This window comes from Devosia sp. UYZn731 (genome assembly GCF_040546795.1).
Taxonomy (GTDB): Bacteria; Pseudomonadota; Alphaproteobacteria; order Rhizobiales; family Devosiaceae; genus Devosia.
The window spans coordinates 1-57,671 of sequence record NZ_JBEPOL010000001.1 but is presented as its reverse complement, the minus strand read 5'-3'; the positions used below and the strand labels follow the sequence as shown (position 1 = coordinate 57,671).

Below are 57,671 nucleotides of genomic sequence, written 5' to 3'. Positions count from 1 at the left end.
CAAACGAGCGACCGGTTTGTGCTGCCCGAACCCGCGACAAAGGAACGCTATGCGAAAAACAGCGCTTCCCCGGCTTTCTTGTATGGATGACACACCCTAGATATAGCCATCGCCTGACTCACCCATGGAGCCCGACAATGTACGAACTTTTGGCCGATCCGAACACCTGGATCGCCTTTGCTACGCTGACTGTGATGGAAATCGTTCTCGGCATCGACAACATTGTCTTCATCTCCGTGCTGGTGTCGCGCCTACCCAAAGAGCAGGCCGACAAGGCCCGCCGGCTGGGTCTTGCGCTGGCGCTGATCTTCCGTATCGCGCTGCTGCTGGTCATTTCCTGGATCATCAGCCTGACCCAGCCTGCAGTCTCCGCCTTTGGCTTCGATCTGTCCTGGAAGGACTTGATCCTGATCGCCGGTGGCGCCTTCCTCGTCTACAAGGCGACCCACGAAATGCATGCGGAACTCGAAGAGCCGCATGAAAGCGAAATGGCCCAGAAGGCTGGCGCCGTATTTGCCGCCATCATTGGCCAGATCATCATCATCGACATGGTGTTCTCCATCGACTCGATCGTCACCGCCGTCGGCATGGCCGACCGCGTCGAAGTGATGATCGCCGCGGTGATCGTCGCCGTCGGCGTGATGTTTGTCGCCTCTGGCCCTGTGGCCAAATTCGTCGCCGACCACCCGACCACCAAGATGCTGGCGCTGGCCTTCCTCTTGCTGATCGGCGTGTCGCTGGTCGCCGATGGCCTCGGGTTCCACATTCCCAAGGGCTATATCTACTCGGCGATGGCCTTCTCGGTGCTGGTCGAAGCCATCAACATCATCGCCAAGCAGCGCAAGAACCGCGCCAATCCGCAACGGCTGACCGCTGCCGCGACGGTGCCGGGGAGCCATGTGACCGCTCGCGAGATCGAGGCGGCAGTGAAGCCGAAGCCCAAGGCCACGCCCGCCACCCGCGCGCAGTCGCGGCCCAAATCGGCACCCCGCAAGCCGCGGACGCCCAAGCCATGAACCGGGCCTTGGTCGTTCGCCAGCCGGGCGGTCCGGAGGCCATGCAGTGGGAGGAGTGGCCGTTGGCCGCTCCTGGCGAAGGCCAGATCGCCGTTCGCCAGACTGCGGTCGGCGTCAATTTCATCGATACCTACCAGCGCTCTGGCCTTTATCCCGTGCCCACGCCCTTCGTGGCTGGCAATGAGGGCGCCGGCGTCGTCACAGCCGTGGGCGCCGGCGTCACAATGTTCAAGCCGGGTGACCGGGTCGCGTATCAGGGGCAGGTCGGCGCCTACGCGCAGGAACGGCTGCTGGTTGCCGAGCGGGTCGTCGCCATTCCCGAGGGCGTCAGCGAAGAAACCGCCGCAGCGGTTATGCTGAAGGGCCTGACGGCGTACTATCTACTATTCAAGACGTGGGCAGTGCAGCCGGGCGAAACCATTCTCTGGCATGCTGCAGCAGGTGGCGTCGGCCAGATCGCCACGCAATGGGCCAAGGCCCTCGGCGCGCGGGTCATCGCCACCGTAGGCAGTGCCGAGAAAGCCGCGCTCGCCGAGCAGAACGGCTGCGACGCCGTGATCAATTACAATACCGAGGACTTCGCGGCCCGGGTACGCGAGCTGACTGGGGGCAAGGGTGTCGATGTCGTCTATGACGGCGTGGGCAAGGCGACGTTCGACAAGTCGCTGGATTGCCTGCGCCAACGCGGGCTGATGGTCAGCTTCGGCAATGCCTCGGGCGTCGTCGCTATCCCCGATGTGACGGTGCTGTCGCGCAAGGGCTCGCTCTACCTGACGCGGCCGACCACGGCACACTATGTCTCGCGGCGCGAGGATTTGCTCGAAGGGGCAGGGGCTCTGTTCAGTGCAATCGCGCGTGGGGACATCAAGGTGTCGATCAGCCAGACCTTCCCGCTGGCCGAGGCGGCCAAGGCTCATGAGGCCCTGGCCTCGCGCGGTACGACCGGCTCGATACTGCTGTTGCCCTAACCGGCTCTGGACAGCTTTGGCGCCAGTCGCTAAACGAAACGCGCTGGGCAGGTGGCAGAGCGGTTGATTGCTCCGGTCTTGAAAACCGGCGAACGTGAAAGCGTTCCGGGGGTTCGAATCCCTCCCTGCCCGCCATCTCTGCTGAACCCTGAAAGCCGCTTGACTCCTGTTGGCCAAAAGACCCATGTCGGCAGGCACTTAGGGAGCAAGACGACCATGATCAGCCGCATTCTTTCCGACAATCAGCGCAGCGCCTTTTTCGCAATTGGTCTGGTGCTGATGGCGCCTGTTGCCGTTGCGGCGCAGGAGGCCGAAACGCTGGCACCGTCCACGGTCGTGATAACGACAGCAGACGGCACCGCAACGAATTATCAGGTCACCGACGTATCGGTCTATCTGTCGTTGAATCCGGCTTACGATGATGTACCCGCTTCCACCAGCCTGTCCTTGTCCCTGACCACCATCACGCCCGTGGATGCTTCACTGCTGCAGTGGGCGGCCCAGACCAAGCCGGACAGCAAGGAACTGCGCAGCGTGAAGGTTACGACCACCGTCACCAATCCCGATGGGAAGCAGAGTGACCTGGTTTATGAACTGACCGACGCCCATGTCGGTTCGGTATCGGCGACCAATTCCATCTTGGCTGCACCCAGCGTTTCGCTCACGCTCGAGGCCACCAAACTGCAGATCAATGGCGTGACGATGAACTAATCGAGCCGTAGCGCGGGGCAGGAGCGGCGATGTCCGCTCCTGCGGCCTTGAAGCCGGGCGCATTGGTTGTTAGGTCTGCGCTTCCAATCCATCGCCCCAGGACCTTGCCCGTGAGCAGACGTGATTTCGATGCCTCCAGAATGCGGCGCATGCGCCGAATAGCCGGGCGGCATGGGCTGACCATCCTGACGGCCGAAAAACTGACATCGAAAATGGGCAAGGGCGGCCACGCCATCCGCGACGACGAAAGCTTCAAGGTGATCTTCGGCGACAGCCCGTTGCCGTTCACCGCTACGCTAAACGATGTCGAGGCGTACCTGGACAAGACGTATGGCGATGAGGATGCGGGCGAAGAGTAAGCCTTGCTGACCTGTCGCGCAATCGGGACAGTTTGGCGGAACGGAACAATCCATTATTTGTTCTGTAACAAGAATCGCAGCACACTGTGGGTGTAGGAGACTGTTTGGGAATTCTACTCTGTCGGCCATCTGCCGCGGTTTGCTGCGCTTCCGGCGCTCACGTACCAAGCGTGCGCTGTGCTCCGGTTCTCGAAACCACGGCCTCTGACCCGTCAGAGCGAATTGCTAAATCGTCTCCCAGGCAGTTAGGAGGCGCAACTTGTTCACTCTGATTAACGCCGACGCCGATGACGACGCAGAAATCACCGATCCCCAGGAAATCGCAGAGCTGTTCGCTGCCATTGCCGCTGTCGCCATCGAGGCGATCGGCGCCGGGCAAGCCAGGCAGTTGTTCGACGCCGTCGTCGAACAGGATGGCAAAGACCCCAATTAGGCTGGGTTGACGCGTCGTGAACCGTCGGCTGCGGTGGCGATAGGTCCGCAGCCGGGGTGGAAATTGCGGACACGGTGATCGCCGTGCAGTTTGTGTCGCTGTACTCTTGCAGCGTCCCAAAGATGCCGAGCGGGGCAGTCCAATGATCTTCACGACCAATGAAACTGCGCCGATGCTGCCGACGCTCATGTCGCTGGGTGATGGGGCCTTGCTGGTGCGGTTCGGCACTACGCTCTCCGAGGCGGCCAACAGCGCGGCCATCGCCTTTGTGAGAAGCCTGGCCGAATTGCCCTTGGCCGGAATCGTGGAAACTGTTCCCAATCTAGTATCGGTGTTGCTGCGCTATAATCCGCGCATGGTGCAACTGGAGCAATTGAGCGGCGAATTGCGCTTGCGGCTCTATGCGCGCGACAACGCGACGCTGCCGCCTGCGACTCACCACACCATTGCTGTCACGTTTGGCGGTGAAGCCGGCCCCGACCTCGAGGCCGTGGCTGCGGTGCTGCAGTTGACGCCAGCGGCTTTCGTGGGTGCGCATAACGCGTCCGCACTGCGGGTCCTTGCCACCGGGTTCGCGCCGGGATTCGTGTATTGCGGGTTCCACCCCCCTGAACTGCACTTGCCGCGCCGCGCCGACGTGCGCGCCGCAGTTCCGGCAGGAAGCGTGCTATTCGCGGCCGGACAAACCGCCATCGCCGCCACTGCGATTCCCACCGGCTGGCATGTCATCGGCAGCACCACATTCCGTAATTTCGATCCCCGGGCGACCCCGCCAACCCAGATGCGACCTGGCGACACGATAAGATTCGAGCCCGCATCATGAGCGCGAGCTTGCGTATCACGCGCGTCGGGCCGCTGACGACGATCCAGGATGCCGGGCGCTTTGGCATGCTGGCGCATGGCATCAGCGCCTCGGGGCCGATGGATCAAGCGGCTTACAATCTGGCGGGGCGGCTTGCCGCGGCGCCGCCGGGGGCAATTGAGATCACAACGGCCGGTCTGGATTTCAGCGTCGAAACCGGTCCATGCGTCATGGGCTTTGCCGGCGGCGCCTTTACCGTGCGGCGCAATGGCAAGCCCGTTGAATGGCCGGGCACACTAGCGCTGGACGCCGGGGACACCATCTCGGTCAGTCCGGGCGCGAATGGCAATTATGGCTATCTGCGGTTTGACAGCCGCATCGATGTGCCTGCCGTTATGGGCAGCATCGCCACCAATAGCCGCGCCCGGCTTGGCGGGCTGGAGGGCAGGGCGCTCGTTGCCGGTGACCGCATCGGCCTGATCGATGGATACGCGCCGGAGCTGTCTTCCGCAGCGCCCCCCATCGCGGAGGGGCCGATCCGCGTCATCTGGGGACTTCATGCCGATCTGTTCCCGACAGCGCGGGACCGTTTCGTCTCCACGCCGTTCAGAATTTCCTCGCGGCTGGATCGCATGGGTGTTCGTCTGGAGGACCCCGCGGGTGTCTTTGCTGACAGCGCGATTCTATCGCTGGTGTCCGATGCCGTCCTTCCCGGCGATATCCAGATTCTCGGCGACGGCACGCCGATCGTACTGATGCGCGATCACCAGCCCACCGGCGGCTATCCGCGTATTGCCACCATCATCACGGCCGATCTGGACCGGTTCGCGCAGTTGCGACCGGGTAGCGCAGTTGCTTTTACCAGCGTGAGCGTGAACCATGCGCATCACTTGTTGCGGGGCTTGCGGCCATGACGTCGATCGATTTGAACGCCGACCTGGGCGAAGGCACTGGCACGGACGATGATCTGCTACAGATCGTCTCCAGCGCCTCGATCGCCTGCGGCGGTCATGCGGGCGATGCACCAACCATCCGCCACATCCTCAAGGTCTGCAAGGCGCGCGGCGTGCGGGCCGGCGCGCATCCCGGCTATGCCGATCCCAAGCGCTTCGGCCGCTTTCGCGTGGTGATGCCGCTCGATCAATTGCTCGGGCAAATCCGCTCGCAACTGTTCCTGGTCCGCTTCATTGCCGACGAGGTGGGCGTGCCGCTGGCCTATGTGAAGCTGCATGGTGCGCTGGCCAACCAGACCGCTGAGGAACTGGCCTTCGCAGTCGGAATTTTCGCCACCATCCAGGCGATGGACCCGCATGTCGCAGTGCTGGCGCTCGACAACAGCCAGCAGGTGCGGGCGGCCAAAGCGGTGGGCATGCCATTGATCCGCGAGGCCTATGCAGATCGCGCCTACACGCCCGAGGGGCTGCTGGTGCCGCGTGGCCAGCCCGGCGCGGTGCTGCACGACACCGACATGATGATCGAGCGCTGCCTGCGGCTGGCGAAGGACGGCGAGATCGTGGCGATGGACGGTTCGGTGTTCAAATCCACCGCCCGCTCGATTTGCCTGCATGGTGATACGCCGGGCGCAGTCGACCTGGCGCGCGACATCCGCGATGCACTGGAGGGCGACGGGATCACCATCGCGGCCGACGCGCCTGAACTGCCGGTCTGAAACTCAATCATGCCCCGGGTCGGGGATGTTGAGAATATGCCCGCATGCCTTGCAGTGCACGGCATCCGGATCGTGCTTTAGCAATCCGCATTGCGGGCAGGGGAAATGCACCTTGTTGGGCCGGAAGATCGACTGCGCCAGCCGTACGAACAGCGAAATGCCGATAATCATGATCACGATCGAGGCCAGTTTGCCCCAGGTGCCGGGCAGGGTGATGTCACCAAAGCCCGTCGTGGTGACTGTCGCCACGGTAAAATAGAGCGCGTCGACATAGCCGGCGATGCCGTCGCTGCGGTTGGCGAAGGCCGTGTAAACAAAGCCAGTGACGATGAACAGGAAGACCAGCAGGTTGATGACGGCCTGGATCGTGTCCTGGTAGCCGCCCAATCCGTGCTTCTTGAGCGGGCGCCAGATATTGGCACTGCGCGACAGTGTCCATAGCCGCAGGATGCGCAGGAAGCCGAGATTGAAGAACAAAGTTGGCGCCAGCAGCGTCAACAGGATGAAAATATCGATGATGACCGGCAATTGCCGCAGCCAGCGCAGGATATCGGTCGAGGCCAGCGCGCGCGCCCCGAAATCGAGCAACAACAATCCCGCGATCGAATAGTCGATCCACAGGAAAGCAGGATTATCGCGCAGCAATGGCGTGACCACGAAAAAGGCGATGATCGCCAGATCGACGATCAACACTGCAAACTGGAAGCGCTGCGCCTTGGGGGACGGGCTGTGATAAAACAGGCGAAGGGTCGAGCGGAGGCGGGCGAAGCGGCCGGCCGGCGGCGTGCTCTGTTCAGTTTTATTGACCATCGCGGCCCGGCAACTCCCTATGCACGCACGCTCAACGGCTTGCTTGCTTGGCTGTTCCGGCGCACAACATGCTGGCCGTTCGGCACACCAAAATCAAGGCATCTTTCCAATGACTATTTCCATGTATGGCGCATCTGTGCCGGTCTATACCCGCATGCTCACCAACTTGCTGACCTGGCTCGACAAGGCCGAAGCCTATGCGGCGGAGCGCAAGATCGATCTGGCTGTGCTGGTCAATGACCGTCTGGCGCCCGACATGCTGCCGTTCAAAAGCCAGGTTCAGATCGCCACCGACCACGTCAAAGGCAGCCTGTCCCGGCTCGCCGGCAAGCCGGTTACCTCATGGGATGACAATGAAGTCACGTTCGAGGATCTGCGCGCCCGCGTCCGCAAGGCGCTCGACGTATGTGCGGCATCAACTGCGGCCGAGATCGATAGCTCCGAGGACAAGCCGATCACCTTGAAGAACCGCGCCGGCGAATATGTCGAGCTCGGTCAGGCTTATCTGCTTCACCGTGCCATGCCGAACTTCTATTTCCACATCACGACGGCCTACGCCATCCTGCGGCACAACGGCGTTCCAATCGGCAAGACTGACTTTATCGGCTAGCAGCGCGGCCCGGTACAAGTTTGGCCGCCCGTGGTCGTGGTGCCGGTCTGACCGTTAGTTCCCCCCGTCTGCCTGCCGGTGGCCGGTCCATCCTCTGGTGAGAAAGTGGGCCCGATCGACTCCGCAGGCGCGGGGGCTGAGGGGTTCTTCAGGCACTGCGCGGCGCCGTTGACGCGGAACTCGCCCATCAGCGGCGACTGGAAATGAGCGTAGTAGAACCCGTCCGCCAGTGGCGGGCGTTTGGGGTCGTTGCGGGTGAACAAGTCGGCTTGCCTTGCCGAGGACAAGCCGACCTCGCAACGCTGGGTGACCTGTTCGCAGTCGGCGCCCGATGAACACAATTGCAGCGCGCCCTCATAGAGCATGACGCGCGTATCGGTCGGGGTGACCAGGATATCGAATTCGGTGCCGCGCACCGCGATCGCCGCCGTAGGGGTGTTGATCTGATAGGCCGGCTTGGGGCTGCGGCCGGTGATGAAACGGAAACTGCCGGCCAGCGCGTTCACGGCCAGCTTTTCGGCCGTTCCATTGTTGCGCATCAGATAGGTTTCGATCCGCAGCGCGCTGTTCGGGCCAACCACCATATGGGTGTCATCGGCGAAGATGATCTGCACCTGCCCGCGCGGACCGGTCACCAGCGTTTCGCCCACCGAGATACCGGAGCCGGCGATCAGGACGCGGTCGCCGGTATTGATCCGCGCGATTGCATCTGGATTGACGCCAACCGCCGTACCCTCATTGACGGCCATGGCCGGCATGGCGAGCAAACCAATAGCAACAGCGAAACCAGCAAAGATCAGGTTCTTCATCATCATGCCTGTGTAGTTGCGCAATTTGGCTGAACCCGCGATGAACAGCAATGCTTCCGCGGCACCATGGCATATATTGATGACTTATTGAATTCCCCAAAACCGGTTCATGAGTAACGCTGTTCACGCCATGGATCGCCGTGATTGTGATAACCGCGAACCTCCCAGAATCCGGGATGATCGCTCGTCGCGAATTCGATGCGCCGCAGCCATTTCGGGCTTTTCCAGAAATACAGGTGCGGCACCACGAGACGCATCGGGCCGCCATGCTCGGCGGTCAGCGGAGCGCCGTCCCAGCTATGGGCCAGCAACGCGTCCTCGCTGAGAAAATCGGCCAAAGCCAGGTTGGTGGTATAGCCGTCGTGACTGGTAAGGATGGCGAATTGCGCCTCAGCGTGGATACCCGCATGAGCCGCAAGCTCCTGTGTCGAAACACCATTCCAGCGATTGTCGTAGCGCGACCACGAGGTCACGCAATGGATATCCGAGACGGTCTCGACCTGCGGCAGCGCGGTAAACGCATCCCAAGTGAGAGCCATGGGCGTATCGACTTCGCCGCCGATATCGAGCCGCCAGCTCGAGAGCGCGATGGCTGGCTCGATGCCCAGATCGAGCACCGGCCAGTTCTTGACCAGATGCTGACCCGGTGGCAGCCGATCTTCCCCGGGCCGGCTGGTGCGGCCGGTGATAAAGCGGCCTTGCTCGGCCCACCGCTGCTTGGTGCGGGTAAGTTTGGAGTCTGCGGGCAGCTCGTCGGACATTGTCGTACTCCCTGGTCGCGATCCAACCGTGGCCTCACCTCTGCCCGAGTGCAACAGAAAAGCATGCCATCCGGTTGCCCCAGACTGTCACACAAGCTATTGGCACACGGCGCAAGCCCATGGTGTGGGCCAAAAGAGGCAAGCATGAAACTGGCATTCGTCATTCCCGCCTATAACGAGGAAGCGCTGATCGGCAAGTGCCTGGAATCGGTGATTGCCGAAATCGCGCGCAGCAAGGCCGATGCCGAGATCATCGTGGTCAATAATGCCTCGACCGACCGGACCGGCGAGATCGCGCGCAGCTTCCCGAGCGTTCGCGTGGTCGATGAGCCGAAGAAGGGCCTGGTCAATGCCCGCGACGCCGGCTTTGCCGCATCCGAAGGGGCCGAACTGGTGGCCAATATCGATAGCGACACCATCGTGCCGCCGGGCTGGCTGGATACTGTCTTCCGCGAATTCGACCGCGATCCCAAGCTGGTCTGCCTGAGTGGACCCTATGTCTATTACGACATGAGCACCTGGAGCCGGATCCTGGTGAACGCCTTTTACGGCCTTACCTACCTGATCTACATCCTCAACCGCTTCATCCTCCGCGTTGGCTCGGTGGTGCAGGGCGGCAATTTCGTGTTCAAGCGGGCGTCCTGGGCCGCTGTTGGCGGTTATGACCGCACCATCCAGTTCTTCGGCGAAGACACTGACGTGGCGGTCCGCCTCTCCAAGGTCGGCGCGGTCAAGTTCACCTTTGCGCTCAAGATGATGACTTCGGGCCGCCGGCTGGAAAAAGAGGGCGTGTTCAAGACAGCGGGCACCTATACGCTCAACTTCTTCTGGGTCACCTTCCGCGGCAAGCCAGCGACGAAAGATTACACGGACATTCGCCCCGATTGATCCGGGCTGTTCAGTAACCTTCGTTAGGCTAAGCTTGGCCGGCCGCATGGTGCGGCTTGGGCTGGCAATCGATGGCGATTCCCACACAGCTTCCGTCCGCCGCGCTGGCCGTCCGGTCAGCGGCGTTGCAGGCGCTTGTCTTGCAGGCCGGGCAAGTGCTGGAAGGCAAGGTGCTGGGCGCCGGGCCGAGTGGCACCACCCAGGTGCAGATCGGCAAGCAGGTGCTCAACCTGACGCTGCCGGTGCTGCTGGCGGTCGGGTCGACGCTAAACCTGCAGGCACAGGGAACTGGCGCGGAGCAAAAGCTCGTGCTGTTGCCGCAGCCGGCGTCAACACCAACTGCGCCGCTGCCGACGCAGGCGAGTGTGGTCACGGTTAGTCAACCAAGCATTCAGACGCCTCCGCAAGCGGGTGCCAATCCGGCGCCGCCTCCCGTGCCGGTCCCCACGCGTCCCGGGGCGTTGGAGGCGCTGGCGCTGCAACCGGGCCAGCAGCTCGAGGCTCGCGTACTGGGTCCGGCGCCAAACGGCATGACGCAGGTGCAGATCGGGCGGCAGACCATCGAGGTCGCATTGCCGACGGCCATGCCGCAGGGCGCAACGCTGCCGTTGCAAGTGGAGGGTAGCGGCGCGCAGCAGAGGCTGGTGCTAGTGCCGCCGCCGGTGCAGGGCAACGTTCCGCAAGCTCCGTCACCCCAGTCGCCGGCGAATGCAGGTGCCACGCCGCAGGCGCCGCAATCTGCCAGCACAAACGCGCCGCAGCCCTCGAGCAGTCCGGTAGCGCAAACGACAGTGCCCCCGAGCCAGCCTTCGGCGCCGCTCCCGCCACCCAGCTTGCCTCAGCCCGGCTCAGCTCAAGTGGCCTTGACGCAGATGGTGCAGAGCGCGGTGCAGCGCCAGGACAGCGTCGGCAACCTCACCACAGTCCTCGCCGCCGTGGTGGGCAAGGTGGCGCTGCCGCAGCCGGTACTGCAGGCAGCTCAGCAGGTCTTGGCCGCCAGCCTGCCGCTCGGACCGGCGCTCGATGGTGCGGCGATGCAGAAGGCGATCGCCAATTCGGGTATTTTCCAGGAGGCGGTGCTGGCGCAGGGCGCGCCCCAACTGGCCAAGGGCGATCTGAAGACGGCATTGCTGACCCTGCGCAGTACGCTGGTGACATGGCTGGGACAGACTGCGGCACCAGTTGTCCCGCCCGGTCCATTGGCCCCACCGGTGCGCGGTGCCCTGCCACGGGCAAGGTCGGCCAATACCGGCCCGATCGAGATTCCCGAAACGCCCATCGAGGTCGGCAAGGTTATGTTGGGCCGGGCCGAGGGCTCGCTGGCGCGGCTGCGGCTGCATCAGCATGCCTCGCTGCCCGAAACCGCCACGGCTGGGGCCCCGGCCGACTGGTCGACTGATATTCCGGTGCTTATCGGCACCTACCAGACCGTTATGCAACTGCAGATTCACCGTGATGCTACTGGTCCTGAGCAATCTGTCTCCGAGCGCGGCTGGCAGATCCATTTCGCCATGGACCTGCCCAAGCTGGGCGAGGTCGGCGCCCAGGTCGGCCTGCGCGGCGGCGTCACCTCGGTCCGGCTCTGGGCCACCAACGGGGTCACGGCGGCGCGGCTGGAGCAGGCTGTGCCCGAGCTGAGCCAATCGCTGGCCGCCGCCGGGCTGCGGCCCGGTATCATCGTCGTCCGCGCCGACGAGCCGGTGCCGCCCCCTACGGCCACGGGCCATTTTGTGGATTCACTGACATGAGCGACCCGCACAAGGAGCGCGCGCTGGCGGTCGCGTTGCAATACCAGAAGGGCAGTCGCGAGGCGCCGCGCGTGACGGCCATGGGCAGGGGCCTTGTCGCCGAGCGGATCGTGGCGCTGGCTGAGGAGAACGGCGTCGTCATCGAGTCCAATTCATCGCTGGCCGAAGCGCTGAGCGGCGTCGAAATCGACGATACCATTCCGATCGAACTGTATGAATCCATCGCCGTGGTCATTGGCTTCGTCCTGCGGCTCGGCACGAAATAGCCGCGCCCATTGCAACGTCTAGCCTCCCATCCCATTTCAAAGCTGTTCAACCCCGAAGGAGTGGGACCGTGCTGAAACCTGAAGATCGCGACGCCATCGAAGGCCTGTTCGACCGCATCGAGACCGTTGCCGCCAAGAGCGGCCCGCGCGATGCCGACGCCGAGGACCTCATCCGCCAGCGCCTGCAACAGGCGTCCGCCGCGCCTTACTATATGGCCCAAACCATCCTGGTGCAGGAGCATGCCCTGCAACTGGCCGAGCGGCGAATTGCCGAGCTCGAAGCCAATGCGGAGCGCCGGCCCGCTGGCGGCTTTCTTGGTGGCCTGTTCGGCGGCGACAACGAGCCGCAACGAAGCCAGCAGCCAGCGCGGGCTGCCCGTGGTCCGTGGGGCGATCGCGATGAAGGCAATGACAATCGCCAGCGTGGCGGCGGCGGTGGCGGCTTTCTCGCTGGCGCGGCACAAACCGCCTTGGGCGTGACCACCGGCGTGCTGCTGGGCTCGGCCATTGCCGGCATGCTCTCCGGACAAGCCAATGCCGGCGAATACAATGCCGATCAACCCGCGGACCAACCAGGGGACGAGCCCGCGCCGGACGACCAGCAAAACGATGATTACGATAGCGGCGACGACGGCTTCGACACCGGCGGCGATTTCTGAAGATAAACGCCAGCTGAACCGGCGTTCCAGCACCGGTTCAGCCGATCTGTCCGAATATCCCTCAACGCAATGCCAATGAGGGGTTTGGCCATGATCGTCGTTCGCCGCCAGCATCGTAGTGCCGTCAAGACCGCGCTGATCCTTGCCGCGATTGCTGGCATCGCCATCGTCCTCGGCGTCCCGGCCCAGGCCGGTCAGTTTCAGCAACTCGATGTGGGCCAGTATGGCCAGGTCGAGTTCAATGCGCCCTCCGGCAATATCGGCTGCATCTATACCCCTGCGGGTGGCACGCCGGTTTACGAGACCGCCAATGGCGGCGCTGAAATCCAGTGCGACCGGGTCGGGCCCAGCTATGTGCGCACGATTTTGGGGGACTCCGGCGCCGCCTACCGTATCAACGATGTCGGCGATCCAAGCTGCTGCTCGCTGGCGCAAACCATGCAGTACGGCAAGACAGTTGAAATCGGCCCGTTCCAGTGCCTGTCCGAGCGCCGTGGCCTGACATGTGCTCGTGAAGACGGCCACGGCTTTTTCGTCAGCCGCGCGCTCATCCAGGTCAAATAGTCAGTACTTCTCGTAGAACTCGTTGCCGCCTGCCATGAGCACATAGTGCATGTTGTCATAGGGAAAGCGCAGGCCGGCGGTGTGGAAATGCATGGCATTCTGCACGCCGGGATGCCGTTCGCCGCGCATGACCTGATCGGCAACCTGCGACGCCAATACCGCGCCGCTATCGGTCATTTTCTTGGATAGAACGCCCGACGCAAACTGATTGGGCTGTCCCACGACGCCGCAAATGCTGTGCGGATAGCGCTGATCGTTGACGCGGTTCATGACGACCGTGCCGACGGCCAGCATGCCTTCGGCGCTGGAGCGGTTGGATTCGAAGTACATCGCCCGCATCAGGCATTCTTTCGGGCTGAGCTGCGCCATGCCGAAGTTCATGCCAAAAAAACTGCAACCGCCCAGGCTTGTGATCGCCACGGCGACCGCAGCACCGCGCAGAAGAGTTTTTGTCAGGTCAAGCATAAAGGCCATCCTCGATCACGCACACGCTTGGCGTGCCTAATCGAAGATGACCCAACAGGCTTAAGGAAGGTCTGACCCAGAAGGTTAATTAAACCTTTAAGAAAATTACCGGTCGGTCGCGGTGAAAATCAGGGCCGAAATCAGGGCTATCGTTCCCAAAGCCACGATCACCGGGATCGGATTTTCCTGCACTGCCTTGCCGGCTACATTGGCTTGCCGCGAAATCTGGCGGGCCGCGACGGCGCCTTGATGACGAACCTGATCGACGACGGCAACGGCGTTGTGCTGGGCGTCTTTGAAATGGCTGTTGCCGTATTTGCTGACGTTATCGGAAATCGAGGCAATTTCCTCGCGCAGCGATGCGATCTGGGCGGCCAGGCTTTCGCCGATGTCGTCGCCACTGTCTTCGATCCGCTTGATAGCTCGTTTTGCTGCTGTGGCCATAATGACGCTCCGCTTTGATGTTTCGAGATAAACTCCGCCTCGGGGCAATGGTTCCTGCGGCGATTTGGTGCAGCGCTATTGGATATGCCGCCGCCGCTTCCCATTTAAGGACCACGACCGCGTCACCAGGGGACAAATATCATGCCGCCCAAGAGCCACGCCCGCCTGCACCGCCAGTTCGATCGCATCGAGCGCCGCATCCCCAATTTCGCCTCGGGTGCCTTGTCTTGGCTACGCCGGCCGCAAGCGCGGCTGATCCGCATTCCGCTCGGGCTGCTTTTGATCCTCGGTGGCATTTTCAGCTTCCTGCCGGTGCTGGGTCTCTGGATGCTGCCGCTCGGCCTGCTCTTGTTGGCGCTGGACTTCGCGTTCCTGCAGGGGCCGGTCAACTCCGCCATCCTGCGCGGCACCCGCAAATGGACCCTGTGGCGCCGTTCGCGCCGCAAATAGGGCACTGCAGGTGCCGAAACCGTGAAGACAGCCTTTGTAAATACGTAACCACTTCATGACAGTTTTAAGTGATCGGCTGCGGACAGAAGCCCGCGCCTAGCGCTCGGGGTTTGTCAGGTGAGGTTGTCGGTTATCGAAGGCGGGCTGCGTTATGCCCAGGGACGGGGCGGCGCCGAGCCGATCCGGCCAGAAGATGTGGAGGCCGAGGCCGCGCGGCGGATGCGCGAGGGCAAGGTCAACGAGTGGCGCGTGCGCGAATTCGTCACCGGCCATCCCATGCCGCCTGATGTCAAATATCTTGAGTTGCAGATCACTTTCGCCTCGCGCGCCATCTGCAAGTTATCGCCGATCCCGGCGGACTTCGCCGACGACCTCTATTGGCCAACCTGCTGGCGGGAATAACCGCGTTCCACTTGCGGCCCTCCAAACGGCCGCATAGGCTTCTACGGCAATCAGCGCCGAGGGCCAGATGACCATTGAATTCCTGCTGACGACGCTAATCGTCGTCGTCTCCCCGGGCACTGGTGTGCTCTACGTGTTGGCCGCCGGCTTATCGCGTGGCGCCAAGGCCAGCTTCGTTGCCGCCTTGGGCTGTACCTTGGGAACGCTGCCTCATATGGCGGCGGCTATCACCGGCCTCGCCGCGGTGTTGCACACCAGCGCACTGGCCTTTGATGTCATCAAGTATCTCGGCGTCGCCTATCTGCTCTACATGGCGTGGAACACGCTACGCGAAACCGGTGCGCTGAGCGTCGATACCGACGCGGCACCGCGTTCGCCGTTACAGGTGATCGTTTCGGGCATTCTGATCAACATTCTCAATCCCAAGCTATCGATCTTCTTCTTTGCTTTTCTGCCGCAGTTCGTGCCGGCCGATGCACCCGACGCGCTGCCGCAAATGCTGGAATTGAGTGGGGTGTTCGTGCTGGCGACCTTCGTGGTGTTTGTTATCTACGGGCTGTTCGCCGCCGCAGTGCGGGATCACGTCACCTCGCGACCATCGATCATGAAATGGCTGCGGCGCAGCTTCGCCGGTGCCTTTGTGCTGCTAGGTGCCAAGCTGGCACTGACCGACCGATAGGGATAACCGCGGAGCTATTACAGCCCGGCCAGCTTCAATCCGCCGATATAGCGGCTCAGCAGGGCCGGGTGCATGAAGCGCAGGCTGTCACTGACCGAGGCCAGGGTCAGGTCGGGACGCCCGGCGCGGAATTTTTCCAGCGCGTCGCGCGCCGCGGCGGTTTCGCCCCAATTGGCATAATAGGTGGCGAGGTCGCGATAGGGCCACGTCAGGCCGGGGCGTTCGGCCAGCGCCCGCTGCGCAAAGGCGACGCTTTGCTGCGGCCGGCCAGCGCCAAAATGGGCCAGTCCCATGCCCAGATACATGTTGAAGGAAAACGGGTCGAGCGGGCTCAGCCGGGCCGAGCGCTCGAAGGCGGTCAGCCCGTCCTCGGGATTGCCCATGTAGACCTGGCCGAAGCCGCGTCGCATCCAGGCCCAGGCGTGGTTGGGGTCGAGCGCCAGCGCCCGGTCGGCCAGCGCGGTGGCCTGGGCGACGTCGCCACCCGTCTGCATCATTGCCGAGGCCAAGGCCGTCATCGCCGTCGGGTCACCGCTAACCGTGCCCGCCGCTAACTCAATCAGCCGCTTGGCCTCAAGGCGTTCGGCGGCGATATCGCTGGTCCAGTTATAGGCAACCTGCTGGCCATGCGCCCAGGCGGCGAGGGCAGCCGCCAGACCGTAAGCGGGCTCCAACGCCAGCGCCTGATCGAGCAGGGTGATGGCCTCGCGGTTCTCATGGGGCAGATGCGACCACAGATGTGGCATGGCCCGCATCACCAGATCATAGGCGGCCAGGGTATCGGGGCGCTTGGAGCGGGCAAGGTCGATTTCCGCCTGGCGGATCGAGGGCGAGATGGCGCTGGCCACCAGCGCGGCCATGGTGTCCTGCAGATCGAACAGTTCGTGCACCGTGCCGTCGACCTTGTCGGACCAGATGTGGTTGCCGGTTTCCGTCTCCACCAATTGTGCGGTAATGCGGACGCGCTCGCCGACACGGCGGACGCTGCCTTCCACCACGTAACGCACGCCGAGCTCACGGCCGACCTGCCGCACATCCACCGAACGGCCCTTGTAGGCAAAGGCGGAGTTGCGGGCGATGACGAAGAAGTCCTTGATGCGAGCCAGCGTTGCGGTGATTTCCTCAACTACGGCATCAGCGAAATAACTCTGGTCGGCCTCGCCGGACATATTGTCGAACGGCATAACCACCAAGGATGGGCGCTTGGAGGCCGGCAACGGTATCGCCACCGGTGCCGCGGCTTCGGCCGCCTTGGTACCCTGCGGATGCCAGACGAAGATGCGCACCGTCTTGGGGATATTCTTGAGAATGGTGGGCCCGATATCGGCAAATTGTAGGTCTGACTGGCCGACCAGATACTCATACATCCACTTGGTCACCGCCATACCGCCAGGCGGGGAGAGGCCCTGCACGCGCACCGCAAGGTTGACGCCGTTGCCGAAAAGGTCGTCGCCATGGACCAGCACGTCCGCCATCACGATACCGGCGCGAACCTGCAGGATTTCTCCGCCCGGCGCCTGAACCTGACGACTGTTCAATTCCTTCTGGACAGCGGCGACCCAATCGACTGCGGCGATGACGCTGTTGAACTCGGCCAAGAGGCCATCGCCCATTGTCTTGAACACTTTGCCGCCCATGGCCTCGATCCGGCCGACGGCAAAATGCTCGTAGAGCCGCCGCACCAGGCGAACGGTCTGCAATTCGCTGTGCTGCACAAGACGGGAGAATCCAACCACGTCAATTGAGACGATCGGGACCAGCCGCCGTTCGGATTTGGCCATTTAACGCTGGGTCTTCTGGATGCAGGGGAGTGATAGCATTGCATTTGCGCGGCGACGAGAGCCAAGTCATTGCCGCAGATGCCGTTTTGCGGTGACTACTACGATTCTTCGGTAGTGATGCCAGTAAACAATGGTCCAATCTCAAATCGAAGACAGGGCAGCGCCAATGGGACCTTATATTCTGGTCATTGACCAGGGCACGACTTCCAGCCGGGCTATCGTCTTCGACAACGATCAGGCCATCGTTGGCCTGGGCAAGATGGACTTCACCCAACACCATCCCGCGCCCGGTTGGGTCGAACATATCCCTGAGGAAATCTGGGCCACGTGCCTCTGGGCCTGCAAGACAGCGCTGCGCAAGGCAGGCATCACCGCCAAGGACGTAGCGGCCATCGGCATCACCAATCAGCGCGAAACCACGGTTGTTTGGGATCGGATGACCGGCAAGGCAATCTGTAACGCCATCGTCTGGCAGGATCGCCGCACGGCCGATGCTTGCGCAAAATTGCGTGAGGCCGGCAAGGAAGAAATGCTGGCCCGTCGTACCGGCCTGCTGCTCGATCCATACTTCTCCGGCCCAAAGGCGCAGTGGATCCTCGACAATGTCGAAGGCACGCGCGAGCGGGCTTATAAGGGCGAGCTGGCTTTCGGCACCGTCGACAGTTTTCTGATCTACCGGCTGACCGGTGGCCGGGTGCATGCGACCGACGCTACCAATGCCAGCCGGACCGCGCTCTTCAATATTGAAACCAATCAATGGGACCCAGACTTACTGGATCTATTTGATATACCCCCCAATATCCTACCGACCGTCAAGGACAGCGCCGACGACTATGGCAGCACCGACCCGAACGTGCTGGGCGCAGCTATTCCGATCCATGGCGTAATCGGGGATCAGCAAGCGTCACTGATTGGTCAGGCCTGCTTTTTGCCCGGCATGATGAAGTCTACCTATGGAACCTCCTGCTTCGCCTTGCTCAATACCGGGACCGACCTGGTGCGTTCCAATAATCGCATGCTGTCGACTATTGCCTATCGGCTCGATGGGCGCTCGACCTACGCCCTGGAAGGCGTGATCTTCACTGTTGGCGGTGCCGTGCAGTGGCTGCGCGACGACCTTGGCATGCTTGAGCACTCGAGCCAGAGCGACGCCATGGCTATCGCCTCCGATCCTGACCAGCCGATCTACCTCGTGCCGGCATTCAATGGGCTCGGCGCGCCATGGTGGGACAATGATGCCCGCGGCGCGATCTATGGGCTGACCAGCGGGACCCGAAGGCCCGAACTGGTCCGCGCGGCCCTGGAGGCGGTTGGCTACCAGACGCGCGACCTGGTGGACGCCATGCGCGAAGATTGGAGCGGCGCCAAGGATATCGTGTTACGGGTCGATGGCGGCATGGTGGCATCGAACTGGACCATGCAGTTCATCGCCGATGTCGTCGAAGTCGGCGTTGACCGCCCGATCGATCCGGAAATCACCGCCCGTGGGGCGGCTTGGCTTGCCGGATGGAAAGCCGGCGTCTGGCCCGACGCTGCCGGTTTCGCCGCTCGGCGCGAGAGCGACCGCCAGTTCTGGCCGGTCATGTCAACCAAAACGCGGCAGAGCAAGCTGCGCGGCTGGCGCGAGGCGGTGCAACGCACCCTGTCGCGCCAGCCCACCTAGATCGGCTGGTCCCGCCCATTTGCGCCCGCTATGCTGCTCGCATGCATATCTTTCTCGACTTCGAAGCGTCATCGCTGAACAAGCAAAGCTATCCCATCGAGGTTGGCTGGGTTTTGGAGGACGGCACGGCAGAAGGTCATCTGATCCGGCCCGCGCCCAACTGGACCGATTGGGACGATACGGCGCAGGCGGTGCACGGCATTTCGCGTGAGCAATTGGACCGTGACGGCGAGGCGCATGACGTGGTGTGTGCGCGGCTGGTGCAGGTGTTCGAGGGCAATGTGGTCTATGCCAGCGCTCCGTCCTGGGACGGCCATTGGCTGAGCATGCTACTGCGCGCCGCGGGCCGGCCGCGCCACCTGTTGCGGCTCAAGGATAGCGAGGAGGCATTCGTTGCAGCGGCGCGCCAACACGTCGGAGCCGAAATCGCGACCGAGCGCGTCACCGAGGTGCGTCAGCGGGTCAACGCACTCCCGGTGATGCATCGGGCGGTAGACGATGCGCGGCGGGAATGGTCTATCTGGCGGCAATTGTCCGAATGGCGTTGACCTGCGGCTGCCCGGCCCGCCTCAGGCGATCTGCGGCGGTCGAAATGCGATGACGCCTTCGGTCCGGGCGCGCACTTCGGGCGTGGCAAGGCAAGTGGCGACTGCTTCATACCCGGGCGCACCGGGATAGGGCGCGACGCGGCTCGGTGGGCTGTGATTGGCAGGGCACAGGATAATTGCCTCGTTGGCGCTTACCGCGGCCAAGTCCAGGATCGCACTCGATCGCGTCATCAGGAATAGCGGCCCACTGCTCGACCCGCGATTGCGCAAATGGGCGATCACGGCTTCCTGCGTGGCGTGGTCCAATCCCTGCTCCACGGTGTCAACCACCACAATGGCGGCGGTGGATTCCAGTCCGGCGAGTAGCGCCGTTAAGGCATCGGAAGGCGTGGCGCCGTCTTCGATCAGCCAGGCCAGAGTCTGCTCGACCCGCGCCTTGAGGGCAGGGTCAGCGTCCAATACCGACTGTGCCGCCGCACCACGGTTCTCCAGCCGCTCGAGGCCGAGGAAGACTGCATTCGGCAAGGCTTCGGCTAGCGCCATGGCCAGCCGCGTCTTGCCGCTGCCCAAGGGCCCGATGATGTAGTTGAGCGCCCGGATATCGCGCAACTCGAAGCGCTCACCGCCCCACGGCCAAGGCAGGTCGAAGACCACGGCAAGCTCCGTCTCCGGCACCAATAGCCGTGCCAGTTCTCCAGAAGCGGGGGAACGACCTTGGGCGAGATCAGCACGGAGCTGCCGGACGCTTTCCACCGTATCGGCCAGATTGCGGAGGCGGCTCTCAAGCGTGGCCTGATGCGCAGCGAGAGCCGGCTCCAGGCCGTTTGGATCACCGGCAAGCACACGCGCCACCTGCGCCAGGCTAAGGCCGAGAGCGCGGAGGGCGACGATTTCGCCAGCGCGGGCCATCTCGTCGGGACCATAGGCCCGGTATCCGGCTGCGGTGCGGTTGGGAGAAACCAGGCCGCGCTGTTCATAGAGCCGCAGGGCCTTGGCAGAAACGCCGAGACGTTGCGCGGCGGCGGCGGGGTTCAGGAACTGGCTGGAAGAGCTCACGACTCACCTCGTTATGGCTGACCGTTAGCTTATCGGGGCAGCCCCAAGGGCCGGGTCAAGTGCGCTCTACTTCGGCTTCTGTGCGCGCACGTACTTTTCCGCCAGCGCGATCCAGTCGCGCAACGTCTCGTCGTCCTCGGTTTCGTCGGCATCGACCCAGATGAAGCCGCGCATAACCTTGTCGCCATGCACCATCTGGCTGGCCCCCGGACGCGACAGGGCCTCGTCATTGTCGTCCTTGCCGACATGAACCATGACCTGGCCATTCTTCTTGGCCGAGATCAGCATGTGTCCGTTCATCAGGAAGGTGATACCGCCAAACATCTTCTTTTCAGTGATGCGCGGATCGCCATCGAGCAGGTTACGCAGGCGGTCGGCAGTGGCATTGTCCAAAGGCGACCTCCTGCCTTCCCGATTAGCGCTTGCGGGCCTTGCGGGCGGCGTAGCGGCGATCGCGTTCGGCCTTGCGCTCTTCTTCGCTCATGTTCAGGCGCAGCTCTTCGGCGGCCTTCTGAGCTTCGGCTTCAGCGGCCTTGGCTTCGCGCTCTGCGGCGTCGGCCAGAATTTTTGCGGCTTTGGCCTCGGCATTGGCGCGATCACGCTCGGCGCGACGGGCCTCGCGGGCAGCAGCCAGCGCTTCGCGCTCAGCGCGCTTGGCGGCCACTTCGGGGTCGTCGAGCTTGGGCGCCGCCTTGAATTTTTCCAGCAACAGCTTCTTTGCCTCGACGGAATTGTTCCGGCGTTCGGCGAAACCGGCTTCCTTGGGCTGCTTCATTATGCGTTCGTTCCTGTTCGTGCAGTGCGTGAGACGCGGTGCCTTAGCCCATCGGGCGACGGAGGACAACCTTTGCTTGAGGCTGGCAGCTCAGCGCCAGCCGGGCGTCTCGACGCGTTACCGCCGCGTCTAGAGCAGGGTTACGTTGATGAAGTCGTCATAGACATCGACGCAGATATCGGGCGTGCCGCGGACGATGGCACGCTCGGCGCTGCGCGAAATATCGCCGTTGCGCAGCATCTGTTCGAGGCGCGCGCGATTGGCCTTGCGGCTGAAAATCGAGTCGTTTTCGTCGCTGGGGTCGCGCTTGCCGAATTGATGGAAATTGGCGCGATCCTGCCGGATGATGGCGGCGGCATTGTCCAGCGGATAGCCATCCGAAGCAAAATGGTCGGCCCGGCCCAGCGTGGCGCAATAGCTCTCCACCGGATCGGCCTGAGCAAAGGCGGGCGCGGCAAAAGTGATCAGCGCGGAGGCGGCGAGCAGGGCGCAGGCAAGACGTTTCATGGCAGGCTCCTGTGGTTTGCCTCATCAAGCATGACTATGAGGCCAAGTCTACTTGCCGTGGATAAGTCCTGCGCTGGATTGATCTGATTTGATCATGCCGGCACCAATTGGCCTTCCGGCTCGGTTGGCACCGAGGGCTTTGGGAAGGTCAAGGCGACTGCCGCCGCGCCGAGACCAATGGCGGCGGAGGCGATATAGAGCCAGTGGTAATCGCCAAACGTATCGAAAATCCAGCCGCCGCCGATCGGCCCGATGGCCATGCCGATGCTCGACATCATGGTGATGCCGCCCAGCACGGTGCCCATCACCTGGGGCTTGAAATAATCGCGGGCCAGCACGGCGTAGAGGGGCATGACGCCGCCATAGGCCATGCCGAGCACGCTGGCCAGCATGTAGAAATGGCTCAGCTCGCTGACATAGATATAGGTATAAATGCCGGCCGCCTGCAGCAGCAGGCCGGCGATGATGACGCGCTTGACGCCCAGCCGGTCTCCCGCCAGACCGAACAGCAGCCGGCCGAACAGGCCCGCAACACCCTCGACGCTGTAGATACTGGCCGCTGCCAGCGACGAGGCGCCGCACAGCATGGCATAGCTGACGGTGTGGAAGATTGGCCCCGAATGGGCGGCGCAGCACAGGCAGAACACCGCCGCCAGCACGATGAACTGGGGCGAGCGCAATGTGGTGGACAGCACGGAGCGCGGGGCAGGGCCGCCGGCAATGACCGCTGGAGCAGGCGCGGGTGCCGCCACTGCGGCAGGCGCGCGGCGGATCAAAAAGGTGGCGGGGATCAGGATGGCCCAGACGCCGATGGCGACGATCAGCATGGCGCTGCGCCAGCCGTAGGCGGAGATCAGCACGCTGGCCAGCGGCGTAACTACCATCGGGGCGACCCCGCCCCCGATCGACACCAGCGACACGGCGAGGCTGCGATGCTTATCGAACCAGGCCAGGGTCGTGGCCATGATCGGAGCGAAAAACGCGCCGACCGACGCGCCGCACAACCCGCCATAGGCAATCTGGAAGACCAGCAGGTTCGGCGCGCGGCTGGCGACGAACAGCCCGACCCCGAGCATGACCGAGCCGATCAGCACCACGGGCCGCGGCCCGATCCGGTCGGTGACCGCACCCCAGCCGAAGCCCGCTACGCCCATGACGATGAAGGCGAAGGTCATCGCCAGCGAAATGCCGGCATGGCCCCAGCCGGTATCGTCCGACATGGGTTGCAGATAGACGGGCAGGGCGAACATCGCGCCCATCGCCACGCAGGTGATCAGTGCCCCCGCTGCCACGATAACCCAGCCGTACCGGTTTTCCATTGCCCGCTCCTCAACGCGTTTGCACACTATAGACGAACAGTAGACGGGCAAACCGACAGGGCGGGAGTAACATTTTTGGCGGCGGCCATGACCCGCGCGGGCGGTCGATGAAGCACTGCGGCATGCGGCGAGACGTGCTTGATAGGGTGAGCGTTAAAAATGCGCCAGCATTGTCGAAGTCGCTATTGCTCAATCGATGAGCAGAGTGGCCATGGGCCATCACAACCGGAAGGAAACCGCATGAAACTGGATGCCATCGAAGTGGTGACGCTGTTTGTTTACGATATCGACGCGACCAAGGCGTTCTACGCCAAGGTGTTCTCGGCCGAAGTTTTGTTCGAGGATGCCGTCTCGGCGGTGCTGCAATTTTCGGGGACCATGCTCAATCTGCTCGCGGCGAGTGAAGCCCCCGAACTGGTCACGCCCAGCGCCGTCGCCGCGCCGGGCGCTGGCGCCGCGATGCTGCTGACCATCCGGGTCGACAATGTCGACGTGACCTGCGCCGAACTGGTGGCGCTCGGCGTGAGCCTGCTCAATGGCCCGATGGACCGTCCCTGGGGCCGCCGCACGGCGGCCTTTGCCGATCCGTCGGGCCATGTCTGGGAGGTGGCGCACGAACTCCACTGAAGGGTGGGTCGGACCCCATTTGCCCGCGTGGTTTGCTGCGCCCATGTGTGCCGCTGCCAGCTTCGTCGGCACGGCGTGTGTGACGGGAATGGGGTGATAATGGCATGGGGCAAGGCGGCGGGGATAAGTTTCTCGCCGCCATGCGTGGCAAAGCTAGCCGCGACGCGCCGCCTCGATGGCCGCCACGTCGATTTTTCCCATGGTCATCATGGCATCGAACGCGCGCTTGGCTTCGGCGCCGCCTGCGGCCATGGCGTCGGTGAGGGCGCGCGGCGTGATTTGCCAGGAGACGCCCCATTTGTCCTTGCACCAGCCGCACTGGCTTTCCGCGCCGCCATTCTGGACGATGGCGTTCCAGTAACGATCGGTCTCGGCCTGGTCGTCGGTGGCGATCTGGAACGAGAAGGCCTCGCTCTGCTTGAAGGTCGGTCCGCCATTGAGGCCGAGGCAGGGAATGCCGAACACGGTGAATTCCACCGTCAGCACGTCGCCCGCCTTGCCGGACGGATTATCCCCCGGCGCCTTGCTCACGGTTCCGACCGTGCTGTTTGGGAAAGTGTCGGCATAAAACCGCGCCGCCGCCTCGGCGTCCTTGTCATACCAGAGGCAGATCGTGTTCTTGGCGATAGCCATGTTCTGTTCCTTTCGCGTCACTGATGCATGGACGACGTTCGAGGGCGAAGGATTCCGACAGGCGCTCGAAAACAGGGTGACGCCTGATCGTTCGGCGGACAAGCCCGAGCCGGGAGGCAGACGACGGTTGTCGCTGTGACGCCCCGGACGGAACGCCGGACATGGCAAAGCGCCGCCCGGCCTTGCGGCGTCGCGGATACACGGTAACGGGCGGCCATTGGGCCTTCCTAGATTTTGTAGAACGGACCAATGGCCGCCCGTCACGATCCGCTTTTGCTCAGGGTCCGGTTCATGCGCGCCATTATTGCAGGCACGCGTGCCGAGCTTCCACCCTGCTGAATGGGCGCCCCCATCCCACGGTCTCCCCGCCCGACCCTGCGTCGGGGCCGCGTGTGTGACGGGAATGGGGGAATGATGCCATGGGGATTTGGGGTGGGGATAAGTTTTGGATACCCGAGCCGGGTTGAGCCGACACCGAGAAGCGCCGTTCAGTCCTCCGAGCGGCCCGTGCTTTGGCTGTTGCGCTCATAGCTATGCTTGGGCGGCAGCCAGGCTTTTCGGTTTAGGGCCGCAGCGCGGACCCTCATGAAGAGAGGCTCACCGCCCACAGAAATTATTCACAATCGCGCATTGACGCGTGGTGAGAGCCGAGCAAGCGGCAAGGGCTTCCTCGCTTGCCTTATGCTCGTTGGGGCTTTGACCGAAACCCCAATGAGTGCCGTCGTCTGCCATGGCGAAGCAATTGTTGGCCGAGCTTTCGACGATGGCGCAATTGGTATAGCGCGCGTTGCAATCCTTGAGCGCCGCGGCCTTAGCTTGCGCGGGGTATTGGTAGCCGCGCGCTGTGATCACTGTCCCCTCAGACCCAACGGCCACGGCCCAGGAGGCGAAGGTCGGTGTTGTTGAAACAAGCAGGCAAATAAAAACGAGGATGACCGAAAAGTACTTTTTCATAATGGTCTCGGCGCAAATGGAATCTGTATTTATCCCGGGACTATAGGCACGCTTTAGTTCAGGCGCTACTCGCGCCGAAAGAATGAAGCGCTGATCGCCTACGACTATGAGGCTCTGCCAGATTTGGCGGGGCGGCCGAAGCGGAAGCGGTTCCCGAACGTCCCCCAGGGGGCTCTTGGGGGCTCTGCCGCTTCGGCGCGTCTGCCTTCGTGGTTGGAGGCTCGCGAAGGGCTCCCACCTCATCGTGAGGGCTTGGGGGACAAGAAGCATATCTTGGAGGTGATACCCGAAAGGGAAGTCAGAAAGACACGAGACTTCGCACCAGTGGACGAGCCTACTGGCCAAGCAATTTTTCTAGCATGCTCACAAGCCTGTGAACATCGCCGCTAAATAAATACCAGCCAAGTACCACGGGCGCCGCCCGCGCGGCAATCGCGCCAACCTCTCCGGCAAAGCTGTCTGTGGCGGTATCGAGCTTAGTGAGTGCCCACTGACCAACTCGCCCGGCTGCACTGCGAAGCAAAATGCCAGCCTCCAGTAAGGCCTCCCTGTTGGCTCTATCTGACGCATTCAACGCACCAATAAGATCAAATGCTTCGAACGCTTTCTGCTGGACAGTCAGATCGGTCACCAACTCTGGAGGCGGTTGATTATGACCCGCTCCACCATGGACATCTGCAATGTCCGCGCTAGCCGCCAGCAATTGCTCAAGCCGCCGTCTTGCATCGGATGCAGCTTGTGCCAGATCGTCCGGCTTATAGGGCGCGTAGAGATCGAAAGCCAACTGCACGGGCGGGACAGGGTCAACCGCTGGCCCAATTTCGACTTTTGCGACGAGTTTCTCATCGCTTTCAGTTGTCAGAAAATTACCAATTTCGTCGGTGATGTAAGATTGGCCTGCAGGGAGTTCCTCCTCGTCGTCGACAACGTTCTCGTCAATGAACAAAGTGACGTCTGGTAATGGTTCATCGACAGAATATATACCATCGTCCTCCATGCGATCAAATCCGCCAATGTTGTTAGAGGGTTGCTCCGCCCCGGCAAATTCTGGAGAGAATTGGCCCTCCGATGTCTTTCTTACTAACTTGCCTTGGACAAAATCATAATAACGGAAGGTTGGATGACGTGACAAAGGACGCATTATTGTTGCGTCGTCGAATTTTGTATTCTCATCGACAATCGCACCATCGAATTCATTGTCGACCATGAATGTCGCGCCGGATAGATTTGCACCAATCAAATTAGCATTTATGAATTTTGAACTAATTATATGCCACTCGGTTGTCGTGGCCGACCTGAAATCAGCATTGCTAAAATCAGAATAAATGCTGGGGCTCGACGTTATATTTGTTCCTGATAAGTTTGCCCCATTGGCATTCATCGAGGTAATGCTTGTATTTAGAAATTTGCAGCCAGAAAAATTAGTTCCTATTGCAATAGAATTATCCAAGAGGGCGTGGCTGAAATCGCAATTGCTTAGATCCATGCTTGATAGATCCGCTTCACGAAAATCGCACCGGGTTAAATCCTTACTTCCACCCTTCAACAGTTTTAGGTCTTCTTCGTCGGCCAATTAATTTCCCCAAAATTTAGGCCCGAGCAGAGATGCTTGGGCCTAAAAATTCAAGTGCTAAACGTACACAGCAGCGGGCGGCTGTGACGCCGAGCACAGAATTGCCACTGGCGCCCGCTGAAAGGCCTGGAATCCGGGGCCGTCAAATCGTCCTTTGTTGCCTAGTCTGCCTGTCCTCGACCATAAGGCTGCCATCGGCATGGACCAAGCAGCGCTTGCAGTTTTCTCCACATTTCGCAGGAACAAAAAACCCAGCCTCTCGGCTGGGTTCGAAATCGCCGCCGAGCGGGGGGCTATCTCAAGTCGGATCTCAAAAACAGGTACGCGCCATAGGTCTGAAACTCGCGCACCGGACGGATGTCGTCGTTGGCAAGAAGCGCCAACGCCTTTCGCGCAGAGGCCTGGTTCATCTGGCGGGCGACATCCCGCAACGAGACGTAGGTGGAGGTGAACCTGTCGAAGGACTCGAACGGCACGACGCGCTGAGGGCAACGGTTCGCCGGATTTGTCCCGAGGACGGTACTCAAATGCCCCGAAGCGATTAGCTTCTGAACGGCATCCCCCTTGATGCCCAGTTTCCTGATGATGGCGTTCGGGATCAGGCCCTCCAACGGCGGCAGGGCAGCCTTTTGGCGAAGTTCCCGACGATCGATTAGCAAGGCTCGATAACCCTGCTCGCGCTCGAGGATGCCGACCCAGGTGAGTTTGCCGGCAAGCATCAGCTGCAACGTTTCAAGCAGGGAGCAGTTCGCGCGCCTGGTCGCCATGGAGATGCTGACTTGGCTGTCGGTAGGCTGGATCACGCTCTCTGCTCCGCGGCCCAGCTCGGCCAACAGCTGATCCGCGTCGTTTGGGTCGAACAGTGGTTCGACGCTGGTCCCGTGCACTATCGGCGACAGGAGCCGGTTAGTCGTGATGGTGGCCAGCGGCACTCGATCGATGTGCATGTACCTGCGCAAGGCTATCGCGGGCACGCCCCTCTGCAGGCGATGGAGCAGGGCTTCGTTTTCGTCGGCTTTGAATATTGCGTGCGCGTGAACCACATTTTCGTCCGCGGTGACAACACCTGCGGAAACCAGATTGTTTCGAAGCGTCTTGATGTGGAGGCCGTATTTCGCGGCCGCCGTTGACACTGAATGGATCACCCGTTTCGCGACGGGGGAGCCGAGGACATTGTCTTCGGGGCCGACAGGCAGGGTTTCGACGATGTGGGTCCGCACGACCTGACGTATGGCATCGGCGTCAGAGCCGGATGCCGAAAACGCCAGCCACTTATACAGCGCCCCAAACATTTGCTGTGCGCCAGCGGGGCCGGCAAGACCTGACCGTTCTTGGAGCGTAGACAGGAAATCGCGCAGGTGACTTGGGCCGGCTGCCAAGATGGTGAACCCGACGCCGCCAGCTTTGTGCAGGTCGTCCTCGCCGAGCGTATCGAGACCGACATCGCGGCCGCGATCGATCATGGCGCCCAGGATCTCACAACACCGGGCGACGGTGCCGACAGGCATGTCGTCCACCCAGGATCCCGTTCCTGCTGCATCAAAGAGGCGGCGATCTAGGTATTCCTCCAACGGGCTCGGCGATCGGCGGTCGGCTTGAGCCGCTCGAAGCAAATCGCGGACCGGTACTCTCCCGAGCCAAAAGCCGAAGTCGTGACGGTCATTCGTCCCCTCTATGGGAAAGGTTAGTAAGGGTAACTGGTGCTCGATACAGGTGCGGGCCGGACGCAGCTGCCAGGCTACGCGACCGGCCATTGAGGCGCCCGGCGGCAAATTTGTCATAAGGCGATCCTGAAGGACGCAGGCCGGACACACCCGAACCGTTTCTCGGCGCACGATGCTCGGATGCAGAAGCTCGCGGCCCAACATGTAGGTCTTCACACCGACGCGGCGAATAGATGAGGACGCCAGCTCCTCCTCGCCAATCCCCGCCAACTCTGCGAGCGAGGACGCAACCTCGACGTCACCGTCAAACAGCTTGTCGAAGGACAACGCCATGTCCGAGCAGAACCTTCGCGCTGAAGCACGGGCGTTGCGGGACGCCAGTCGAAACGCCAGCGACAAGGGCGTTTCATGGGCAACCGAGGGCACAGTCAGAGCCAGTTTCACCATGGTCCTTGGCTCCGATCGATCGATTTTCTACGCTTTGCATCGCTTTTGAGACTGGCGGCAGACGGCGTGGCCGCCGCACTGGTTTGGGTTGCGTTGGTGCTGATAGACTGCCAACCAGCCACGAGAAAGATGTTGAGCGGCGTCGGGCAGTCGTTGTGCTGCTGGTAGGCGCGCACGAAGTTATCGATGGTCAGGACATGGCCGTTCGCTAGAAACAAGTCTTGCAGCGCATCCACGATCAGTTCGAGAGAGGTCCCGAGCATCCCGCCCGTTGCGTGGATCAGACGGGCGACCAAGTCATCGGGCAGAGTGTGGCTGACACCGGCAACGGCACAATATTCGGCGATGATGCTCCGAAGCGCCTCGCCATCGGCGGCGGCGGAAATCGGTTCCAGCGCCAACGGAAAGGTCCTTCGCAGGAGTTGTCGGTCGTGAGCGCATTGATCGAGCAGATCCGGAACACCGGACAGGACGAGGGCCACGGGCCAGTCGGGTCCGCTCATGAGCCCCTTCAGTGTGCTGAGCACTTCGCCGGCGTCGCGGGCATTGCGTCCAGCAAAGACATCCTGGCTTTCGTCCAGCCAGATCAGCTTTGTATTCCGAAGCATCAGATGCTGGCGGACGTCCTCCCAATAGTTCGCGCGGGTACCCTTTCCGTTGACGGGGTAGCCGAGCTGGCGGAGCATCTGCAGGGCGAGGGCTTTCAATGTGACAGGGCTTTCGACCTTGAAGCAAACGGCCGGCAAGTCGTCGTCGCATGTTGGTTGAAGCGATGGATGGCGTTGAATTCCGCGGATCAGCGTGGTTGTCTTGCCGGCCCCTGAGCCGGCAGTAACGATCATGCCCACGCGCGAGAGCGGCTGAGAGATGCGATGGGCGATTTCGCGGTTTGTCAGGATGGTGTCGATGATGGTGCTGACCTTCTGGTCACGCGAGGTCGTGACGTACTTTGAGCGCAAGGCGGTCAGCCGATCGAAGCTAGGCGGAAGGGGAAAGTGTTCCATGCTCAGTCCAGGCTCCAGTTCTTTGCAGGCGAGGGGAGGGGAGAAGGCGGCGTTTCGGGCTGGTCAACCGGTTTCGACGCCGGGCTTTCCGCCGAAATGACCTCGCCATAGCCGTCGTCCACGGCGGGACGGCGTTGGTCGGCGAATTCGAGGTGGTAGAAATAGGCGACCTCGGCCTGGTCGATCTCCTCTGGCGAATACAAGTACGCCCTCACATTGGCCCGGCTGTGGGCGCGTTGAGCGAGGTTGTCGACATAGTCGAGGGACTCCAGAGCCACCTCGCGCGACAAATTGCTTTCATGCCGATTTTGAGTTCGCAGGTGCGTGGTGGCAGCGATCCACCACTGCGCAGTGACCCCCTCCATCGAGGCCTCACGGCAAGGCACCTCGATCAGCTTTCCGGTGGGTAGCCGTACTGATATGGCACCCAGATTGTCGGTGTTTACGCGGATCTCGACCTCAAGGTCGTTGCCATCGCGGAAGTGTTCGCCCAATGGCCCGCTTTCCGTCCGGTAATAGTTCGACATGACGCGGATGCCGCGGCTGGTAATCGTGCGCTTGAGCTTTATGCCGTAGATGGCCCGCAGGGTTCGCTGGTCTGGCGGCGGCTTGATTCCATAGCGCCGGACCGCGTGCTCCCAAGTGTTAGCCGGGGTGGCCCCGTGAAGGGAATCGTGTGGGGTGTTGAGGTAGTTGTCGACGGCCCAGTTGACCAGAACGTCTGCCAGCTCGTCGTCGGTGACACCCGCGCGCCCCTGTGAATCGTAATCCGCCTTGGCAACAGGATTGGAAAACGTCCGGCCCGTCAGACGCGCGATTGGACCCAGACTGGCGGTATAGAAAACGTGCTCGACCGTGCCACGAGCCGGGGCGTCGCCGGCGCCGGGAAATTCCAGAGTGCCGCCGGAGTCCCCCACGGCCGTCCGCACCTCATGAGACAGGAAGTTCCAATCCGTCACCACGCCGCTCAGGCCACATCGCTGATGCCAGGTGGACTTGGCCGAAGCAGCCAGTGCATATCGAGTTTTGTCCTGCGAGATCATCTCCAGCACCTTCAGCTGCGCCATGTGCGTGGCACGGTCGATGATCCGAAGGGCGAGGATGACCTTGGTGGCCACGCAAATCGCAATGATAACCAAGCGACGAGCGCGCTCGATGTTGGCGCGTTCCTCTTCGGTTAACTGATCCCATATCCCCGCCAGGCAGCACAGCGTCATGAGATCGATTTCGTGTTCATCGATTTCGATGCGAAGGCCCGGAATATCGACCTGCAGGCCGGCCCCAACCCAGGGCATGTGCTTGTCGGCGTATTCTTTGTTGTGCCGGGCTACCATCGTGGCGTACTTCGGAAGGCGATCTATCGCCTCATCCGTCATGTCACGCCCGGGTATGGGCAAGGGATCGAGGTTCTCGAGCTTCCGGGCCTTGTTGGCCTTCTTGATCGCTCGTTCGAGATTGACGTGGACTTCAGTTTTCGTGGGCCGCTCTGCCGAGGCGAAGCGCTTCACCTCGAGCGCGAGAAGGTGCAGCACTTCGGCGACAAAACGCGGATTGAAGTTACCCGAAAATCTGCGGTTGTCGCGCAGGCTTATGGCATAGCATCCATTGCGCTCATACAGCCGCACCCAGCCCAGCAATGCGCGGCCCGAAGGAACGCCCACTTTTTCCGGGGGCTGGACCGTCAGCTTCGGTTTGGCACGGGTCTTCCGTTTCGGGCTTTTTGCTCGTGTCCCGACGCTGTCGGGAGCCTTGAGCCCCAACTTCTCGATGATGGGCGCAAACTCCAAGGCTGCGGCCGAAGCACCGTCATTGGTGCGCTTATACTTCTTGGGGTCGGCGGCTCTCGCCTTGAGGAACAAGTCGCAAAAGGCCTGACGCCAAAGGCATGCTTCCCGCTCGGCGGGAGAAAGATTGCTGAGGAGCTCCTCATCGGTGTGAAGGCGAATGCGCGCCCTGGCCTCGCTGTAATAACCAGGCTCGAACGTCAAACTGTTGCTGCCCCAGAGGGCCTCCAACTGTTCATGGGTGAAGGACTCCTTCAGCCCGTCGGGGCGTTCCAACAGAACGCCCTCCTCATTGTCTTCAATGGGGCGATAGAAGGTGGAGTGGATGGTAAGTCTGTCGACAGTGGCGAGACGGAACCGGGTCATTTCGCAGCACCGTCTGCGTCCGGCGTCATGACCTGCCAGAAAGGGCCAGGGTTGGCAAAGTGCGGTTCAACGAGGCCGTGACCCCACATGTCCATCAGGTGGGCGTTGCTGTAGAACTCGGTGGAATTGTCGGGGGCGCGGCGCAGGAGATAGCCGTCCTGGAGCACTTCGCTGAACCGAAACACGGTTCCCGCGATGTTGACGGTGTCAGCAGCGGACAAGCGGAACGGGTTCATGCTGCATTCCTCCGCACGAGTGAGGGATAGCGCAGCCGACCTTCATCGACCTGGAAGCAGACCCGTCGACCCACCATGCGAATGACGGCGCGGAAGGCGCGGCCTTCGAGGCCTGTGGCGTTGACGATGCTTTCGATCGTGGTCGTTCCAGCGAGGCTGGCGATCACATCTGCGACCAGGCGATCCGCTTCGTCGTCGATTTCGGAGCCGACGAAATGGATCAGCTCCGCGTTTTCAGCTTCCGCCCGGGTGAATGACTTCTCAGTCACGAGGCGCAGTTCATCCAAGTGGTCCGCGTTTTGAGCCAGGATTAGCTGCAGCGTGCGGCGGAAGTCGCGGCGGTGCGCCGAACCCTCAGGCTTCACCGAGAGGCCGATCCGTCGGCCGTCGTCCATGATCGCAAGGAAATCCAGGACGTGGCGGTGCTCAGACCCGTCGTCATCGACGTAGGGATCGAGTGGATACTGATCGATGAGGTCGACGACGTCGGGACGGGTGGACCAGCGGTAACTGGTCACGAGTTCACACCGCGATTCAAAGACGACGAGTTGGCGCGTCCCGCCCTTGTATATTACGCACGCGCCGGAAAAGTGCCCCCTTGCTCGAAGGGCGATGTGCCGCGACGCGCGGCTGTGCAGCGTAGGGGTGAAGAATGTCGAATCAAGCATGGTTGCTCCACGCCGTGCCCCCGATCCGCTTGACATTTTCATGCTCAAGCATCAGATTCGAGGTACACAGCTGATGTTGTGCCGATCGCTTGCTCTCTTCCAAATTGCGGAGCGATCAACGTTTGAGATTGGAAAGGGCTGGGCCGGAAGGTTTGGCCTTTTTCTTTTGCGTGCTGGTCTTGGTGTCTCCGATCCGGTTCGTTAGCTGAACATCTGAGCAGCGAGTGAAAATTCAAAACGAAAACCGCGAGTCAAATCAGCGACTTGATTCATTTTCTTGAATCTTTGCGCGAATCCAACGGCTTGTTGGAAAATATGAGAGTCGAATCTTTTTCGCTTTGCGCGAGCCATAGGCCAGCGGTCGCAGCTGACCTCTACTATTTGCTCAGTAAAGCCAGTGCTTCTCACCTGAACGCCGTCCCAGTGGGGGACCTAGGGCAACCCTGGTATCTTCAGTAATCGCATGGCGACAGTCGAAGGTCACGAGGCCGGCACAAGCCATTGACAGGACGTAGTCCACCCATCTTTTAGGCTCGTCCACCAATTCATCCTCAAGTTCTCCGAGCTTCAGTCCAACGTCAGTCTTCGCAAGGCGACCAAGCAATCGGACCGCAAATGCGGGCGGCACCAGAACATCACGCCGAGACCAAACCGTGCGTGACGTCGTCAGCGCAGGCTCAGAAAGGATGGCATCGCGGTTGAAGCAAATTCCAAGGTCGAAGCCTGAGGGCGCGGTGACTTCCTCACCAGTTGTCTCGTCGCAAAGCACGAGCAAACAGCGTCGGTCGCCAATTTCGACGCCGAACTGGAAAAACGTGTCCTTGGGGGTGGCGCGGGCCACGTCGGGTTCGAAGATGCGAACTATGTCGGGATCAAGGGTCGCCTGGATCAGCGCGTCGCGGCAGCAGCGCCTAGTATAGCGAATGGGCCCGTCGCTTTTGAAGCAGTTGAAACCACGGCCAGTTTCTGTTGACTGGACTGGCCCGGGAAACGAGAGAACGTCAGCGCTCATTCTGGTACTCCTGATTGAGTTTTTGCCAAAAGAGACCGAATTCCCAGGGTCTAGCCAAATCTGCGCCGCCATGCTGAAAAGTCAACACCTAGACGTCTGGGCACCTAGGTGTCTAGGTGCCTAGGTTTACACTTTGTTGATCAGAAACGCGCACTTCTGTCGCGTGCGCGCAGATTTTGGCAACCGCGCCGCGGTATACAGGTTTGCGAAAAACTAAGAGTCTCTGATTGTAGGAGAAACCAGGCAAAATGGCAGGCGCGGTGCAACGGCCAGACGGTCGCAAGAAATTCGTTGTGTACCTTGATCCTAAACTCATTCAGTCGATCAAGATGAAAGCACTCGAGGAGGACCGCCATGCTTACGAGCTCGTCGAAGAAATCATAGCCAAATCGCTCGACCAAAAACCCGATTGACATAGTTCGTGTTTTGTTCTTTCATTCAGACGCCAAACGGCGGAGCGGCTCGTACGCACTTCATTGTTCAACGTGCCGTTTGAGCACCTTCCTAGCTTTGAGCTGAGTCCCGGCGATGCCTGCCATCCGGGTGTGGGTCAGTTTGATATCCCGCCGCCAGCGACAGACTGCAAAACCGTTACAATCCTAATTGTCAATAATGATTTCGGATTTCGTCCCCAACTCCTCGTAGTTTTAGCGCTAGGAGATGTGCATTGGCCCGCTTAGCCTCAGCTATCGAGAGAAGATCGCATGCTGCGGACCGCGAAAGATTAGCTTCGCAATTGAGCATATTTCTGTAGTGGAAGTAATACTGCGAGAATTCGCATGGAGAGTTGCTATGAACATGCAAATTTCGGGGAGCCTAATAGTAGCGATAATTTTAATTTTTAGCGCGGCAAAGATTACGCCAACCCACGCATCGATGGATATTCCTTGTTCTCCTATAAGTCAAACCCAGGCCGATGACATTCTTCGCCGCGAGGCGGGCATAGAAAATACCACAAAGCAAATTTATATCGCGCCAGACGGGTATGTTATGGACGCCTCAGGCATGTCAGATTATTGTCTGTATGAGCAGGAAGATAATTCCATTATGCTAAACATTTCTGGCCCAAAAGGAAATTACTATATTATTTCTATTGCCAGGTTCGACTCTGGAGCTGAAGCCGATCTCCAGTACAGATCTTGGCTTGAATATTCCCGTCACTTTCCTTCATCGCATTTTTTTGTCGGCGAAAAAATATCGGTAAACATAACTTACGTTGATTGATTGGAACAGAAATTGGTAGTTCTTAAATTTAGCGACTCAGTTCCGGAGATGTACAGGGAGACGTTGACGGAGACTGCAAATTCTATGGCTTCTCATGTTGGCGAGATGAATTCATTTTTGGGAAGTAAATATCACGCCGCATTTTCCAATCAAATTAATGTAACGATGCTCCCATCTGAATATCCGGGGCCGCGGCTTGCGGAGCCCGTTAAAGATGACTTAGGCAACATTAGGTATGATCATTTATATGAAGCTCCTAATCTTGGCGGTCTAACGTCAGGTTCAACCTACATTTATTTAGCTCCGGCGGACAGATATTGGGTGGGACTAGCTGGCTCGGGCAAAACCCTCCAAGAAAGATTCATTCATGAATTGGTACACGCGTCGACACCAGGTATTGGCGGCGAACATGATCCACATAAACCGGCCTTCTACTATGCAGAACAAGAATGGTATAGAATTCTGGGGTTTGAAGACAACTTTCCTAGCTCGGAAACGGCTGCGCTAAACCAAAGGAGGTCTAATCCAAAGGAAGAAGACGGGGGCGTCGAGAGCACTAAGGATTTTCCTAACTCTGGGTATCTAAATTATGACTCTCAGGGGAACATCTATAAACATATAGAAGCGGCAAATGGGAAGCCAGCAAGAGATATCTATAACGCCGGGTCAACAAGCGAACTACCGTCTCTGCAAAAGCATGTCTGGCGAACAGACATCATGCGACAGATTGAGATGTCCGACGGAACCAGCATGAAGGCAGTCGTTTATGCGGCTGCCGATGGCCGAATATTCGTAAAAGACCCTGTTACGGGAAAGATGGTTGACCCCGCGACAGTGTTAGGGCTCGGCAACACGCCAATCCCTCAAGCGTCGGGCAACGATCACACGGCCATTTCGGGGTCGGGGCCGGTGGTCGAAACCAGATCCGGCGCTAGCGTCACAGTTGGAACGACCTTTGAGAAGGGTGGCTATACCTATCGAGTCAACGCCGACCGCTCCATCACCAATCTTCAGACAGGCCATACTACCTCCGGGAGCGACGGCAGTACGGGCTTGCAGTCGAATGGCAGTTCGCAAGTAGGAAGCTACAATTCTGATACCGGCTGGGCAGGCAGCGGCAGCGGCAACAAAGACGGCATCGGCGGGAAATCTGCCATGAGCCCCGTCATTTTCGATCTTGACGGCGACGGCATTGAGGTCACTCCGGTCACTTCTTCTAACATGTTCTTTGATACTGCAGGTGACGGCAAACAGCATCGCACTGCATGGGCAGGGGCAGGCGACGGCGTATTGGTTCGAGACGCCGGCAACGATGGCGTCATCACACTCAACAACGAATATGATTTCACGCAGTGGGACCCGACCGCCAAGTCGGATATGCAGGCGCTGCTCAGCGTGTTCGATACCAACCACGATGGCAAACTGAACGCCGGTGATGCCGACTGGGCGTTGTTCAAGATCATGGTGACCAACGCCGATGGCACCACGACCCTGAAGACCATGGCGGAACTGGGCATAACGTCGATTGGTCTGGTCAGCAACCAGCAAGAAGTCATGCTTTCCGACGGGTCCATCGTCGCTGGCACCGCCACCTATACCAAGAGCAATGGCACGACCGGTACGGTCGGCGACGTGTCGCTAGTTTATGATCCCAATGGATATGTCGTTGCAAAGACCGTGACGGTGAATGGCGATGGCTCCACGACCATCGACAACAAGGCCTATGACGCCAGCGGCAATCTGGCAAACGAAACGATTTCGACGATCAGTGCTAACGGCTTGTCGCGTACCATGAAATTCGACAACAATGGCGATGGCGTTACCGATCGGCTGCAGACTGATGTCACGGTGGTCAACTCCGGCGGATCGACAACGCGTACCCTGCAGGACTATGACGGCAGCGGGACCATTCTGGGCCGGAAGGAAGTCACCCTTACCAGCGCCGATCAAAAAACTATCACGGTCAGCCGCGACCTGGACGGTTCAGGCTCCAACGACCAGACCGAAGTCCGGGTCACCGGCTCTGGCGGCAATCTGACGGTCACGATTACCGACCTCCATGATGACGGCTCGGCCCAGGGTCATATGACGACGGTCACCAGTGCCGATGGTTTGAGCAAGACAACACAGATTGATCTGACCGGTAGCAACGTGATTAACGCGACCCGCGCCGAGGCGACGGCTGTTGGCGGCACGGGCACGCGCACCGAAACTGCGGCGAACTACGCCGGTAGCGGCACGACCACCGGCAATAGGATCTCCCAGACCGTGACGGTCACCAGCGCCGATGGTACGACCAAGACCATCACCAGCGATCTGGATGGGGATGGTGACACCGATCTGACGACAGCGAGTGTACTGGTCCACAACGCCAATGGCAGCACGACCACGACGAGCAGCCATAACAATGGCAATGCCAGTTTGCGCGACCAGATGGTCACCGATCTGAGCGCGGACGGCTTTAGCAAGACGACGCGCGTCGATATGGACGGCAACGGCACCCATGACCTGACCACGAGCGATGTGCGCACCGTTACAGCAGGGGTGACCACCGACACGACCACGGAAACTTATTCCAATGGCACGCGGCATAGCCAAACTGTCGAGACCTGGACTGCGGACTTCAAAACGCGCAGTACCAGCATTGACAGCGATGGCGACGGGACATTCGATCATATCGAAACCGTAGCCACCTTCGGCGGCAATTCTGTCGATACGGCTTCGGTTTATTCCGGCAATGGCGTGACCTTGCTGTCTAAGGCGGTGACGACGACCAGCGCCAATGGCTTGGTCCGGACCAGCCAGATGGACACGAATGGTGATCTGACCTTCGACGCCGTGATGACCAGCACGACGGTGTGGAATGTCGACGGTTCATCGACCGTCACGGCCATCAGCAGCAACGGCGCCGGCACAACGCAGATCGGCAAGACCATCACGACGACCAGTGCCGATGGCCTGTCGATGACGATGCAAAGCTATCTCAATGCGCAGACTGCGCCGTACAAAACCGTGACCGACGTCAAAGTCCTCAATAGCGGCGGCTCAACGACAGAAACGGTGATCACCTTTGCCGGCACCAGCCAGGTACAGATCGGCAAAAGCGTTGTCGAAATAAGCGCTGATCGCTTGACTGAGACGGTCAAGACCTATCTCAACACCAATGCCCTGCCGAAAATCATCTCGATCACCGTCACCAATATAGATGGCACCAAGACCCAGACCGTTTCTGATTACAGCTTGAACGGGGCGACCCTGATCGGCAAGACGATCACCACTATCAGCCCCGACGGGTTGACCACTACAACCACCCAGGATGCCAATGGCGACGCCGTGATCGATGCTAGGGCCACCACAGTGACCCTGCTCAATACCGATGGCACCACGACCACGACAACCACGTCCTACAGCGGCTCCGGCACGGCTGCCGCGAACAAGATCGGTCAGACAGTCGTCACCACCAGCGCCAATGGTTTGAGCCAGACAACGCAGCAAGACACCAATGGCGACGGCGTCTTCGACGTCAAAACCACCAAGCTCGGCGTGCTCAATGCCGATGGCTCCAAGACCGTCACCACGACCAACTTCAATGGTGCGGGGACTATCCAGACCAGCAAGACTATCAGCACGGTCAGCGACGATGGTCTGTCCAAGTCCGAGTCCAGTTTTCACGGCAATCACACTACTGCGGACATGGTCAAAACCGACGTCACTGTGCTCAATGTCGACGGCTCCAGCGTGCAGACGGTCTCGACGAACAGCGGCAACGGCACGCTGATGTCGAAGACCACGACCACAACCAGCGGTAATGGCCGCAGCGTGACGGTCGCTACTGATCTCGATGGAAATACCGTCAACGACGAGGTGACCACGGTTACGACCAACGCGGACGGGTCGGTAACAACAGTTGCCTCAACCTATAATGCTGCCGGGACGCTGACGGCGCGCTCAACCCAGGTCATCAGCGGCAATGGCTTTTCGACCAGCCTTGCCACCGATCTCGACGGCAATGGCACGACCGATAAATCGAAGACGGATGTCATCGTCATCAATGCCGATGGATCCAAGACCGAAACCATCTCCAATTTCGGCGTCGGTGGTGTCCTCAAGGACAAATCCGTCATTACCAACAGCGCCGATGGCCTCTCAGTCACACAGCAATGGGACGGTACGGGTGTGGGTACCTTCTCGCGGACCCGGACGGACGTGACCACAATCAATGCCGACGGCTCACAGACCCGCGTCGTCTCCAACCTCAATCCCAACAGCTCGCTGCATGACCGCACGACGACCGTGACGACCGCCGATGGGACCAGTGTCACCCGAACGGAAGACATCAATGGCGACGGCACGATCGATCACACCATCGTCCAGACCAAGAATGCCGACGGATCGGTAACGGTTTCGGCCATGGATGGCCTGGTTCAGTTGGCTTCCGGGCGCATCTTCGGCTCGCTTCATGGGCGTTATGACACGACCGACGCCACCGGTCTGTCCAGAACCATTCGATACGAGGCCAACGGCAACGGCCTGGCCGAGCGCCAGACCACGGACATCGTCGTACTCAATGCCAATGGTTCGAAGGTCGAGACCATTACCAACTCGAACCTTACCGGGGGTGACCCAGCTTCCGCGAATCCTATCTATACGGTCACCTTGACCGACAAGGCGGTCATCACCACCAGTGCGGATGGCCGCTCCGTGACCACGCAGTGGGACCTGACCGGGGTCGGCAGTTTTGGCAAGAGCCGGACCGAGGTCACCACCTTGGCCACCGACGGTTCGGTGACCAAAACCACCAGCACGTTCACCAATGCGACTCTGGACAGCCGCTTTGCCGAAACCACGAGTGCCGACGGCCTGACCACAACCAAGAACTGGGATGCGACGGGAACCGGCATTTACAACGAAAACTCGGTCGATGTGGTCGTCAAGAATCCGGATGGGACCACGACCGAGACCGTTACCAACACCAACGCCAGCGGCGCTTTGCTGTCAAAGTTCGTTACAACCACTAGCCGCGACGGACGTAACACAACGGTGCAGAAGGACCTCACCGGCGCCGGGACTTTCCAGGAGAGCCAGACCACGACCAATTTGACGTTGGCCGATGGAACGACGGTTCTGACATTGAGCCACTTCAATGCGGCTGGAACGCTGGTCGATAAAACAACCACCCAGCGAAGTGGCGATGGGATGGTGGAATCCGCCAATCGAGACACGAATGGTGACGGCATCACCGATCAGACCGATGTGGTCACCAAATCGGTCGACGGTAGCTCGACCCGTGTCATCACCGACCTCAACACATCCGGTGTTAAGACGGCGCAGTCGACCAGTGTCACCTCGGCCGATGGTCTGGTCATGACGTCGCAGGGCGATGTGAATGCCGACGGGATAATCGATCGCACGACGAACCACAGCTGGACCTATAATGCTGATGGCTCGACGGTCGAAACGGTCCAAATCTACCAGGTCAGCCAGACCGCTGCGAACGGCACGGTGACGACCATCACGCCGGTGCTGCAGCAGACCTCCGTCACCACAATGAGTGCCGACAGCCGCACGCAAATCTCGAGCGTCGATGTTGATGGAAACGGCACCAACGACGAAATATCGACGACCATCATGAAGGCGGATGGCTCGATCGTCACAACGGTCACGGACAACATCGCGGCGCGTAGCGTCGCCCCGTTGCCGGGCCAAGTCATCTGGAGTTCGGCCGTCGCGACCAGTTACAAGACAACGGCGTCGGCGACCCTGATTTCGATTAGTGCCGATGGTTTGTCCAAGACAGTGCAGGCCGACTATGACGGCAACGGCACTTACGAACATACCGAGATCTGGAAAACCAAGATCGACGGTTCGCAGGTCGCGACCATCACCGATGTGAATGCGAGTGGCGTGGTTGTCGCCAGCGGCACCGAAACCATCAGTGCCGATGGCAAGATCAGCATCCTGCTAAGCGACAGCACCAACAGCGGTCTTATCGACAATAAGCAGACCTCGATTACTCTTGAGGATATGAGCACTGTCAAGACCTTCACCATCCTCAACGCGAACGGCACCCTCCAGCAGACGATCGTGACCACGGTTAGCTCGAACGGCCAATCGAGCTCCATGAACATTACCGGCGGTGCCGGCAATGACGTGCTGACCGGTGGAGCTGGGAACGACACTCTGAATGGCGGCGGCGGAGCCGACCTGATGACAGGCGGCAAAGGCAATGATGCTTATGTGGTAGACAACATTGGCGACGTGATCGTCGAGAATGCCACCGAGGGCACCGACTCCGTGCAGTCGTCCGTGACCTATACGCTCGCCGCTAACGTTGAGAATCTGACGCTGACCGGCTCCTCATCCATCAACGGCACAGGCAACGCTTCCGATAATACGCTGACCGGTAATACCGGCAACAACGTGCTCTCGGGCCTGGGAGGCAACGATACCCTTACCGGCGGCACGGGGAACGACACGCTCAACGGCGGGGACGGAGATGACGTCCTCAATGGCGGTGCCGGTGCCGACGTCCTGATCGGCGGGAATGGCATCGACACGGTAACCTATGCCACTGCTACTTCCGGGATCGTGCTGTATCTCGCCGAGCCACCCGCTACCAATGAGGGCGATGCTGCGGGCGATACCTTCAGCAGCATCGAGATCATCCGCGGCACAAATTTTGCCGACACCATCTCAGTCATCGCCGCTAATGCCACGGTCTACGGCGGCGCCGGCAACGACAAGATTTATGGTTCGGGCAACGTCAACACCTTCTATGGCGAAGCTGGGGACGATACGGTCTTCGGCGATTTCGGGAATGATCGCCTAGATGGTGGCGCCGACAACGATTATCTGTTTGGCTATACCGGCGATGACGTGTTGATAGGTGGTTCAGGTGCAGACGACCTGTGGGGCGGTGACGGCTTCGACATTGCGTCCTATGAGACAGCAACGTCCGGCGTGCTCGTCAACTGCACCAATTTGGCACTCAATACCGGCGACGCAGCTGGCGACACCTATCATGACATTGAAGGAATTCGCGGCTCAAGCTTCGCCGATACTCTGATCATCCTTCCGAACTCAGCCAAGGCCTACGGCGGTGCCGGCAATGACAACATCACGCTGCTTGGCTCAGCCAGCTTCGCTTATGGAGAGGCTGGTGATGATATTCTGCTCGGCGATGCGAACTCGGACACCTTAGATGGTGGTGACGGCAACGACACCCTGAATGGTGGGACGGGTGCCGACACCATGATTGGCGGTGACGGAAACGACACCTATGTGGTCGACAACGTCGGAGATGTCGTCACCGAACTGTCGAACCAAGGCACAGACCTGGTGCAGTCGTCCATCGCCTACGCTTTGGGCGTCAACCTCGAGAACTTGACCTTGACCGGCACTGCGTCTGTCAACGGCACTGGCAACAGCCTCAATAACGTCATCACCGGCAATTCGGGGAACAATGTTCTCAATGGTGGAGCTGGGGCCGACACTCTTATCGGCGGCGGCGGCAACGATACCTACCTCGTCGATGACGCCGGCGATACGGTGACCGAGGCGGCGGCAGCCGGCACAGATCTTGTTCAGTCCTCGGTGACGTTTGCGCTCGGCGGCAACGTCGAGAACCTGACCTTGACGGGTGCCGCGGCGATCAACGCCACGGGCAATGGTTTGGACAACATCTTGATCGGCAACAGTGCTGCCAACGTTATCGATGGTGGAGCCGGTGCGGATACGATGACCGGCGGTGATGGCAGCGATACCTATGTCGTGGATAACGCAGGGGATGTCGTGACCGAGGCAGCAGGCCAAGGCACCGATCTGGTTCAGGCCTCGGTAACCTACACCCTGGGCGCGAATGTCGAGAACCTAACTCTCTTGGGGTCCGCTGCGATCAACGGGACGGGCAACAGCCTGAACAATGTTATTATCGGCAATGCTGGAGCGAATACCCTGAACGCTGGCGGCGGAAACGACACCCTGGATGGCGGCCTCGGGGCGGACACGCTTATCGGTGGGGCAGGCAACGATACTTATGTCGTCGACAATGTCGGCGACAGCGTCACAGAGGCAGCCAGCGAAGGTACCGATCTGGTGCAGTCGTCTGTCACCTTCACTCTCGGTGCTAACCTTGAGAATTTGACGCTGACCGGCCTGACCTCCATCAATGGTACGGGCAACAGCCTGGACAACGTGCTGAACGGCAACTCCGGAGCCAATACCCTGAGCGGCGGTGACGGCAACGACACCCTCGATGGGGGCGCTGGGGCGGACACGATGATTGGCGGAAACGGTAACGACGTTTACGTCGTGGACAACATCGGTGATGTCGTCACCGAGAGTGGGACAGGCACCGACACGGTTCAGTCTTTTATCAGCTATACGTTGGGGGCCAATCTTGAGAATCTGACCTTGCTCGGCGCGGCCGCGATCAACGGTACCGGCAATAGTCTCAACAATATCGTCTTGGGCAATGCGGGCAATAACACCCTAGTGGGTGCAGCCGGTAATGACACGCTCAACGGCGGGGACGGGGACGACGTCCTTGATGGCGGCGCCGGTGCTGACGTCCTGATCGGCGGCAACGGCATCGATACAGCCACCTATGAGACAGCTACTGCTGGGATCGTTCTATACCTCGCCGAGCCACCCGCCACCAATGGGGGTGATGCAGCAGGCGATACCTTCAGCAGCATTGAGATCATCCGCGGTAGCAATTTTGCGGACACCATTGCGGTCATCGCCGCTAATGCCATCGTCTATGGCGGCGCTGGCAATGACACGATTTACGGCTCGGGCAACGTCAACACCTTCTATGGCGAAGCTGGCGATGATAACATGACGGGCGACTTTGGTAATGATCGCCTCGATGGCGGCATCGGGAACGACTATCTGTTTGGGTATACCGGCGATGACGTGTTGATCGGTGGTTCAGGTGCCGACGACCTGTGGGGCGGTGACGGCTTCGACATCGCCTCCTATGAAACCGCTACAGCCGGCATCGTGTTTAATTCGCTAAACCTTGCAGCGAACACCGGCGACGCCGCCGGTGATACGTTTGACAGCATCGAAGGGCTGCGCGGCACGAGCTTCGCCGACAATCTCACCATTCATCACGATGCCGCCAAGGTCTACGGCGGCGGCGGCAGCGACGCCATCATCCTGTCGGGTGCATCGAGCTTCGCCTATGGTGAGGCAGGCGATGATACGCTCACCGGCGGAGCCGGGCTTGACACCCTCGATGGCGGCGATGGCAATGACATCCTGAACGGGGGAACAGGTGCTGACACCATGATCGGCGGCGATGGCAACGATACCTACGTTGTCGATAGCACCGGTGATGTCGTAACCGAACTGTCGGGTCAAGGCACTGACCTGGTGCAAGCGGCAATCGCCTACACGCTTGGGGCCAATGTCGAAAACCTGACGCTAACCGGAACCGCATCGATAAACGGCACCGGCAACAGCCTCAATAACGTCATTACCGGCAACTCCGGGGCAAACATTCTCAATGGCGGGGCAGGGGCCGATACTTTGATCGGCGGCGGCGGCAACGATACCTACATCGTTGACAATATCGGCGATGTTGTCATCGAAGCCGCCGGCGCGGGCACAGATCTGGTTCAGAGCTCCGTCACCTTCTCGCTATCATCAGATGTCGATAACCTCACCCTCACTGGTAGCGCCGCGATCAACGGTACTGGCAATGCCTTGGCTAACGTGCTGACCGGCAATGCTGGTGTCAACATCCTCGATGGTAGCGCAGGCGCGGATACGATGGTCGGCGGTGACGGCAGCGACACCTATGTCGTCGACAACGCAGGCGATATCGTGACAGAGGCAGCAGGCCAAGGTACCGATCTGGTACAATCGTCGGTCACCTACACCCTCGGCACGAACGTCGAAAATCTGACTTTGACCGGCACCGCTGCGATCAACGGGACGGGCAATAGCGGCAGCAATATCCTCATCGGCAATTCCGGCGCCAACGTCCTCAGCGGAGGTGACGGCAACGATACGCTTGATGGCGGAGCGGGCGCCGACACGCTTATCGGCGGCAACGGCAACGATATTTACGTCGTCGACAACGCCGGCGACGTGGTCACCGAATCCGGCACCGGCAATGATCTGGTACAGTCCTCGATCAGTTACACTTTGGGGGCGAACCTGGAGAACCTAACCCTCACTGGCAGCGGAGCGATCAACGGGACAGGGAACGCTCTCGATAACATCATCAACGGCAATAGCGGCAACAACATCCTGAATGGCGGCGCTGGTTACGACTCCATTGATGGTGGCCTCGGCGCCGACACTCTCATCGGAGGTTTCGGCAATGACATTCTCGTTGGTGGAATGGGCGACGATATCTTCGTCTTCAACGCCGGATCCGACGACGACACCATAGAAGATTTCCAGGTGCACTCCGGACAGCTCAATGGTGACATCATCGAGCTCCATGACCAGTCGGTTTCCACGTTTGCCGCACTGATGGCCAACGCCACGGAGACGGGTGGAACTGCCTTCATTCATCTCGATGGCGGCGACACCATCGCACTTCATGGGGTCTCTCTGGCTTCGCTAGATGTCAGCGATTTCCGGTTTGTCTGATCGGTAGCCATGACCAAACCTTTGACGTCACTTGAGCGGCGGGCCTCCGGGCCTGCCGCATCTCCGATGATCCCGATGGCGCCTTTGGCGGCGCTGTTCATCGTCAGCCTGATCTCAAACCTTCTGATGCTGACTGGGCCGCTGTTCATGCTGCAGGTTTATGACCGGGTGCTCGCCAGTAAGTCTGTGCCCACTCTCGTGGTCCTGACCTTCCTGATAACGGCTCTCTACGGCTTCTACGCCTTCCTCGAAACCTTGCGCTCGCGGATGGCCACACGGTTCGGTAATGTGATCGATGCCTCGATCGGCGAACGTCTGTTCGCCGCCAGCATTCGACTCAAGCTGATGACCGGTGCGCCGGCAAATGCAGATCCGGTGCGCGATGGCGATACTTTGCGCCAGTTCGTGTCCGGTCCCGGGCCGATGGCGCTGCTCGATCTGCCTTGGCTGCCGATCTACATGGCTGTAGTGTTCATGCTCCACCCTGCGCTGGGCTGGTTGGCTGTGGGCGGCGGACTGATCATCATCCTATTGATGGCATTCAATGAAGCGTTGTCGCGGAAGCCATCTCAGCAGGCCAATGCGGCGATGGGAATGCGCCAGCGTCAGACCGACACGGCTCGCACGAATGCCGAGACCATTATCGCTATGGGCATGTTGGCCGATGTCCAGACCCGTTGGCGCGTGGCAACCCAGAAGCTGGTCGGCGTCCAGCGCGTGGCCGGCGATCGCGCGGCGTTCTTTTCTTCCGTCACCAAGGGCATGCGGTTTCTGCTGCAGTCGGGGGTTCTGGCCCTCGGCGCCTACCTCGTCATTCAGGGACAAATGACGGGCGGCTTGATGATCGCGGCCTCGGTGATCTCCTCAAGGGCCCTGGCGCCAGTGGAGCAGATTGTTGGACAATGGCGTGGCTTCATCGGCGCGCGCCAGGCGTATCGGCGCATCTCCAAAATTCTCGGCGGCCTTCCCGTTGAAGGCCGCGATACGAGGCTGCCGCTCCCCAATAGGCTTCTCATCATCAAACAACTTACGAGTGGGCCACAGGGCGCGAAGGTCACGCCTCTAATGGGCATCACCTTGGAATTGAATGCGGGGGAAGCTCTCGGGGTTTTGGGGCCATCCGGCGCCGGAAAATCCTCTTTTGCCCGTGCTCTGGTCGGCGTGTGGCCCGTCACCGCTGGCGAACTGCGTCTCGATGGCGCTATGCTTGCCCACTATGATCCTTCCCAGATCGGCCAGATCATCGGCTATTTGCCGCAGCGGGTCGAACTGTTCGACGGTACCGTCGCCGAGAACATTGCGCGCTTCCGTCCGGACGCCACCAGCGACGAGGTCATTGACGCCGCTCGGGCAGCCAATATCCATGATCTGATCAACAGTCTGCCTAATGGCTACGACACCCAGATCGGCGAGCAGGGCGATCTCTTATCTGCTGGACAACGGCAGCGGCTAGGCCTCGCCCGAGCGCTGTTCGGCCAGCCATTCCTCTTGGTGTTGGATGAGCCGAACTCCAATCTCGATGCCGAGGGGGATGCAGCGCTTTCCGATGCCGTGATTCAAGCGAAGGCTCGCGGTGCTATCGTGGTCGTGGTTGCGCATCGCCCGAGTGCCATCGCGGCGGTCGACAAACTACTCTTCCTCAAAAATGGTCGGCAGGCCGCATTCGGTCCGAAGAATGACGTCCTGCAACAGATCACCCAGCAGAGCAGCGGCGATAACGTTCGCGCCATGAAGGTGCCCGTCGCATGACCGCCATGGCAGATGTGAGGGCACCTGATGATCGCGCCAGCCTGAGCCGGCACTCCTGGACGGGGCTGTTGGCAGTGTTCGGTCTATTTGGAGGCCTGATATATTGGGCCTCTACGGTCGAGATTGCTGGGGCCGTCATGGCCTCGGGCAGTGTCGTCGTGGAAAGCTATGCCAAGCGCATCCAACATCAGGAGGGTGGTATCGTCAAAGCGTTCTACGTCAAGAACGAAGACGTTGTGACCGAAGGGCAACTGCTTGCCAGGCTTGACGATACTGCGATCTCTGCCGATCTGGGAACGCTCGAAACTCAATTGCGCGAGGCTCTGGTGCGAGACGCCCGTCTGAGCGCGGAGATCGTAAATGCTCAGACGTTTGCGCTCCCGAGCGACCTGGCGGCCTTCAGCGATGATCCTGAAGTACTGCAACTAATGCAGACCGAGCAGCAGGTGCTTGCAGCGCGAGGGGCGGCCCGCACGGGCCGCATCGCGCAGTTGGCCGAACAGGTTAACCAACTTGAGCAGCAGATCGACGGCACCACCATCCAGCAGGCTGCCGTTGACCGCCAGTTGGAAATTCTCGGCGGCGAGATCGCGAAGCTGAGCACGCTCTACGAGGGGCAATTGGTTGAGAGCAGCCGAGTCAGTGCGCTCGACAAACAGCAGGCCGATCTCGATGGCGTTCGAGGCCGGCTGATCGCGGGTGTGGCTGAACTGCGTGCCAGTATTGCCGAGCGAAACCTGCAGATCACCCAACTGACTGACGATGCGCTCTCCACTGCCCTCGATCAATTGCAGGAGACACGGCGCTCTATCGCGGCGATCAAGCAGCAGAAGCGCGCGACGCTGGATCGCCTGCAGCGCACCTACATTAGGGCCCCGCAATCAGGCGTCATCCACGAGTCGATCATACACACCCTGGGTGGCGTAATCGGCGCCGGTGAGACCCTCATGTTGGTCGTCCCGCAGGGCGATGAGCTTACGGTTAACCTGCGCCTGAGCCCTATGGATGTCGACAAGATCAGGGTAGGGCAGGAGGCCACCCTGCGCCTCGCCAGCTTCGACCAGCGGACCACGCCCGAACTGATCGCTACCGTGGCGGCGATCGCCCCCGATGTGACCCAGGAGCCCGCCACCGGCCAACAGTTCTACAGTGCCCGCATTGCGATCGCCAAATCCGAGCTCGGCAGGCTACCGCGCAATGTCCGGCTGGTTCCCGGTATGCCGGTCGAGGCGTTCGTTAAGACAGAGGACCGCACCGTGCTGTCTTACTTGATCCATCCCTTTGTGGAGCAACTCAACCGCGCGATGCGCGAAGACTGAACACACGCCTTTGTCCATTCGTGCCGCAGACTGCGGTAATGGCTTTGCAACACCGGTCGATCGCGGGCTCATGAGCTGACAAAATTGTCGCCTGTTCCCCATCGCTCATTGACATTGTTCATGTTTGGTTCTTTATTGCGTCCGCCCACCGGGCGGAGCGCCTGCAGACAGTAATCCTGAGCCGCACTCCTTGACACAACCCGCAGCTTCGCGCTGCAGTCAGGAGCATATCGTGGCCGCTTCCCTTTCCAATGCTGGATCAGTTCCACTTATCGAAGAAATCCTACAACGGCTCCGCGCCGATGTTTCCACCAAGCCATCGTCAGATGTCGATGATCTGGCTGCACCAATCGAGGCCCCGAGGTATGGCGCCGAGCACGTTCTGGCCGGCCATTTACTCGGCGCAAGCTTGGCACCGCACTTCCAATCGCTGGAGGACCTCTCCGCAACGACCGACTTCATCGCGATTACAGTTCGCAGTACGGAGGATGCGTGGCTATTCGCCTCGGTCCTTAGAGCTGCGCTGCCGGACGCTGGGGCCATCATCGAGCCCCAATATCGACTGCGCCCCGAAGATAAATACCCAATTTTCGTTGGTTCTGGATCCAAGATTGACGAGCGCCTTCGAATGGTGGCCGACGCAGGAAGACGCGGCCTGCCGGTGATCTGGCTCTATGATCCTGAGGCAACGGCGCCTGCGCAATTCACCACAATCGCCGATGTCATCGTGGATGCCCCCACTCTGACACGGGACAATCTGGCAGCTGCTTTTGTTGAATTTTTTGGCCAGATGCCAGCCAACTTTTCTGACTTGGGCAATCCAGCCAAGCTGGCCGCAAGTGACCTGGCCCTGCATTTCCGACACGGGCGCTCGCCAGAGGCCTGCGTCGACAGTCTCAAGGCTTTGATGCCGAAGGAGCCGGTAAAGCAGGTCGATCGCGCCAGGTTGCAGGATCAGCATGGCTATGGGGAGGCGCAAGTTTGGGGTCTGGAGCTCGCTCAAGACTTCGAGCTCTGGCGTCGAGGGCGGCTATCCTGGGAGGAAGTTGATCACCGCTCCGTGCTGCTGGCGGGCCCCCCTGGCACGGGGAAGACCAGCTTCGCCGGGCTGTTGGCGGGTACGCTGGATGTTCCCCTGATCGCCTCGAGCGTCGCCGATTGGAACGCGCAAGACTATCTCTCGGGCACACTTAAAAAGATGCGCATGGTGTTCAACGACGCCATCGAGAAGGCGCCGTGCGTTTTGTTGATCGATGAATTGGACGGCATATCGAGCCGAGGGAACATCTCTGGCCGATACACGGAGTACTGGACCCAGATTGTCAACCTGATGTTAGAGCTGGTGACACGGGCCACGACCACTCCGGGCCTCGTAATGGTCGGCGCAACAAACTATGTCCACCGGATCGATCCAGCCCTGACGCGATCCGGCCGGCTCGACCATACTATTGTGATGAAACTCCCAGACACAGAGGAGATCGCCGGGATCCTGGCCCACTATGCGGGTCCGAGCGTTCCTCAAAAGGACCTGCGGATGCTAGCGTCCACATTGCAAGGCCAGACCGGCGCCGACATCGAAAAGTTGGTGCGGGCCGCAAAAGCAAATGCGCGAAGGGCAGAACAGCCATTCTCGGTTTCGCATTTGCACGAGCAAGTCTCGGGCGCTTTCGAGAAACTTCCCCCACAAGTCCGGCGTCGGATCGCCACCTATCGGTCTGGTCAGGCCTTGGTAGCCCAATCCCTAGGTTTGCTGGACCTTGCCTCGGCGGATGAGGTCTCTGATTTCGGCGGGATCCTTTCGAAGACGCTGGACGACGGTCAAATTCCAACTGAGCGGCACTATAATGATGCCATCGCCGTGCTCGTGGCTGGCCGAGCGGCGGAAGAAATTCTGCTCGGCGATCCGTCCGTGCTGGCTGTGGGTTCCACCGATTCCGACCTCGCCCTGGCGACGGCCTTGGCACGGCAACTCGAGACCCGGTCTGGTCTGGGTGAGGTGGGGTTGGTCGATCTGGGCGACCCAGTTCTCCGCACAATTCTGCCAGCCGAACTCATCGGCAGCGTGCGACGTCGTCTGGACGCGGCGATGACGCGGGCGTCGTCAATCTTGCTGGACCGCAGAGCCGAGTTGGAAACCATGGTGGCAGCAAAGGTTCGAGGCTCGGAGATCGCTCCGCCGAAGCACACGCTGCACGTATTGCATTAGTTGAAAAAGAGGGGAGAGGTCCATGGTCGACGATTTGCCAAACATTGAAGTGCGACGCCCGGGTGAGGCGATTTGCGGATGGCGAGGTTGTCGCGCAAAAGATCTTTTCACGGGGCAAAGCGGTAGCCAGACTCAGAGAGATGAAACGCTGCTTTGCCCGCAAGGATTTGGCGGTCGGGATCACAGCCAATGACAGAAACTTCAAACCGCACCCAGGGCATGAAGGAGCTTGGCAGGCTGTTGAGCAATGTGCTCCGACACGCGCCGGAGCGGCTGGGCATCACCATCGATGAACATGGCTGGACGCCGGTCGAACCGCTGATTGCACATGCCCGAAAAGCTGGCTTCAAGATCGACCGAGCTATTCTGGAAAGGGTTGTTGCCGAGAACGACAAGCAGCGCTTTACCCTGTCGGCCGACGGTCAGCGCATTCGGGCGGCACAGGGCCATTCGATCCCCATCGATCTGGGTCTGCCACCGAGCGAGCCCCCGGAAGTCTTGTTCCATGGCACGGCGCGGCATAACCTGGACGCGATATTCGCCAAGGGACTCCTGGCGGGCCGTCGGCGTCATGTCCACCTGTCGCTAAGCCAAGAAACCGCAATCAAGGTGGGTGGCCGTCACGGCACCCCAGTCGTGCTGCGGATTGCAGCGGGGCGCATGCACGCGGATGGCATCGAGTTCTGGAGGGCCGATAACGGGGTCTGGCTCACGGTTGAGGTCTCGCCCGCCTATCTCAGTTTCTGAAGCCAACCGACCATCCAACCGTTATTTGACGGCAGAACCCTTCGCGCGAATTCTGCAGAAGACCTCAAGTATCTCCGAGGCGTTCGGCCGTGCGTCTTGTCGCGGTGGACCTTGGGGATTTTAGTAGCGGTGACACTGCTCGCAAAAAACCGCTGTTCAACCACATGTACAGGCGACTACCCGGTGGGGTGGTTTGTAGGTACAGCCCAAGTTTGCCATGGGCATGGAAATGCAGCATATAAATCAACGGGATAGGGATCCAGTTCACCTTAGTTTGGCCGCTGAACCCTCAAAAATTCCCTCATCTAGAAAATTGAAGGCATAGTTTGCCCAACTCATTTTTGGAGCGGCAGGCCTCTGGGGGACGACGGGGCGGCGGGGCAGGGCGGTCTCCCCAACGCGCTTCTGGATTTTGCGGCCCTTGAGGGGCCATGAGCGGGTGAGTTATACAATCGAGGTCATGCATCAGCCTCAAAGCAGCGTCCGTCCAAACCGTGGAGCATTCCCAACGGAGCAAGATGCTCTGGACGCTGTGGTGCGGCGTTTGGTTGATGAACTGCGGCCGGCAGCAATCTGGCTGTTTGGATCACGGGCAACTGGACGACACCGGCCGGATAGCGACTTCGATCTTTTGGTGGTTGCTCGTGACCAAGATGGTGAAGCGGGACGCGATTACGACCGGGCCTATGCGCCGATTGTCGGGCTCGGCGTCGGTGTCGACGTAGTGCCCTGCACCGAGCAGGATTTTGTCGAGGAGCGCATTTCAGGAACGAGTTTGATCTCAGAGGTCATTCGAACTGGCCGCCAGATTTACGGTGCGGCGTTGATTGGGCCCACCTCCGACGATGGTATGAACGAAAACAGTGGGAATTGATGCCTTTGCACCTGTAACGTGACTCTGTCACCAACCACCGCCAACGTCGAAGCCATTCGCGCTTTCGTTCGCGACGGGTTGGTCGATGCCGACCGGATCGGCAATTTCGAGCCAAAAGCCTTCCTATTGCGGGACGACCTCGCGTCGATCGTCCGCATTTCTTTGGCGGCCGCGAGCGGACCAAAGTCCGGCCGATGCCCTGTCATGACGATAGATATTCTCCCCACGCTGCGAAAATTCTCCGGACGGCTAGCTGACCATCGCTCGATAGCCGGATAGGGTCAATGTCCGGCATCGGCCTTCCAGTTATCTCGACTAAATGACGGACATTGCAGAAGCGGACCAAAGTGTGACGTGGGGAGCTAATCCTTTCGCAAACGCTCTTGGACGAGTTAAGGCAGCTGTCGGATAGCCATCAAGTCGGCGGATACGGGCAAGTTCGAGATGCGGTCCCCAGACAAAAGGCGCGGTAGAACGAGCTGCCGGGGTGCAACTAGAAGAGGTGCAACATGATCATTTGCAGCAGAAGCTCCGCTCCTCGGACAAGCGCATAACTCGCGAAGGCGAGACCGGTTATGAATACCCGTTTTAGTGCCGGGTTTCTCGACGACCCTGGAATATGCTCGTCGAATAATATCAATGCAGGACAGAAAACGAATAGCCCGAACATTATGGCAAAGACCGCTTCATAGTTGACCGTCGACCTTAACGGAGAAGGCCAGCCATTTACGGCCCAAAGCGCCCAGATCATGAAGCTTAGGCCGGAGCACGTGGCAACCGTGATCCAGTAGGTGAGCCACGCCAGGTGGGTAACCTTTTCCGGGCTGGTACTCATAGCGTTAAAGTTCGGCTTCGTGCCAGTCAGCTCTCAGGCAAACGGCGAGTAAGCAGAGGTTGCGGTAGAGGATATCGGATTGAGGTGGGGCAATGTGATCCGGCTTTTGCTGGCTCTGACGCTGCTCGGCGTAGTCGGCCGTGACTGTAGTCGATCGATAGGCTGGCTGCAGGGGATATTGCAGTCTGTCCGCATTTGAATACATAATGGCAGATACCTTTTTATATTTACGGCGGGCAATTTCTCAATTCTGCGCCTGAATGAATTAACTCCCCTTTGAAAAAAATCCTCGCTTTAAGTGACCAACCAAGTTCAAATACTCGTCCCCAACCGGGCCTTGCGCAAATCAAGCGTGCAATGGACGTTACTGCGTATGGGAGGGCTTCCGGCGGCAAGTCCATCATCGCCTGTGTGACGGTTACAATCATAGCGTATCGCTTCAGGTCACAATCAATTTCGACTTCCATCGACTCGATTAGTCGACCGAAACCAAGGGAACCGGCAGTATTTGTCCGCTCCTGATCATCAGTAAGCGTTTTGCAGATGTATTCCTGTACATTCGGATCCGTCCAAGCCGTGAGGGGCAAATCCAGGCCCCATGTTGGTATGGCCAGCGTGAGAAAGGCCGTTAGCGCTCCGATGATTTTTGCATAGGACATAACGTAAACCTCTGAGCATTGATGCGAGCTGGTTCTACTGCCACAGGTTGCGGGAAACGTAGCGGAAAGCAGACAGGCGCTCCTGCCCCGGCAGAAAAAGCGCCTCGGTTACTGCGGGTATGGTTCCGTGAGGCAGCCGCACTTCGGGCATCTGTAATCAAATGTCGGAACACTCTGCCCAAGAGATATTATTACCATGCCGATGAAGATGGGTCATGGCGTTTCCTTGCGTTGGCAAGAACCACCCCATGTTCCGGGCAAATTTCTTTTTTCCGCTTAATCCCAGCCTCCAGTAGCCGTCAAAAGATGACATATACAGCGGCTACTCAAGAGCTCAATGGCTTGAACAATGGCTCATTCCATAGCCAAATTGCATGAGTTCTTTGGTTGCCACAAATTGCGTTGAATTGATCCTTTGACTATGGCTGCTTCTGCTCCTCTTTCACCGTTGAACGGCCGAAACGGGGTGGTTTCCAGACCGGCGGCTTTCAGGCACGTTCATAAGGAAGCGGAACCTGATCCTAGATCTGACTGTAGAATTTGCCCGGTTAGCTAACTGCATCGTGAATTGGGGATCTTACATTGCTCATTCCGGGAAACCGCAGTCCGAAAAAGGGTCCATTCAGGACCTGGATTTTACTCTGTGCTGGCGTCGGCGCTGTTATTGGGGCCGCTGTAGGAAGTACTGTTAGCCCGTTGACGGCCGTCCTAGGCGTGCTAATTGGTGCAGCCGTGGGAGCACTTTTGGCGAAGTTCCCGCCACCTTTCTTCTAGATCCAGAAGGAACAGGGCAACGATCCAACGCGGTCAACTTGCAAGAGATATCATAGCCCACCTGGTCCGCTGGGCCGCAGCGGGTTGCAGGCGAATGTCCGATATTGGGGTTTCGCAGCTCGAGAGCTAACGTCTGAAATGGGGTCGGCAGCTGACTGTCAGCCTGGGGGTAGATTGCTGACTGCCAGTTTCTAGCAACGAACGGGGACCAGCAGACCTTGAGCCAACTGCTTGATCGACCGGTCTCGATGAGACAGAGTCGCTTTCACATAATGGGAGCGCATCATGTTTCGGATCATCCTAACGCTTGTACTGGCGACCTCGCTTGCGTCTCCCGCATACGCGGAGCGGCTAAGGCTTGTGGTCGCTGATGCGCAACAAGCTGTTGATCCCATATCTGCACTGCCAGTTGTGAGCATTCGCCTCAACGCAGACAGTGCTCGGGATTTCGCCATGTTCACGACAGTTAACGTCCAGACCACGGTAGACTTCCTGATTGACGACGAGGTGGTTCTTTCCCCATTCATCCAGACTCCACTCACTGCTGGTTTGATGCAAGTCCGCGGCTTTGACACCGCAGAAGAGGCGTCAGCCATGGCAAAAAAATTGCGCTCAGGTGATGCACATTTGTCGGTGTCCCCTGAAGAAGATCACGTCGGGACGATCAACAAAGTCACGTCGGACTGACGGCCGCTTTTGGCCTCGCGGCTACCATCGCCGAAAGACCGTCATGGGGTCGGTTCTTGCCAGCTTACTGGCTTCTTTCTCCAACCTGGGGACGGCCCGAATGGGGTGGGATGTAGTCAGGCAGGAATTGGGCATGATTCCAGAAAAGGAGACTTCCAAATTGTCGTGTAGGGGCCAGGAGCGGGCTACATCCTGTTGGCGCTCAATTGCTGTGAAAGATCAGCAAACCGTCAATTTCCAGATGGTGGACATTCAGAGGCTGCGATGGTTGGCTGGCCAACAATGCTCAAATGATGGTTAGGCGCCGATTATGTATTGTCTCCGAATTGCAGTCGCATTGGTCGGTAGTAGCCTGCCTATATTGAGCCCACAGTCGAGTGAGATATTGGAAGAGAGAGACTATCAAGAGGCCTGCAAGTACGTAGTGCAAATGGATAGCGCCATGAATTACCAGCTAACATCCACATCAGAAGAGATGAAACTGGACGGACGACCTGTAATCGAGTTGGGTATCATCGATCTCGACGATCGAAAGCCGTCCAACGTATATTGTAATTTCGATATCGAGGTCCCTCCGAAATTGCGCTCCTTAATGGTTCTTCCCACTTGGTGTGATTGTACAGGCCCTGCCTACTCTACAGACCAATTGAGGAGAGCAAACAGGTATCTCGAAGCTTGGTACGAAGGGCGCACCCACTGGGACATCAGAAGTCCGGAATGACTGCGTTTTGGGAGTGGTTTTCCGACTGTCCGCTCTTAAGCGTGACCGTTCGAAAGCAGCCGTCTAAGAACCAGAAAACCGCAATGGGGGTCAGTTGCTGCCAGCCCTGCAGAAGTCTGACGTTCGGCTAGCAGTATCGGTGCTTTCGTGTTTCCATCCGATCAGAGCGACTATGGTCGAATGGCATGACGATACCCTACAAAGAGCACCGCTTTTCGCCACACGATTGTGAATTCGTCCTCGCGACCCGCAAGTTCTACCCACAAGTCATGCACGTCGTCATTGTTGCCTTGGCACTTGGCATCCTGACATTGGCGGGTGGGTGGGAAATCGGACTTGAGCTTTGGGTGAGTGCCTGTATCGCTGTCGGAGTTGCCGTAGCTTCGCTAGGCGCAATCCCGCTTCTCTTCCTTTGGAGAACAGGGCAACTGGCTGTCGAAAACTACCTGCTTGGGAACATAAGTAGCGTTATGGGCCATGTGAATTGGCCGCCCATTTGGCAAAACGTTGTCGCCGAACGGGCGGTAACGTTCGATTGGGCCGAAATTGAGCACGTAGTCCTGCGCCCAAAGCCTTGGATTTTTGCACTTAACAACCTAAACTTGGAACTTAATTTTCATGACGGGCGTCAGCGCATTCTGCGCGTGCCACAGCTTGCGCCAGATGAGATCGAAGCATTTGTTGGGGTGTTAGGGCAAATCGCTCTTCGTCGAGGTTTTCAATTTCACGAGGGGCATCCCCTCCACCCACCTTTGTAAATGCTTACGTCTTCTGCATGACGGTGATCCACAGCGCATTGAAACTGCCGGTTTGCCGAGGCGGTGAACGGCGGCTATCGAGCAAGTTCCATTTGGCCGCCAATGACCGAAATGGGGTCGTAGGCCGAACGTCTGCTTGCGAGCGAGCCTGAAGCATAGCGGGCATCAGCCGTTAGGATGTCGCGCTGCCTGATTTATCGTGAGAGTTGAAACTCATTCATAATCCAAAGGCGCCTCGCCCAGAAAAGCTCTCATGTCAAGTTCGCGGGCTGGACCTATAATTTTGATTTCTAGCCTTAAATCGTCGGCAAGAAATTCCGTGGGTACCCATACACCGACAAAATAGCTCGTAGTTGAATCGAATGATTCCATGCTTCCAA

At 59.8% G+C, this 57,671-nt stretch carries 51 protein-coding genes and 1 tRNA gene; 31 read left to right on the top strand and 21 right to left on the bottom strand.

Annotated elements, in window-relative coordinates; translation table 11 throughout:
- The first annotated feature begins 137 nt into the window (after window positions 1-137).
- From ABIB57_RS00260 to ABIB57_RS00220, 9 genes are all read left to right on the top strand, one after another.
- Window positions 138-1,016 carry a TerC family protein gene (locus ABIB57_RS00260; RefSeq protein WP_354037859.1) on the top strand — a complete coding sequence of 293 codons (879 nt, stop codon included), beginning with the start codon at window positions 138-140 and terminating at the stop codon, window positions 1,014-1,016.
- Window positions 1,013-1,984, top strand: a complete 972-nt coding sequence (locus tag ABIB57_RS00255) for a quinone oxidoreductase family protein (protein ID WP_354037858.1) — start codon at window positions 1,013-1,015, stop codon at window positions 1,982-1,984. The genes ABIB57_RS00260 and ABIB57_RS00255 overlap by 4 nt, the downstream gene beginning before the upstream one ends.
- A gap of 45 nt (window positions 1,985-2,029) precedes the next feature.
- Window positions 2,030-2,119: transfer RNA gene (locus ABIB57_RS00250), tRNA-Ser, on the top strand.
- Window positions 2,120-2,200: 81 nt separating this feature from the next.
- On the top strand, window positions 2,201-2,695 hold the full coding sequence (locus ABIB57_RS00245; protein WP_354037857.1) for a hypothetical protein: 495 nt from the start codon (window positions 2,201-2,203) through the stop codon (window positions 2,693-2,695).
- 110 nt (window positions 2,696-2,805) lie between these two features.
- The gene (locus ABIB57_RS00240) at window positions 2,806-3,054 is read left to right on the top strand and encodes a hypothetical protein (protein ID WP_354037856.1); all 249 of its coding nucleotides are present in this window, start codon (window positions 2,806-2,808) and stop codon (window positions 3,052-3,054) included.
- 259 nt (window positions 3,055-3,313) lie between these two features.
- The gene (locus ABIB57_RS00235) at window positions 3,314-3,487 is read left to right on the top strand and encodes a hypothetical protein (RefSeq protein WP_299730375.1); all 174 of its coding nucleotides are present in this window, start codon (window positions 3,314-3,316) and stop codon (window positions 3,485-3,487) included.
- 142 nt (window positions 3,488-3,629) lie between these two features.
- A complete protein-coding gene (locus ABIB57_RS00230; protein ID WP_354037855.1) occupies window positions 3,630-4,310 on the top strand; it encodes a 5-oxoprolinase subunit B family protein in 681 nt (226 codons plus the stop codon).
- Entirely contained in the window at window positions 4,307-5,203 is an 897-nt protein-coding gene (locus tag ABIB57_RS00225) for a 5-oxoprolinase subunit C family protein (RefSeq protein ID WP_354037854.1), read from the top strand. The genes ABIB57_RS00230 and ABIB57_RS00225 overlap by 4 nt, the downstream gene beginning before the upstream one ends.
- The gene (locus ABIB57_RS00220) at window positions 5,200-5,958 is read left to right on the top strand and encodes a 5-oxoprolinase subunit PxpA (RefSeq protein WP_354037853.1); all 759 of its coding nucleotides are present in this window, start codon (window positions 5,200-5,202) and stop codon (window positions 5,956-5,958) included. The genes ABIB57_RS00225 and ABIB57_RS00220 overlap by 4 nt, the downstream gene beginning before the upstream one ends.
- 3 nt (window positions 5,959-5,961) lie before the next feature.
- Here the strand turns inward: ABIB57_RS00220 and ABIB57_RS00215 are convergent, their stop codons facing one another.
- Window positions 5,962-6,768, bottom strand: a complete 807-nt coding sequence (locus tag ABIB57_RS00215) for a potassium channel family protein (RefSeq protein ID WP_354037852.1) — start codon at window positions 6,766-6,768, stop codon at window positions 5,962-5,964.
- A gap of 109 nt (window positions 6,769-6,877) precedes the next feature.
- Here ABIB57_RS00215 and ABIB57_RS00210 point away from each other — a divergent pair, with 109 nt between their 5' ends.
- Complete coding sequence (locus tag ABIB57_RS00210; protein WP_354037851.1) at window positions 6,878-7,378, top strand: DUF1993 domain-containing protein; 501 nt, start codon at window positions 6,878-6,880, stop codon at window positions 7,376-7,378.
- On the opposite strand, the gene ABIB57_RS00205 is transcribed toward ABIB57_RS00210, so the two are convergent.
- Entirely contained in the window at window positions 7,375-8,211 is an 837-nt protein-coding gene (locus ABIB57_RS00205; protein WP_354037850.1) for a FecR family protein, read from the bottom strand. The two genes, ABIB57_RS00210 and ABIB57_RS00205, sit on opposite strands and share 4 nt — an antisense overlap.
- A gap of 83 nt (window positions 8,212-8,294) precedes the next feature.
- Window positions 8,295-8,948 carry a sulfite oxidase-like oxidoreductase gene (locus ABIB57_RS00200; protein ID WP_354037849.1) on the bottom strand — a complete coding sequence of 218 codons (654 nt, stop codon included), beginning with the start codon at window positions 8,946-8,948 and terminating at the stop codon, window positions 8,295-8,297.
- A gap of 144 nt (window positions 8,949-9,092) precedes the next feature.
- Here ABIB57_RS00200 and ABIB57_RS00195 point away from each other — a divergent pair, with 144 nt between their 5' ends.
- The 5 genes from ABIB57_RS00195 (at window position 9,093) to ABIB57_RS00175 (ending at window position 13,073) form a co-directional block, all read left to right on the top strand.
- The gene (locus ABIB57_RS00195) at window positions 9,093-9,836 is read left to right on the top strand and encodes a glycosyltransferase family 2 protein (protein WP_354037848.1); all 744 of its coding nucleotides are present in this window, start codon (window positions 9,093-9,095) and stop codon (window positions 9,834-9,836) included.
- 71 nt (window positions 9,837-9,907) lie between these two features.
- On the top strand, window positions 9,908-11,584 hold the full coding sequence (fliK, locus tag ABIB57_RS00190; protein WP_354037847.1) for a flagellar hook-length control protein FliK: 1,677 nt from the start codon (window positions 9,908-9,910) through the stop codon (window positions 11,582-11,584).
- Window positions 11,581-11,850, top strand: a complete 270-nt coding sequence (locus ABIB57_RS00185; protein WP_354037846.1) for an EscU/YscU/HrcU family type III secretion system export apparatus switch protein — start codon at window positions 11,581-11,583, stop codon at window positions 11,848-11,850. The genes fliK and ABIB57_RS00185 overlap by 4 nt, the downstream gene beginning before the upstream one ends.
- Window positions 11,851-11,918: 68 nt before the next feature.
- Window positions 11,919-12,509, top strand: coding sequence for a DUF2076 domain-containing protein (locus ABIB57_RS00180; RefSeq protein ID WP_354037845.1), 591 nt, complete (start codon window positions 11,919-11,921; stop codon window positions 12,507-12,509).
- Between the two features lie 90 nt (window positions 12,510-12,599).
- Entirely contained in the window at window positions 12,600-13,073 is a 474-nt protein-coding gene (locus ABIB57_RS00175; RefSeq protein ID WP_354037844.1) for a hypothetical protein, read from the top strand.
- Here the strand turns inward: ABIB57_RS00175 and ABIB57_RS00170 are convergent, their stop codons facing one another.
- Window positions 13,074-13,538, bottom strand: a complete 465-nt coding sequence (locus ABIB57_RS00170; RefSeq protein ID WP_354037843.1) for a cell wall hydrolase — start codon at window positions 13,536-13,538, stop codon at window positions 13,074-13,076.
- Window positions 13,539-13,643: 105 nt separating this feature from the next.
- A complete protein-coding gene (locus ABIB57_RS00165; RefSeq protein ID WP_354037842.1) occupies window positions 13,644-13,982 on the bottom strand; it encodes a hypothetical protein in 339 nt (112 codons plus the stop codon).
- Window positions 13,983-14,123: 141 nt separating this feature from the next.
- On the opposite strand from ABIB57_RS00165, the gene ABIB57_RS00160 reads away from it, so the two are divergent.
- The 3 genes from ABIB57_RS00160 to ABIB57_RS00150 all read left to right on the top strand — a co-directional run bounded on the left by ABIB57_RS00160 (window position 14,124) and on the right by ABIB57_RS00150 (window position 15,513).
- Window positions 14,124-14,432, top strand: coding sequence for a hypothetical protein (locus ABIB57_RS00160; RefSeq protein WP_299727244.1), 309 nt, complete (start codon window positions 14,124-14,126; stop codon window positions 14,430-14,432).
- 117 nt (window positions 14,433-14,549) lie between these two features.
- Complete coding sequence (locus ABIB57_RS00155; protein WP_354037841.1) at window positions 14,550-14,834, top strand: hypothetical protein; 285 nt, start codon at window positions 14,550-14,552, stop codon at window positions 14,832-14,834.
- Window positions 14,835-14,901: 67 nt separating this feature from the next.
- The gene (locus ABIB57_RS00150) at window positions 14,902-15,513 is read left to right on the top strand and encodes a LysE family translocator (protein WP_354037840.1); all 612 of its coding nucleotides are present in this window, start codon (window positions 14,902-14,904) and stop codon (window positions 15,511-15,513) included.
- 17 nt (window positions 15,514-15,530) lie between these two features.
- Here ABIB57_RS00150 and ABIB57_RS00145 read toward each other — a convergent pair whose 3' ends face one another.
- Complete coding sequence (locus tag ABIB57_RS00145) at window positions 15,531-17,294, bottom strand: adenylate/guanylate cyclase domain-containing protein (protein ID WP_354037839.1); 1,764 nt, start codon at window positions 17,292-17,294, stop codon at window positions 15,531-15,533.
- 166 nt (window positions 17,295-17,460) lie between these two features.
- Here ABIB57_RS00145 and glpK point away from each other — a divergent pair, with 166 nt between their 5' ends.
- Together glpK and ABIB57_RS00135 are read left to right on the top strand one after the other, a co-directional pair.
- Window positions 17,461-18,957, top strand: a complete 1,497-nt coding sequence (gene glpK / locus ABIB57_RS00140; protein WP_354037838.1) for a glycerol kinase GlpK — start codon at window positions 17,461-17,463, stop codon at window positions 18,955-18,957.
- A 41-nt stretch (window positions 18,958-18,998) separates the two neighbouring features.
- Complete coding sequence (locus ABIB57_RS00135; RefSeq protein WP_354037837.1) at window positions 18,999-19,505, top strand: 3'-5' exonuclease; 507 nt, start codon at window positions 18,999-19,001, stop codon at window positions 19,503-19,505.
- A gap of 21 nt (window positions 19,506-19,526) precedes the next feature.
- Here the strand turns inward: ABIB57_RS00135 and ABIB57_RS00130 are convergent, their stop codons facing one another.
- The 5 genes from ABIB57_RS00130 to ABIB57_RS00110 all read right to left on the bottom strand — a co-directional run bounded on the left by ABIB57_RS00130 (window position 19,527) and on the right by ABIB57_RS00110 (window position 23,162).
- Window positions 19,527-20,561, bottom strand: coding sequence for a MerR family transcriptional regulator (locus ABIB57_RS00130; RefSeq protein WP_354037836.1), 1,035 nt, complete (start codon window positions 20,559-20,561; stop codon window positions 19,527-19,529).
- 66 nt (window positions 20,562-20,627) lie between these two features.
- Window positions 20,628-20,954 (bottom strand): TfoX/Sxy family protein, encoded by a 327-nt coding sequence (locus ABIB57_RS00125; protein ID WP_354037835.1) that lies wholly within the window; start codon window positions 20,952-20,954, stop codon window positions 20,628-20,630.
- 22 nt (window positions 20,955-20,976) lie between these two features.
- A complete protein-coding gene (locus ABIB57_RS00120; protein ID WP_354037834.1) occupies window positions 20,977-21,336 on the bottom strand; it encodes a DUF6481 family protein in 360 nt (119 codons plus the stop codon).
- Window positions 21,337-21,465: 129 nt separating this feature from the next.
- A complete protein-coding gene (locus ABIB57_RS00115) occupies window positions 21,466-21,843 on the bottom strand; it encodes a hypothetical protein (RefSeq protein WP_354037833.1) in 378 nt (125 codons plus the stop codon).
- A gap of 92 nt (window positions 21,844-21,935) precedes the next feature.
- Window positions 21,936-23,162: an MFS transporter gene (locus tag ABIB57_RS00110; RefSeq protein WP_354037832.1), complete on the bottom strand. Its 1,227-nt coding sequence runs from the start codon at window positions 23,160-23,162 to the stop codon at window positions 21,936-21,938.
- Window positions 23,163-23,402: 240 nt separating this feature from the next.
- Between ABIB57_RS00110 and ABIB57_RS00105 the strand changes: the two genes are divergently transcribed.
- Complete coding sequence (locus ABIB57_RS00105; protein ID WP_354037831.1) at window positions 23,403-23,789, top strand: VOC family protein; 387 nt, start codon at window positions 23,403-23,405, stop codon at window positions 23,787-23,789.
- A 153-nt stretch (window positions 23,790-23,942) separates the two neighbouring features.
- On the opposite strand, the gene ABIB57_RS00100 is transcribed toward ABIB57_RS00105, so the two are convergent.
- From ABIB57_RS00100 to ABIB57_RS00060, 9 genes are all read right to left on the bottom strand, one after another.
- On the bottom strand, window positions 23,943-24,422 hold the full coding sequence (locus ABIB57_RS00100) for a VOC family protein (protein ID WP_354037830.1): 480 nt from the start codon (window positions 24,420-24,422) through the stop codon (window positions 23,943-23,945).
- Between the two features lie 597 nt (window positions 24,423-25,019).
- Complete coding sequence (locus ABIB57_RS00095) at window positions 25,020-25,376, bottom strand: DUF4189 domain-containing protein (RefSeq protein WP_354037829.1); 357 nt, start codon at window positions 25,374-25,376, stop codon at window positions 25,020-25,022.
- Window positions 25,377-25,710: 334 nt separating this feature from the next.
- The gene (locus tag ABIB57_RS00090) at window positions 25,711-26,949 is read right to left on the bottom strand and encodes a pentapeptide repeat-containing protein (RefSeq protein WP_354037828.1); all 1,239 of its coding nucleotides are present in this window, start codon (window positions 26,947-26,949) and stop codon (window positions 25,711-25,713) included.
- A gap of 293 nt (window positions 26,950-27,242) precedes the next feature.
- Window positions 27,243-29,060 carry a TniQ family protein gene (locus ABIB57_RS00085; RefSeq protein WP_354037827.1) on the bottom strand — a complete coding sequence of 606 codons (1,818 nt, stop codon included), beginning with the start codon at window positions 29,058-29,060 and terminating at the stop codon, window positions 27,243-27,245.
- Window positions 29,054-30,064 (bottom strand): ATP-binding protein, encoded by a 1,011-nt coding sequence (locus ABIB57_RS00080; protein WP_354037826.1) that lies wholly within the window; start codon window positions 30,062-30,064, stop codon window positions 29,054-29,056. The genes ABIB57_RS00085 and ABIB57_RS00080 overlap by 7 nt, the downstream gene beginning before the upstream one ends.
- Before the next feature lie 2 nt (window positions 30,065-30,066).
- Window positions 30,067-32,214, bottom strand: a complete 2,148-nt coding sequence (locus ABIB57_RS00075; protein ID WP_354037825.1) for a hypothetical protein — start codon at window positions 32,212-32,214, stop codon at window positions 30,067-30,069.
- Entirely contained in the window at window positions 32,211-32,450 is a 240-nt protein-coding gene (locus ABIB57_RS00070) for a hypothetical protein (protein WP_354037824.1), read from the bottom strand. The genes ABIB57_RS00075 and ABIB57_RS00070 overlap by 4 nt, the downstream gene beginning before the upstream one ends.
- Window positions 32,447-33,118, bottom strand: coding sequence for a PDDEXK family nuclease (locus tag ABIB57_RS00065; protein WP_354037823.1), 672 nt, complete (start codon window positions 33,116-33,118; stop codon window positions 32,447-32,449). The genes ABIB57_RS00070 and ABIB57_RS00065 overlap by 4 nt, the downstream gene beginning before the upstream one ends.
- A 385-nt stretch (window positions 33,119-33,503) precedes the next feature.
- Window positions 33,504-34,130 carry a hypothetical protein gene (locus tag ABIB57_RS00060; RefSeq protein ID WP_354037822.1) on the bottom strand — a complete coding sequence of 209 codons (627 nt, stop codon included), beginning with the start codon at window positions 34,128-34,130 and terminating at the stop codon, window positions 33,504-33,506.
- Window positions 34,131-34,378: 248 nt separating this feature from the next.
- Here ABIB57_RS00060 and ABIB57_RS00055 point away from each other — a divergent pair, with 248 nt between their 5' ends.
- From ABIB57_RS00055 to ABIB57_RS00020, 8 genes are all read left to right on the top strand, one after another.
- Entirely contained in the window at window positions 34,379-34,543 is a 165-nt protein-coding gene (locus tag ABIB57_RS00055; RefSeq protein WP_354037821.1) for a hypothetical protein, read from the top strand.
- Between the two features lie 379 nt (window positions 34,544-34,922).
- Window positions 34,923-35,354, top strand: coding sequence for a hypothetical protein (locus ABIB57_RS00050; RefSeq protein ID WP_354037820.1), 432 nt, complete (start codon window positions 34,923-34,925; stop codon window positions 35,352-35,354).
- An 84-nt stretch (window positions 35,355-35,438) separates the two neighbouring features.
- Complete coding sequence (locus ABIB57_RS00045) at window positions 35,439-45,962, top strand: beta strand repeat-containing protein (RefSeq protein ID WP_354037819.1); 10,524 nt, start codon at window positions 35,439-35,441, stop codon at window positions 45,960-45,962.
- Between the two features lie 9 nt (window positions 45,963-45,971).
- On the top strand, window positions 45,972-47,711 hold the full coding sequence (locus ABIB57_RS00040) for a type I secretion system permease/ATPase (protein ID WP_354037818.1): 1,740 nt from the start codon (window positions 45,972-45,974) through the stop codon (window positions 47,709-47,711).
- Window positions 47,708-49,030, top strand: coding sequence for an HlyD family type I secretion periplasmic adaptor subunit (locus tag ABIB57_RS00035; protein ID WP_354037817.1), 1,323 nt, complete (start codon window positions 47,708-47,710; stop codon window positions 49,028-49,030). Before ABIB57_RS00040 ends, ABIB57_RS00035 begins: the two co-directional genes overlap by 4 nt.
- 232 nt (window positions 49,031-49,262) lie before the next feature.
- Window positions 49,263-51,236, top strand: coding sequence for an AAA family ATPase (locus ABIB57_RS00030; protein WP_354037816.1), 1,974 nt, complete (start codon window positions 49,263-49,265; stop codon window positions 51,234-51,236).
- Window positions 51,237-51,425: 189 nt separating this feature from the next.
- The gene (locus ABIB57_RS00025; RefSeq protein WP_354037815.1) at window positions 51,426-51,983 is read left to right on the top strand and encodes an RNA 2'-phosphotransferase; all 558 of its coding nucleotides are present in this window, start codon (window positions 51,426-51,428) and stop codon (window positions 51,981-51,983) included.
- A gap of 544 nt (window positions 51,984-52,527) precedes the next feature.
- Window positions 52,528-52,857, top strand: a complete 330-nt coding sequence (locus tag ABIB57_RS00020) for a nucleotidyltransferase domain-containing protein (protein ID WP_354037814.1) — start codon at window positions 52,528-52,530, stop codon at window positions 52,855-52,857.
- A 1,062-nt stretch (window positions 52,858-53,919) separates the two neighbouring features.
- On the opposite strand, the gene ABIB57_RS00015 is transcribed toward ABIB57_RS00020, so the two are convergent.
- The gene (locus tag ABIB57_RS00015; protein ID WP_354037813.1) at window positions 53,920-54,351 is read right to left on the bottom strand and encodes a hypothetical protein; all 432 of its coding nucleotides are present in this window, start codon (window positions 54,349-54,351) and stop codon (window positions 53,920-53,922) included.
- Window positions 54,352-55,410: 1,059 nt separating this feature from the next.
- Here ABIB57_RS00015 and ABIB57_RS00010 point away from each other — a divergent pair.
- Both ABIB57_RS00010 and ABIB57_RS00005 read left to right on the top strand, forming a co-directional pair.
- A complete protein-coding gene (locus ABIB57_RS00010; RefSeq protein ID WP_354037812.1) occupies window positions 55,411-55,812 on the top strand; it encodes a SecDF P1 head subdomain-containing protein in 402 nt (133 codons plus the stop codon).
- 906 nt (window positions 55,813-56,718) lie between these two features.
- Window positions 56,719-57,291, top strand: a complete 573-nt coding sequence (locus ABIB57_RS00005; protein ID WP_354037811.1) for a hypothetical protein — start codon at window positions 56,719-56,721, stop codon at window positions 57,289-57,291.
- The last annotated feature ends 380 nt before the right edge of the window (window positions 57,292-57,671 follow it).

Excerpts from the sequence above, each read along its gene's own strand:
- ABIB57_RS00260 (WP_354037859.1), top strand. The coding sequence starts at position 138 with ATGTACGAACTTTTGGCCGATCCGAACACCTGGATCGCCTTTGCTACG.
- ABIB57_RS00255 (WP_354037858.1), top strand. The coding sequence starts at position 1,013 with ATGAACCGGGCCTTGGTCGTTCGCCAGCCGGGCGGTCCGGAGGCCATG.
- ABIB57_RS00245 (WP_354037857.1), top strand. The coding sequence starts at position 2,201 with ATGATCAGCCGCATTCTTTCCGACAATCAGCGCAGCGCCTTTTTCGCA.
- ABIB57_RS00230 (WP_354037855.1), top strand. The coding sequence starts at position 3,630 with ATGATCTTCACGACCAATGAAACTGCGCCGATGCTGCCGACGCTCATG.
- ABIB57_RS00225 (WP_354037854.1), top strand. The coding sequence starts at position 4,307 with ATGAGCGCGAGCTTGCGTATCACGCGCGTCGGGCCGCTGACGACGATC.
- ABIB57_RS00220 (WP_354037853.1), top strand. The coding sequence starts at position 5,200 with ATGACGTCGATCGATTTGAACGCCGACCTGGGCGAAGGCACTGGCACG.
- ABIB57_RS00215 (WP_354037852.1), bottom strand. The coding sequence starts at position 6,768 with ATGGTCAATAAAACTGAACAGAGCACGCCGCCGGCCGGCCGCTTCGCC.
- ABIB57_RS00210 (WP_354037851.1), top strand. The coding sequence starts at position 6,878 with ATGACTATTTCCATGTATGGCGCATCTGTGCCGGTCTATACCCGCATG.
- ABIB57_RS00200 (WP_354037849.1), bottom strand. The coding sequence starts at position 8,948 with ATGTCCGACGAGCTGCCCGCAGACTCCAAACTTACCCGCACCAAGCAG.
- ABIB57_RS00195 (WP_354037848.1), top strand. The coding sequence starts at position 9,093 with ATGAAACTGGCATTCGTCATTCCCGCCTATAACGAGGAAGCGCTGATC.
- fliK (WP_354037847.1), top strand. The coding sequence starts at position 9,908 with ATGGCGATTCCCACACAGCTTCCGTCCGCCGCGCTGGCCGTCCGGTCA.
- ABIB57_RS00185 (WP_354037846.1), top strand. The coding sequence starts at position 11,581 with ATGAGCGACCCGCACAAGGAGCGCGCGCTGGCGGTCGCGTTGCAATAC.
- ABIB57_RS00175 (WP_354037844.1), top strand. The coding sequence starts at position 12,600 with ATGATCGTCGTTCGCCGCCAGCATCGTAGTGCCGTCAAGACCGCGCTG.
- ABIB57_RS00170 (WP_354037843.1), bottom strand. The coding sequence starts at position 13,538 with ATGCTTGACCTGACAAAAACTCTTCTGCGCGGTGCTGCGGTCGCCGTG.
- ABIB57_RS00165 (WP_354037842.1), bottom strand. The coding sequence starts at position 13,982 with ATGGCCACAGCAGCAAAACGAGCTATCAAGCGGATCGAAGACAGTGGC.
- ABIB57_RS00160 (WP_299727244.1), top strand. The coding sequence starts at position 14,124 with ATGCCGCCCAAGAGCCACGCCCGCCTGCACCGCCAGTTCGATCGCATC.
- ABIB57_RS00150 (WP_354037840.1), top strand. The coding sequence starts at position 14,902 with ATGACCATTGAATTCCTGCTGACGACGCTAATCGTCGTCGTCTCCCCG.
- ABIB57_RS00145 (WP_354037839.1), bottom strand. The coding sequence starts at position 17,294 with ATGGCCAAATCCGAACGGCGGCTGGTCCCGATCGTCTCAATTGACGTG.
- glpK (WP_354037838.1), top strand. The coding sequence starts at position 17,461 with ATGGGACCTTATATTCTGGTCATTGACCAGGGCACGACTTCCAGCCGG.
- ABIB57_RS00135 (WP_354037837.1), top strand. The coding sequence starts at position 18,999 with ATGCATATCTTTCTCGACTTCGAAGCGTCATCGCTGAACAAGCAAAGC.
- ABIB57_RS00120 (WP_354037834.1), bottom strand. The coding sequence starts at position 21,336 with ATGAAGCAGCCCAAGGAAGCCGGTTTCGCCGAACGCCGGAACAATTCC.
- ABIB57_RS00115 (WP_354037833.1), bottom strand. The coding sequence starts at position 21,843 with ATGAAACGTCTTGCCTGCGCCCTGCTCGCCGCCTCCGCGCTGATCACT.
- ABIB57_RS00110 (WP_354037832.1), bottom strand. The coding sequence starts at position 23,162 with ATGGAAAACCGGTACGGCTGGGTTATCGTGGCAGCGGGGGCACTGATC.
- ABIB57_RS00105 (WP_354037831.1), top strand. The coding sequence starts at position 23,403 with ATGAAACTGGATGCCATCGAAGTGGTGACGCTGTTTGTTTACGATATC.
- ABIB57_RS00100 (WP_354037830.1), bottom strand. The coding sequence starts at position 24,422 with ATGGCTATCGCCAAGAACACGATCTGCCTCTGGTATGACAAGGACGCC.
- ABIB57_RS00095 (WP_354037829.1), bottom strand. The coding sequence starts at position 25,376 with ATGAAAAAGTACTTTTCGGTCATCCTCGTTTTTATTTGCCTGCTTGTT.
- ABIB57_RS00085 (WP_354037827.1), bottom strand. The coding sequence starts at position 29,060 with ATGGTGAAACTGGCTCTGACTGTGCCCTCGGTTGCCCATGAAACGCCC.
- ABIB57_RS00080 (WP_354037826.1), bottom strand. The coding sequence starts at position 30,064 with ATGGAACACTTTCCCCTTCCGCCTAGCTTCGATCGGCTGACCGCCTTG.
- ABIB57_RS00075 (WP_354037825.1), bottom strand. The coding sequence starts at position 32,214 with ATGACCCGGTTCCGTCTCGCCACTGTCGACAGACTTACCATCCACTCC.
- ABIB57_RS00070 (WP_354037824.1), bottom strand. The coding sequence starts at position 32,450 with ATGAACCCGTTCCGCTTGTCCGCTGCTGACACCGTCAACATCGCGGGA.
- ABIB57_RS00065 (WP_354037823.1), bottom strand. The coding sequence starts at position 33,118 with ATGCTTGATTCGACATTCTTCACCCCTACGCTGCACAGCCGCGCGTCG.
- ABIB57_RS00060 (WP_354037822.1), bottom strand. The coding sequence starts at position 34,130 with ATGAGCGCTGACGTTCTCTCGTTTCCCGGGCCAGTCCAGTCAACAGAA.
- ABIB57_RS00055 (WP_354037821.1), top strand. The coding sequence starts at position 34,379 with ATGGCAGGCGCGGTGCAACGGCCAGACGGTCGCAAGAAATTCGTTGTG.
- ABIB57_RS00050 (WP_354037820.1), top strand. The coding sequence starts at position 34,923 with ATGAACATGCAAATTTCGGGGAGCCTAATAGTAGCGATAATTTTAATT.
- ABIB57_RS00045 (WP_354037819.1), top strand. The coding sequence starts at position 35,439 with ATGGCTTCTCATGTTGGCGAGATGAATTCATTTTTGGGAAGTAAATAT.
- ABIB57_RS00040 (WP_354037818.1), top strand. The coding sequence starts at position 45,972 with ATGACCAAACCTTTGACGTCACTTGAGCGGCGGGCCTCCGGGCCTGCC.
- ABIB57_RS00035 (WP_354037817.1), top strand. The coding sequence starts at position 47,708 with ATGACCGCCATGGCAGATGTGAGGGCACCTGATGATCGCGCCAGCCTG.
- ABIB57_RS00025 (WP_354037815.1), top strand. The coding sequence starts at position 51,426 with ATGACAGAAACTTCAAACCGCACCCAGGGCATGAAGGAGCTTGGCAGG.
- ABIB57_RS00015 (WP_354037813.1), bottom strand. The coding sequence starts at position 54,351 with ATGTCCTATGCAAAAATCATCGGAGCGCTAACGGCCTTTCTCACGCTG.
- ABIB57_RS00010 (WP_354037812.1), top strand. The coding sequence starts at position 55,411 with ATGTTTCGGATCATCCTAACGCTTGTACTGGCGACCTCGCTTGCGTCT.
- ABIB57_RS00005 (WP_354037811.1), top strand. The coding sequence starts at position 56,719 with ATGACGATACCCTACAAAGAGCACCGCTTTTCGCCACACGATTGTGAA.